Source organism: Geobacter benzoatilyticus, assembly GCF_017338855.1.
In the GTDB taxonomy this organism is placed as follows: Bacteria; Desulfobacterota; Desulfuromonadia; order Geobacterales; family Geobacteraceae; genus Geobacter; species Geobacter benzoatilyticus.
Genome location: NZ_CP071382.1, coordinates 1341490 through 1399160, shown reverse-complemented (window position 1 = coordinate 1399160; position 57671 = coordinate 1341490). Strand labels below are relative to the sequence as shown.

53 protein-coding genes and 1 tRNA gene (2 of these 54 only partly in view) are annotated in these 57671 nt (G+C 57.3%); 25 read left to right on the top strand and 29 right to left on the bottom strand.

Annotated elements, in window-relative coordinates; all coding sequences use genetic code 11:
• The 3 genes in view from prmA to JZM60_RS06575 are tightly spaced (at most 43 nt apart) and all read left to right on the top strand, a layout consistent with a single transcriptional unit that may run on beyond the window.
• Nucleotides 1–434, top strand: the 3' end of a protein-coding gene (gene prmA / locus JZM60_RS06585) for a 50S ribosomal protein L11 methyltransferase (protein ID WP_207164705.1). 466 nt of this gene lie to the left of the window's left edge; the window shows 434 of its 900 coding nt (coding positions 467–900); its start codon lies off the left edge, out of view; it ends in the stop codon at nt 432–434.
• Complete coding sequence (locus JZM60_RS06580; protein ID WP_207164704.1) at nt 431–1222, top strand: 16S rRNA (uracil(1498)-N(3))-methyltransferase; 792 nt, start codon at nt 431–433, stop codon at nt 1220–1222. The genes prmA and JZM60_RS06580 overlap by 4 nt, the downstream gene beginning before the upstream one ends.
• Before the next feature lie 43 nt (nt 1223–1265).
• A complete protein-coding gene (locus JZM60_RS06575; RefSeq protein WP_207164703.1) occupies nt 1266–2063 on the top strand; it encodes a hypothetical protein in 798 nt (265 codons plus the stop codon).
• 101 nt (nt 2064–2164) lie between these two features.
• Here JZM60_RS06575 and JZM60_RS06570 read toward each other — a convergent pair whose 3' ends face one another.
• The 7 genes from JZM60_RS06570 to JZM60_RS06540 form a co-directional block, all read right to left on the bottom strand.
• Nucleotides 2165–3313 (bottom strand): ribonuclease D, encoded by a 1149-nt coding sequence (locus JZM60_RS06570; RefSeq protein WP_207164702.1) that lies wholly within the window; start codon nt 3311–3313, stop codon nt 2165–2167.
• 166 nt (nt 3314–3479) lie between these two features.
• Complete coding sequence (gene mqnC / locus JZM60_RS06565) at nt 3480–4541, bottom strand: cyclic dehypoxanthinyl futalosine synthase (protein WP_207164701.1); 1062 nt, start codon at nt 4539–4541, stop codon at nt 3480–3482.
• Nucleotides 4542–4543: 2 nt separating this feature from the next.
• On the bottom strand, nt 4544–5626 hold the full coding sequence (mqnE, locus tag JZM60_RS06560; protein ID WP_207164700.1) for an aminofutalosine synthase MqnE: 1083 nt from the start codon (nt 5624–5626) through the stop codon (nt 4544–4546).
• Between the two features lie 23 nt (nt 5627–5649).
• Complete coding sequence (locus JZM60_RS06555; protein WP_207164699.1) at nt 5650–6276, bottom strand: flavin prenyltransferase UbiX; 627 nt, start codon at nt 6274–6276, stop codon at nt 5650–5652.
• Nucleotides 6273–7169, bottom strand: a complete 897-nt coding sequence (locus tag JZM60_RS06550; protein ID WP_207164698.1) for a 4-hydroxybenzoate octaprenyltransferase — start codon at nt 7167–7169, stop codon at nt 6273–6275. Before JZM60_RS06550 ends, JZM60_RS06555 begins: the two co-directional genes overlap by 4 nt.
• Entirely contained in the window at nt 7159–7686 is a 528-nt protein-coding gene (locus JZM60_RS06545; RefSeq protein WP_241426388.1) for a hypothetical protein, read from the bottom strand. Before JZM60_RS06545 ends, JZM60_RS06550 begins: the two co-directional genes overlap by 11 nt.
• Nucleotides 7686–9104, bottom strand: coding sequence for a UbiD family decarboxylase (locus tag JZM60_RS06540; protein WP_207164696.1), 1419 nt, complete (start codon nt 9102–9104; stop codon nt 7686–7688). Before JZM60_RS06540 ends, JZM60_RS06545 begins: the two co-directional genes overlap by 1 nt.
• A gap of 391 nt (nt 9105–9495) precedes the next feature.
• Here JZM60_RS06540 and JZM60_RS06535 point away from each other — a divergent pair, with 391 nt between their 5' ends.
• Complete coding sequence (locus JZM60_RS06535) at nt 9496–10725, top strand: tyrosine-type recombinase/integrase (RefSeq protein WP_207164695.1); 1230 nt, start codon at nt 9496–9498, stop codon at nt 10723–10725.
• 118 nt (nt 10726–10843) lie between these two features.
• Here the strand turns inward: JZM60_RS06535 and JZM60_RS16920 are convergent, their stop codons facing one another.
• The 3 genes from JZM60_RS16920 to JZM60_RS06520 form a co-directional block, all read right to left on the bottom strand.
• A complete protein-coding gene (locus JZM60_RS16920) occupies nt 10844–11869 on the bottom strand; it encodes an SEC-C metal-binding domain-containing protein (protein ID WP_420907831.1) in 1026 nt (341 codons plus the stop codon).
• Between the two features lie 139 nt (nt 11870–12008).
• Nucleotides 12009–13475, bottom strand: a complete 1467-nt coding sequence (locus JZM60_RS06525; protein WP_207164694.1) for an ATP-binding protein — start codon at nt 13473–13475, stop codon at nt 12009–12011.
• Between the two features lie 36 nt (nt 13476–13511).
• On the bottom strand, nt 13512–14921 hold the full coding sequence (locus JZM60_RS06520) for a Fic family protein (protein ID WP_207164693.1): 1410 nt from the start codon (nt 14919–14921) through the stop codon (nt 13512–13514).
• Nucleotides 14922–15168: 247 nt separating this feature from the next.
• Here JZM60_RS06520 and JZM60_RS06515 point away from each other — a divergent pair, with 247 nt between their 5' ends.
• The 8 genes from JZM60_RS06515 to JZM60_RS06480 all read left to right on the top strand — a co-directional run bounded on the left by JZM60_RS06515 (nt 15169) and on the right by JZM60_RS06480 (nt 26265).
• Entirely contained in the window at nt 15169–15744 is a 576-nt protein-coding gene (locus tag JZM60_RS06515) for a restriction endonuclease subunit S domain-containing protein (protein WP_207164692.1), read from the top strand.
• Nucleotides 15745–15747: 3 nt separating this feature from the next.
• Entirely contained in the window at nt 15748–17298 is a 1551-nt protein-coding gene (locus tag JZM60_RS06510; protein ID WP_207164691.1) for a type I restriction-modification system subunit M, read from the top strand.
• Nucleotides 17295–18347 (top strand): virulence RhuM family protein, encoded by a 1053-nt coding sequence (locus tag JZM60_RS06505; RefSeq protein WP_207164690.1) that lies wholly within the window; start codon nt 17295–17297, stop codon nt 18345–18347. The genes JZM60_RS06510 and JZM60_RS06505 overlap by 4 nt, the downstream gene beginning before the upstream one ends.
• Nucleotides 18344–19543, top strand: a complete 1200-nt coding sequence (locus tag JZM60_RS06500; RefSeq protein ID WP_207164689.1) for a restriction endonuclease subunit S — start codon at nt 18344–18346, stop codon at nt 19541–19543. The genes JZM60_RS06505 and JZM60_RS06500 overlap by 4 nt, the downstream gene beginning before the upstream one ends.
• Nucleotides 19540–20463: a CBASS cGAMP-activated phospholipase gene (locus tag JZM60_RS06495; protein WP_207164688.1), complete on the top strand. Its 924-nt coding sequence runs from the start codon at nt 19540–19542 to the stop codon at nt 20461–20463. The genes JZM60_RS06500 and JZM60_RS06495 overlap by 4 nt, the downstream gene beginning before the upstream one ends.
• A 17-nt stretch (nt 20464–20480) precedes the next feature.
• Nucleotides 20481–21668: a nucleotidyltransferase domain-containing protein gene (locus tag JZM60_RS06490; RefSeq protein WP_207164687.1), complete on the top strand. Its 1188-nt coding sequence runs from the start codon at nt 20481–20483 to the stop codon at nt 21666–21668.
• 685 nt (nt 21669–22353) lie between these two features.
• Entirely contained in the window at nt 22354–25554 is a 3201-nt protein-coding gene (locus JZM60_RS06485) for a type I restriction endonuclease subunit R (protein WP_207164686.1), read from the top strand.
• A gap of 3 nt (nt 25555–25557) precedes the next feature.
• Complete coding sequence (locus tag JZM60_RS06480; protein ID WP_207164685.1) at nt 25558–26265, top strand: YgjP-like metallopeptidase domain-containing protein; 708 nt, start codon at nt 25558–25560, stop codon at nt 26263–26265.
• Nucleotides 26266–26432: 167 nt separating this feature from the next.
• On the opposite strand, the gene JZM60_RS06475 is transcribed toward JZM60_RS06480, so the two are convergent.
• The 7 genes from JZM60_RS06475 to JZM60_RS06445 form a co-directional block, all read right to left on the bottom strand.
• Nucleotides 26433–26741, bottom strand: coding sequence for a ribbon-helix-helix domain-containing protein (locus JZM60_RS06475; protein WP_207164684.1), 309 nt, complete (start codon nt 26739–26741; stop codon nt 26433–26435).
• Complete coding sequence (locus tag JZM60_RS06470) at nt 26738–27403, bottom strand: ParA family protein (protein WP_207164683.1); 666 nt, start codon at nt 27401–27403, stop codon at nt 26738–26740. Before JZM60_RS06470 ends, JZM60_RS06475 begins: the two co-directional genes overlap by 4 nt.
• A 69-nt stretch (nt 27404–27472) precedes the next feature.
• Nucleotides 27473–28171: a recombinase family protein gene (locus JZM60_RS06465; RefSeq protein ID WP_207164682.1), complete on the bottom strand. Its 699-nt coding sequence runs from the start codon at nt 28169–28171 to the stop codon at nt 27473–27475.
• Between the two features lie 81 nt (nt 28172–28252).
• Nucleotides 28253–28669 (bottom strand): hypothetical protein, encoded by a 417-nt coding sequence (locus JZM60_RS06460; protein ID WP_207164681.1) that lies wholly within the window; start codon nt 28667–28669, stop codon nt 28253–28255.
• A gap of 42 nt (nt 28670–28711) precedes the next feature.
• Nucleotides 28712–29101 (bottom strand): hypothetical protein, encoded by a 390-nt coding sequence (locus tag JZM60_RS06455; RefSeq protein WP_207164680.1) that lies wholly within the window; start codon nt 29099–29101, stop codon nt 28712–28714.
• 47 nt (nt 29102–29148) lie between these two features.
• Nucleotides 29149–29736 carry a hypothetical protein gene (locus tag JZM60_RS06450; protein WP_207164679.1) on the bottom strand — a complete coding sequence of 196 codons (588 nt, stop codon included), beginning with the start codon at nt 29734–29736 and terminating at the stop codon, nt 29149–29151.
• 54 nt (nt 29737–29790) lie between these two features.
• The gene (locus JZM60_RS06445; RefSeq protein WP_207164678.1) at nt 29791–29994 is read right to left on the bottom strand and encodes a hypothetical protein; all 204 of its coding nucleotides are present in this window, start codon (nt 29992–29994) and stop codon (nt 29791–29793) included.
• 187 nt (nt 29995–30181) lie between these two features.
• Between JZM60_RS06445 and JZM60_RS06440 the strand changes: the two genes are divergently transcribed.
• On the top strand, nt 30182–30517 hold the full coding sequence (locus JZM60_RS06440; RefSeq protein ID WP_207164677.1) for a helix-turn-helix domain-containing protein: 336 nt from the start codon (nt 30182–30184) through the stop codon (nt 30515–30517).
• Between the two features lie 297 nt (nt 30518–30814).
• On the opposite strand, the gene JZM60_RS06435 is transcribed toward JZM60_RS06440, so the two are convergent.
• Complete coding sequence (locus JZM60_RS06435) at nt 30815–31822, bottom strand: helix-turn-helix transcriptional regulator (RefSeq protein ID WP_207164676.1); 1008 nt, start codon at nt 31820–31822, stop codon at nt 30815–30817.
• Nucleotides 31823–31924: 102 nt separating this feature from the next.
• Between JZM60_RS06435 and JZM60_RS06430 the strand changes: the two genes are divergently transcribed.
• The 10 genes from JZM60_RS06430 to JZM60_RS06385 all read left to right on the top strand — a co-directional run bounded on the left by JZM60_RS06430 (nt 31925) and on the right by JZM60_RS06385 (nt 46231).
• A complete protein-coding gene (locus JZM60_RS06430; RefSeq protein ID WP_207164675.1) occupies nt 31925–32497 on the top strand; it encodes an ATP-dependent Clp protease proteolytic subunit in 573 nt (190 codons plus the stop codon).
• A 26-nt stretch (nt 32498–32523) separates the two neighbouring features.
• The gene (locus JZM60_RS06425; RefSeq protein ID WP_207164674.1) at nt 32524–34815 is read left to right on the top strand and encodes an ATP-binding protein; all 2292 of its coding nucleotides are present in this window, start codon (nt 32524–32526) and stop codon (nt 34813–34815) included.
• A gap of 104 nt (nt 34816–34919) precedes the next feature.
• Nucleotides 34920–36212 carry a double zinc ribbon domain-containing protein gene (locus JZM60_RS06420; protein ID WP_207164673.1) on the top strand — a complete coding sequence of 431 codons (1293 nt, stop codon included), beginning with the start codon at nt 34920–34922 and terminating at the stop codon, nt 36210–36212.
• 50 nt (nt 36213–36262) lie between these two features.
• Complete coding sequence (locus tag JZM60_RS06415; protein WP_207164672.1) at nt 36263–36859, top strand: hypothetical protein; 597 nt, start codon at nt 36263–36265, stop codon at nt 36857–36859.
• A 56-nt stretch (nt 36860–36915) separates the two neighbouring features.
• A complete protein-coding gene (locus tag JZM60_RS06410; protein ID WP_207164671.1) occupies nt 36916–37821 on the top strand; it encodes a 5'-nucleotidase in 906 nt (301 codons plus the stop codon).
• A gap of 36 nt (nt 37822–37857) precedes the next feature.
• Nucleotides 37858–39051 (top strand): PD-(D/E)XK nuclease family protein, encoded by a 1194-nt coding sequence (locus JZM60_RS06405; RefSeq protein ID WP_207164670.1) that lies wholly within the window; start codon nt 37858–37860, stop codon nt 39049–39051.
• Nucleotides 39052–39059: 8 nt separating this feature from the next.
• Entirely contained in the window at nt 39060–39386 is a 327-nt protein-coding gene (locus tag JZM60_RS06400; protein ID WP_207164669.1) for a hypothetical protein, read from the top strand.
• 159 nt (nt 39387–39545) lie between these two features.
• Nucleotides 39546–39902 (top strand): DUF2493 domain-containing protein, encoded by a 357-nt coding sequence (locus tag JZM60_RS06395; RefSeq protein WP_207164668.1) that lies wholly within the window; start codon nt 39546–39548, stop codon nt 39900–39902.
• Between the two features lie 240 nt (nt 39903–40142).
• A complete protein-coding gene (locus tag JZM60_RS06390) occupies nt 40143–42923 on the top strand; it encodes a PD-(D/E)XK nuclease family protein (protein WP_207164667.1) in 2781 nt (926 codons plus the stop codon).
• Between the two features lie 140 nt (nt 42924–43063).
• A complete protein-coding gene (locus JZM60_RS06385; protein ID WP_207164666.1) occupies nt 43064–46231 on the top strand; it encodes a UvrD-helicase domain-containing protein in 3168 nt (1055 codons plus the stop codon).
• 89 nt (nt 46232–46320) lie between these two features.
• Here JZM60_RS06385 and JZM60_RS06380 read toward each other — a convergent pair whose 3' ends face one another.
• The 4 genes from JZM60_RS06380 to JZM60_RS06365 all read right to left on the bottom strand — a co-directional run bounded on the left by JZM60_RS06380 (nt 46321) and on the right by JZM60_RS06365 (nt 49064).
• Nucleotides 46321–46626 carry a hypothetical protein gene (locus JZM60_RS06380; RefSeq protein WP_207164665.1) on the bottom strand — a complete coding sequence of 102 codons (306 nt, stop codon included), beginning with the start codon at nt 46624–46626 and terminating at the stop codon, nt 46321–46323.
• Between the two features lie 293 nt (nt 46627–46919).
• On the bottom strand, nt 46920–47573 hold the full coding sequence (locus JZM60_RS06375; RefSeq protein WP_207164664.1) for a hypothetical protein: 654 nt from the start codon (nt 47571–47573) through the stop codon (nt 46920–46922).
• Nucleotides 47574–47678: 105 nt separating this feature from the next.
• A complete protein-coding gene (locus tag JZM60_RS06370) occupies nt 47679–48506 on the bottom strand; it encodes a hypothetical protein (protein ID WP_207164663.1) in 828 nt (275 codons plus the stop codon).
• Nucleotides 48507–48866: 360 nt separating this feature from the next.
• A complete protein-coding gene (locus JZM60_RS06365) occupies nt 48867–49064 on the bottom strand; it encodes a helix-turn-helix transcriptional regulator (protein ID WP_207164662.1) in 198 nt (65 codons plus the stop codon).
• Between the two features lie 122 nt (nt 49065–49186).
• Here JZM60_RS06365 and JZM60_RS06360 point away from each other — a divergent pair, with 122 nt between their 5' ends.
• Nucleotides 49187–50008 (top strand): helix-turn-helix transcriptional regulator, encoded by an 822-nt coding sequence (locus tag JZM60_RS06360; RefSeq protein WP_207164661.1) that lies wholly within the window; start codon nt 49187–49189, stop codon nt 50006–50008.
• Nucleotides 50009–50076: 68 nt separating this feature from the next.
• Here the strand turns inward: JZM60_RS06360 and JZM60_RS06355 are convergent.
• The 3 genes from JZM60_RS06355 to JZM60_RS06345 form a co-directional block, all read right to left on the bottom strand.
• Nucleotides 50077–50153 (bottom strand) — tRNA-Pro (locus JZM60_RS06355).
• 58 nt (nt 50154–50211) lie between these two features.
• On the bottom strand, nt 50212–51282 hold the full coding sequence (locus JZM60_RS06350) for a type IV pilus twitching motility protein PilT (protein WP_207164660.1): 1071 nt from the start codon (nt 51280–51282) through the stop codon (nt 50212–50214).
• Between the two features lie 12 nt (nt 51283–51294).
• Complete coding sequence (locus JZM60_RS06345) at nt 51295–52917, bottom strand: ATPase, T2SS/T4P/T4SS family (RefSeq protein WP_207164659.1); 1623 nt, start codon at nt 52915–52917, stop codon at nt 51295–51297.
• A gap of 181 nt (nt 52918–53098) precedes the next feature.
• On the opposite strand from JZM60_RS06345, the gene JZM60_RS06340 reads away from it, so the two are divergent.
• Nucleotides 53099–54103, top strand: a complete 1005-nt coding sequence (locus tag JZM60_RS06340) for a hypothetical protein (RefSeq protein ID WP_207164658.1) — start codon at nt 53099–53101, stop codon at nt 54101–54103.
• Between the two features lie 126 nt (nt 54104–54229).
• On the opposite strand, the gene JZM60_RS06335 is transcribed toward JZM60_RS06340, so the two are convergent.
• From JZM60_RS06335 to atpD, 4 genes are all read right to left on the bottom strand, one after another.
• Nucleotides 54230–55198 (bottom strand): transglycosylase domain-containing protein, encoded by a 969-nt coding sequence (locus JZM60_RS06335; protein ID WP_207164657.1) that lies wholly within the window; start codon nt 55196–55198, stop codon nt 54230–54232.
• Nucleotides 55195–56211: a 4-hydroxythreonine-4-phosphate dehydrogenase PdxA gene (gene pdxA, locus JZM60_RS06330; RefSeq protein WP_207164656.1), complete on the bottom strand. Its 1017-nt coding sequence runs from the start codon at nt 56209–56211 to the stop codon at nt 55195–55197. The genes JZM60_RS06335 and pdxA overlap by 4 nt, the downstream gene beginning before the upstream one ends.
• An 84-nt stretch (nt 56212–56295) precedes the next feature.
• Nucleotides 56296–56712, bottom strand: coding sequence for a F0F1 ATP synthase subunit epsilon (locus JZM60_RS06325; protein WP_207164655.1), 417 nt, complete (start codon nt 56710–56712; stop codon nt 56296–56298).
• Nucleotides 56713–56773: 61 nt separating this feature from the next.
• A protein-coding gene (gene atpD / locus JZM60_RS06320; RefSeq protein ID WP_207164654.1) for a F0F1 ATP synthase subunit beta crosses the window boundary here: on the bottom strand, nt 56774–57671 show its 3' portion. It continues 515 nt past the right edge of the window; the window shows 898 of its 1413 coding nt (coding positions 516–1413); its start codon lies beyond the right edge, outside the window — the gene reads right to left on this strand; its stop codon occupies nt 56774–56776.

Sequence of the window (57671 nt, the reverse complement as noted above, 5' to 3'; positions counted from 1 at the left end):
TTGAGGCCCTGGAAAAACTCGGCCGCCCCGGAGATGTCCTCGATGTGGGAACCGGCTCGGGCATCCTGGCCATGGCCGCTTCCAAGCTGGGGGCCAGCCGCGTGGTGGGAACCGACATCGACCCCGACGCCGTGGAAGTAGCCCGGGAAAACTGCGCCATGAACGGGGTGACCGCCGAGCTGACCATCACCCCCCTTGCCGATATTCCGGGGCAATTCGCCGTGGTCCTCGCCAACATTCTCGCCGAGGATCTGGTCAGGATGGCGGCCGACTTGACCGCGAAGGTGGCCCCCGGCGGCGCCCTCATTCTCTCTGGAATCCTCGTGGAACGGGAACCCTACGTCATCGACGGCTTTGCCGCCACCGGACTCGCCCTTGCCGAAACAACCCGCGAAGGGGAGTGGAGCTGCCTCCTCTACCGGGCCGCAAAATGAGCACGCGCCGCTTCATAGCCGCTGACACGGACTTGACGGCAGCGTTCGTGCGGGTTGAGGGGGACCTTTTCCGTCACATGGTGAAGGTTCTGCGCCTGAAAATTGACACCCGCGTCAACCTGGCGGACGGTCGTGGTACCGAATGCACGGGAATCATTAAAGAGATCGGCAGGGACCACCTTGCCATAGCCGTCGAGGAGCGCCACGCAGCGGCCCCCTCCGGGGGGGGACCACGGATCACTCTCATCCAGGGACTGCCAAAGGGTGAGAAAATGGAACTCATCTTGCAGAAAGGGACTGAACTGGGAGTAAATGAAGTGGTCTCCTTCCAGGCGGAGCGTTCGGTTTCCCGCATTGCGGCAGACCGGCGGGACGACCGGTTGCGACGCTGGCGGCGGATTGCAGAGGAGGCGGCACGCCAGGCCGGACGGCCGGACATTCCGGCGGTGCGGCTGACACGGGGAATTGCCGAGGCCGTCAGGGATTCGGACCACGACCTTAAGCTCCTTTTGTGGGAAGAGGAGCGGGCCACGACTCTTAAGGGTGCCATGGCGGGGAGGCCCGCCCCGGCCAATATCGCCATAATAGTCGGCCCCGAGGGGGGGCTCACGGCGGCAGAGGCGGAAACGGCACGGCAGGCGGGCTTCGCCTCGGTAACCCTGGGCAAGCGCATCCTCCGGACCGAGACGGCAGGCATAGCCCTTCTGGCCATCCTCCAGTACCTTTACGGCGACCTGGGGGAAGGGCTCCCATCCGGAAAAGGCCCCGTATCGCCACTTACACCATAGCGGCACGCACCTGAAGCGTTGTGCCGCACAAGGAGCAGCAACCATGAAGTGTCCAAAATGCGGGTACAACAGTTTCGAATTTCTCGACAACTGCAAGAAATGCAAGCACGACCTGAGCGCCTTCAAACAGTCCCTTGGAATAAACTTCCCCGCAATATCGCCCGTTGCCGAATCGGCAGCCCCCCCTGCTGCTGCAACGGTAGCAGCATCGCTTGCGGCTGCCGCAGCCCCCGCCACGGCAGCCGCCGAAGAGACCTTCACCTGGGATGAGCCTGCCACGGCGCCCGCCCCGGCAAATCATGGAGACGACATTTTTTCCTCCATGGATCTCGACTTCGCCCCTGCTCCGGCACCGGCACAGGCACAGGCGGCACCTCCGCCCGTCTCCTTCGACATGGATTCACCCATGGCGGCAACACCTGCGGCCCCCCCCGCCGCAAGCGAGGCAGAGCTTCCCGACTTCTCCTTCGACGAACCGGCAGATGCGGCTCCGGCCGAGCCCCCCACCGCCTCGTTCGGATCACCTCCGGCATCGGAGGACGACTTTGCATCCCTGCTCGAAATCGGTGACAACAGCGAGGAAACCGCTGCCGCGGCAGCGCCGGTAGCAACACCGGAACTGGAATCCGCATGGGAGACGCCCGCCAACGTATTCGGCAGCATTGACGAAGGTCAGAGCGCCCCCCCGGCCGCCGACGCCGGCGAAGCCGGGGAGTTCCAGCTGGAGAACTTCAGCTGGGAGGAAGAGACGCCGAATGCCCCCCAGCCCCCCCCGAAGGGGCCCCACGTCGAACTCCCCTCCGACCTTGACGCACTCTTCGGAGAGCCGGACAAGCCATAGCAGGGCGCCACATCACAAAAAAAACGGCACGGCAGAGCGGATAATTCCTGCTCCTCCGTGCCGTTTTTCATGTTTGACGGCCGGTGTTGTGGGGATACGCCCTAGCGCCTGACCTGAAGGGCCGCCACAAGCTCGGCGCCGAATTCCCGTCTTTGCCACGAGCGGACTCCGGCGACACCGTCAAGCTCCTCCTCGGAACGGGGAAAACTCAGGGCGATCTGCTCAAGCAGGGCATTGTTTGCCAGAAAGCCGGGCTCTACCCCGAACTGCCGGGATTTCCCCTCGCGCCATCCCTTGAGGGCCTTGACGCGCCGCTCCTCGTCCCCCCCCACTTTGCGCCGCTCCTCCCTGGGAAACACGGGGAGCTCCTGCTCCGGAAGCGCAATACCCTTCTCCACGGCCCGCAGTATCTCCTCACCGCACCGTTCCAGAACCCGCTCAGTCATTCCGGTAATGCCCGCAAAATCCGCAGCGGACCGGGGCTTCTTCTCGGCCAGCTCCCGCACCGTTTCGGTGCCGAGCACCTTGAAGGGGGGGACATCCATCTGCCGCGCCCGCCGGTCCCGGAAGCGGAGAATCTCCTCCAGAACCGCCAGGGACCGGGGAGCCATCCGCGACGCCCCTTTGAAGCGGAGAAACATCGGATCGGAGCCGGAGCGCTGCGCCACCCGCACCCGCGCCAGAATGGCACACTCTTCCTCAAACCATCCGAAACGTCCTTTCTCCCTGAGCTCTGCCTCAAGTTGCCCGGCAAGCTCGATGAGGAGCGTCGTATCCTTCACCGCATACTCGATCATCCCTGCCGACAACGGGCGCCGGCTCCAGTCGGCCCGCTGGTACTGCTTATCCAGATCGACGCCGAAGCGCTTCTTGAGCGCCGCCGCCAGGCCGAACTCCCGCTCGCCGAGGAACTGGCACGCAATCATGGTATCGAAGAGGTTGTTCACCTCGATGCCGAAATCCCGATGGAGGGAGCGGATGTCATAGTCGGCCCCGTGGAATACCTTGCAAATGGCGGCATCGGCGAAGAGCGGCGCCAGGGGAGCCATATCCGCAACGGCCAGCGGATCGACGATTGCGGCGAACCCCGGCACTGCGAACTGGATCAGGCAGACCTTCTCCTGGTAGTGGTGCATGGAGTCGGCCTCCAGGTCGCAGGCCACATAGGGCTCCCTGGAAAGGCGGTCCGCAAGGCGGCGGACCCCGTCGGGGGTGGTGATGATCTCGGGTGAAACGGGTTGAACGGGCAAGGAAATCTCCAGTCGAACGGTAAAATAGAACTCAAGGTTCATCGCGTTCGGATGTGCGTCAGATTTGGTTGCGACGACCGAGCACGACCGCAAGCGTAGCAGCGCTACGTCGAGGATCGGGCGACGGAGGAGCGGCCGAAGATGGCGTGCAGCCGGACGCGAACCACTAGAACTCGCGGATTATGGAATATAGGGTCGTCCGCTGGGCGGGCCGGAATCCGGCTTCGCGAATCAGCTCGACCATCTCTTCGAGACTCATGCGGAAGGTGCAGCCGGCAGCGGCCACCACGTTCTCCTCCAACATGGTCCCCCCCAGGTCGTTGGCCCCGAAGAAGAGGGCCACCTGGGCCATCTGGGCCCCCTGGGTCACCCAGCTGGCCTGGATGTTCGGCACGTTGTCGATAACTATCCGGGAGAGGGCCAGCACCTTCAGGTACTCGACCCCGCTGGCGGTGTCGCCACCCAGCTCGGTGTTCCCCGGCTGGTAGGTCCAGGGGATGAAGGCGGTGAAGGAACCGCCGACAGCCTGGAGCTCACGGACCCGGAAGAGGTGTTCTACGATATCCTCGGGCTTCTCGGTGCTGCCGAACATCATGGTGGCGGTGGTGGCCATCCCCTGCCGGGCCGCCTCGCCCATCACCGCGGCCCACCCTTCCCAGCCGATCTTCTTGGGGGAGATCTCCTGCCGGACCCGATCCACCAGAATCTCGGCCCCGCCGCCGGGGATGGAGTCGAGCCCAGCCTCCCGCAGCCGCCGCACCGTCTCCGGGATGGTGAGTTTGGAAACCGTGGCGATCTGGGTAATCTCCGCCGGGGAGAGGGAGTGATTCTGGACCTGGGGGAACCGCTCCTTAATCCCCCGGAAGAGCAGCTCAAACCACTCGATCCCCAGATGGGGATGGAGCCCCCCCTGCATGAGGAGTTGCGTCCCCCCATGGCCCACCAGTTCGGCGATTTTGGCGTAGATGGCTTCCTCGGCCAGCAGGTAGGCGTCGGGGGCACCTTCCTCCCGGTAGAAGGCGCAGAATTTACACTTGGACTCGCAGACGTTTGTGTAGTTCACGTTGCGGTCCACCACGAAGGTGACCGTTTCCTCTGGATGAAGCCGCCGGCGGATGCCATTGGCCAGGCGCCCCAGGGTAAGAAGGTCGGCATTTAGGAGAAGCTCAAGGACCTCGGCCCGGCCGATGGCCTCGCCACGTTCGATTTTTCCGATAACGGTATCCATGGTCAGTACACCCTCAGCTCGTTGTAGAGCGTATCCCGCTCCACCGGCACCCGCCCCGCCTTGCGGATCAGGGTGACGATATCGTCGCGCCCCATGGTCTGCGGGGTGGCGGCCCCGGCGTCGTGGCCGATTTTCTCCTCCACCACGGTGCCGTCCAGGTCGTTCACCCCGAAGGAGAGGGCCACCTGTGCGGTCTTCAGGCCGAGCATCACCCAATAGGCCTTGATGTTGGCGAAATTGTCCAGGTATATCCGGCCCACGGCCAGGGTCTTCAGGGCATCTACCCCGCCTGGTCCGGGGCGTTTCAGATGCCCCAGGGGGTTGTTCTCCTTCTGGAAGGCGAGGGGAATGAATACCTGGAACCCGCCGGTCCGGTCCTGGAGCTCCCGCAGCCGATGCATATGATCGACCCGGTCGGCATAGCTCTCGATGTGGCCGAAGAGCATGGTGGCATTGGATTTGAGCCCCGCCCGGTGGACCTCCTCCATGACATCGAGCCACCGCGCGCCGCTGATCTTCTCGGGACAGAGCCGGTTGCGCACGTCAGGGGCGAAGATCTCGGCCCCGCCGCCGGGAAGCGACCCGAGCCCCGCCAGCTTAAGCTCCGCCAGGGTATCGGCAATGGAGAGGCCCGCCAGCTTCGACAGGTACTCGATCTCCACGGCGGTGAAGGCCTTCACGTGGAGACCGGGGGAGACCTCCTTCACGGTCCGGAGCATTTCCAGGTAGAAGTCGAAGGGGAGGTCCGGATGGAGGCCCCCCACGATGTGGATCTCCGTGGCCCCCTGGGAGTTGGCCTCCATGGCTCGGTTGCGGATCTCATCAAGGTCGTAGAGGTAGGCCCCCGGCTGGTCGGCGGTGCGGTAGAAGGCGCAGAAGGAGCAGCGGTTCACGCAGATGTTCGTGTGGTTGATGTGGCGGTTCACGTTGAAGAAGACCCGGTCGCCGTTGCGGCGACGGTTCGCGGCCGCAGCCAGTTCCCCCACGGCGATAAGGTCCCGGCACTCGAAGAGGAAGAGAGCCTCCTCGTCGGTGATTCGCTCGCCGGCATGAACTTTTTCAGCTATCGAAAAAATAGAAGTCATGGAATTTCACCCTCTGTGAATAATCAGATACCGGTCCCTGGTCCCGGCCTCTCTCCCCAACGGGTGAAGAGTTCATGGTGAACGCCGAGGGTGTCGAGCACCTTCCCCACCACGAAGTCCACAAGATCATCCAGGGTTTTAGGCTGATGGTAGAAGGCGGGCATGGCGGGCACAACCCGCACCCCGAGCCGGGCCAGCTTCAGCATATTCTCCAGGTGAATGGCCGACAGGGGAGTTTCACGGGGGACGATCACCAGGGGACGCCCCTCCTTGACCATGACGTCGGCGCACCGCTCCAGGAGCGTACCCGAGAAGCCTGCGGCAATCCGGGCCAGGGTCCCCATGCTGCACGGGGCCACCACCATGGCGTCGGGGGCGGACGAGCCGCTGGCGGGAGGGGCAAAGATGTTGTCGGCAGAATGGAAGGTGAGCTGTTCCGGAGAGACCCCGAACAGCTCCCTCAGCCGGGCGGCCGCCACGCTCTCCACCCCGGAAAGGTCCAGGTTTGTCTCCTCCCGCACCACGCCGAGGCCGGTGCTGCTGGCGACAACCACGATTCGCTTCCCGGCCTTCAGGAGCTCATCGCAGAGCCGCAGCCCGTAGACTGAGCCCGAGGCCCCGGTGATTCCCACAATAACCGTGCCGCTCATACCCCCCCCCTCTGCGCCAGCACATCCACGAAAGTTGCGACAAAGAGGGTGATGCTGATGTAGCCGTTCATGGCGAAAAAGGCGGCGTCCAGACGGGAGAGGTCCCCCCCCCGCAAAAGCCAGTGCTCATAAACGAGCATGGCGACGCAAAGCCCGAACCCCGCCAGGTACCAGACGCCGAGGCCGGCGCTGACATAGAGCCCCGCCAGCAGTGCCACCATCGCCAAGTGGAAAAGGCGGGCGGTCCAGAGAGACCCGTTCACCCCAAGCCGCGACGGAATCGAGTGAAGCCCGGCCCCCCGGTCGAACTCCAGGTCTTGAAGGGCATAGAGGATGTCGAAGCCTGCCACCCAGAAGAGGACCGCAAAAGCCAGAAGCAGCGCGGGGAGCTCCACCGTTCCCCGTATGGCGATCCAGGCCCCCAGGGGACCGGCGGACAGACAGATGCCGAGCACCACGTGGGCCAGGGCCGTAAACCGCTTGCAGTAGGAGTAGAGAACCAGAAAGAAAAGGGCCACCGGCGAGAGGTAGAGGCAGAGGGGGTTCAGCCGGTAAGCCGCGTAGAGCATGAGGAGGGTCGAAATGACGATGAAGGCTACAGCGGTTCCCTTGCCGATTAGCCCCGCCGGGATGGCGCGGCCGGCGGTGCGGGGGTTGCGGGCGTCAATCTCCGCGTCGATGACCCGATTCATCCCCATGGCGGCGGTCCGGGCCCCCACCATTGCCATCAATATCCAGAACGCCTGGTACGCCGTCGGAAACCCACCCGCAGCCAGCACCGCCCCGGTAAACGCAAATGGGAGGGCAAAGACCGTGTGGGAGAACTTTATCATCTCCAGAAAAACCTTGATCTTCCCGAATATCCCCATGCTTATCCTTTCCTCACTTACCATGCGTTCCCCCATTCTCGAGGGCAGTTTCCAGGTAAACCCTGACCCGTCCGAGCTCGTTGTGCACCGAAGAGAGGTCGAACATGCTGGGGTAGTGATCGTAGGGATATCGCTTCTTGAAGGAAAGAACCTTCCCATCCTCTTCGTAGACATAGCTTGAGCGAATTTCCAGATCGACCGACTCCAGTTCCACGTCTGCCCCTCCTTCGCCCCCACCCACTTTCACCCGGAGCTTATGGAAGTAGAGGCGCCCCCCGGCCGGCAGGGTAATGCCGCCCGCACGGGTCGCGATGTGGCTGAATTCGGTCAGGAGCGTCCGTTCCTTCGGATCCTCCTGCTCGATCACGTAACCGATCCTCGGCAGGAGTGTCCTCACTTCCGCATATACCTCATCGGCCGGCCGCAGGGTCACGAATCGCGGCTTCGGCAAAGGCTCGGCAGCCAGCCGCAAATAGTAGCACCCAGGCAACGCCAGGAAGCAGAGCAGCAGAATCAATCCCCGCAGCCAACGTCTCTCCATCAAAAACCGTACTCCTTCCACCGTTCTTCCACGCGCCGCTCCACGGAGCCGTCCATGGCAATCTCCGGGAAAACCGGGGGACCCGGCCCCTTTCGGGTGGCATCAATAAAAAGCCTCCCTCCGAGCCACGGCAGCGGTGGGGTTCCCCGCCCCTCGTCCACAAAGAGATCGCTCCGCCAGTCGGCCATATTCATGACACGCCACGCCACCCTGGGAAGGTCGCGGACATCAATATCATCGTTCACCACCACCACGATCCGCGCCGAACCCAGCATCCCCGCAGCGCACGCCTCATCCACAAGGCGCCTGACGTCCCCCTCCCCCGCAGCGCTCACGGAGATGACGGCACCACCATGGAAAATCCACTCCAGGGGAAAGTTGATGTCGGTAATGCCGGGCCACCGGCGCCGCACAAGCGGCAGGAAGAGCCGCTCCGCAGCCTTGGCCATGAAGCAGTCCTCGGCGGGTGGAGGCCCCACCACCGTGGCGGGGCAGATGCAGTCGCTACGCCTGGTAATGCAAGCGACGCGCACAACCGGCACCTGTGCCGACGGCATATAGAAACCGGTATGGTTGCCGAAAGGGCCGTCCGGTGCCGTCTCCCCCGGCTCGATAAACCCTTCGATGACCATCTCGGCCCCGGCGGGTACAAGGAGGCTGTTCGTCCGGCAGCGGACCATCTCGAGGGGGCTCCCCCGCAGCCAGCCGGCAAACTGCATCTCGTCCACGTTCCCCGGCAGGGGGAGGGTTGCGGCAACCATGGCCGCCGGGTCTCCCCCCAGGGCCACCGCCACCGGCATCCGTTCGCCCCGCTCCCGGTACTCCCGCCAGTGGAGCTCGGCGCCGCTACCGGCATACCAGTGGATTCCGACCCTGTTGCCGTTAAAGATCCGCACCCGGTACATGCCGCAGTTGGGGGCCCCACTTTCCGGGTCACTAGTGAACACCTGGGGGAGGGTTATGAAACGCCCGCCATCACCCGGCCAACTCTGCAAAAAGGGATAGCGGCCGAGATCGGGAGCATCCTCGACAACATCCCGGCAGCCGCCCCCGCCGGTCACCACCGGCGCGAAGCGCCGGAACTCATCAAGGTGCGGCAGCGCCGCAAGCCCAAGGGCGGCCTGATCGGGCGGAAGCTGCGCCAGAAGCTCTTCCATCCGGCCGGAAAGGGCGTCAAGGGAAGGCACACCCAGGGCCAGGGCCATTCGGCTAAAAGAACCGAAGAGGTTGGTGGCGACCGGAACCGCCGCGCCCTTCACCCGTTCGAAGAGGAGTGCCGGACCGCCGCCGGGAAGTCTGCTCACCCTACCGGTGACCGCGGCCACCTCCAGCAGCGGGTCCACCTCGGCCTGAACCCGGTGCAGTTCCCCGAACCGCTCCAACTCCCCCAGAAAATCGTGCAGCGTATCGAACCCCATTTTCCGCACCGTTTTCCCGTGGTGTCCGCAACTGTTCGACAAACCTTGATTTTGTAGCATTTCCGGCCCATTGGTGACAATCATTTTCTCCGGCACCGCCGGATGCACCAGGGCAATTTGCGCACAAACAACAAAGGGGAGGCCCACCGCAATGGTGTGACCTCCCCTCGTAATCGGGAAATAAATGGTCGGGGCGAGAGGATTTGAACCTCCGACCCCCTGCTCCCGAAGCATGTACCAACCCGTTAAACGGAGTTATCGACCATTAAATTTGGCCAGCCACCCAACACTAATTATTTGACTTAACAGCGATTTTATATTTAATTATGTTTTCCTGTATTTAACTTGTTTAGCCCTATTTCGGAGACACTGAAGGTTCCACAGAGGTTCCATGAAATTCACCGACCGCTTTCTCCAATCAATCAAGCCACCTGAAAAAGAATACTGCATCCGCGAAGGACACGGGTTTACTCTAAGGGTCCTGCCTTCCGGCGTCAAGACGTTTCAATACATCTACACCCTGAACGGCAAACGCCACCGGCTGAATCTCGGGCAGTACCCGAAGGTTTCACTTGCCGAGGCACGGGAGAAATTTCGGGAAGCGGCATTGCTGGTCGGCAAGGGAGTAAATCCTCAGGCTGAACCCGTTGTCGCCAAAGAGGAAGCCCCTTTCACCGTGGCAGACCTCGTCGAGCAGTACAAGAAATTCACGGAACAACATCGAGCTGCCTCCACCTCACGCGAAACGGTTAGAACCCTCGACAAATACGTCCTTCCGGCCTGGAGCCACCGTCGGGTCTCTGACATACGACGTCGTGACGCCATTGACCTCATTGATCCCATCGCCGCGGAGACTCCCGGTCAGGCCCGCGGGGTCATGAAAATTGCCCGGGCCATGTTCAATTTCGCCCTGGAGCGTGAACTGGCCGACTTCAACCCTTTCACCCGCCTCCCGGCGGCTGTTCCCTCCATAAAGCCGGTGAGCACGTCTCGCACTTTGTCCGATGCGGAAATCAAGTTCGTCTGGAAGTTACTGCATTCCGCCAATGCTCCCGGGACACCCGAAACCCGAAGGGCACTGCTCCTCGTCCTGGTAACGGCCCAACGCCCAGGAGAGGTCACCGGCATGACATGGGATGAAATCGACGGCAATTGGTGGACCATACCTCCTGAACGGATCAAAACCCGAAACCACCGGCAAGAGGCTCACAGGGTCTTTCTCTCTCCCTTAGCTCTTCGGTTGATTGGAGAGAATCCCAACTACAGCAGCTACGTGTTTCCTGGGCCCTCCCTTGTGGCCCCCCTCCAGCGTCACGCACTCTCCCATATGGTTTGCGATGAACGGGACGGGGGCCGCCCGACCGGCGACGGGAAGAAAACCGAGGAGATGAAGGAGTACTTTGGCCTCCCTCGCTGGACCCCTCATGATTTGCGCAGGACAACCGCAACGAAACTGTCGGAACTCGGCTGTCCGGACGAGATCATCGACGCCATCCTTAACCACGCCAAGCAGGGCGTGATTGGGGTCTACAATCGGAACAAGTACGATAAGGAGAAAAAGGAATGGCTCACGAAATGGGCCAGGCATTTGGAGAAACTGGTGTCGGAAAAAGTTTCCTGATATTCATTCATCCGCCGCCGGCACGCTGGTTGATGGTGTCGACAACGACATCTAGGATCACGTGACGCAACAGACGTGGCCGCTCACTCTCCACTATCAGCATGGCCACTTCGGCACCTCACGGATGAAACTGGACGACATGGTCCAGGAGCGGCAGCTTGCGCAGGCGGAACTCGTCGGAAAACCTTTTGTCGGGATCACGCTCGATCTCCGCCAGGCCGAGAAACCCGGCAAACCGGTCCAGGACGCGGATGGCGTAGCAGCGACCGACCATATCTTCGGCGGTCTCAAAATGGAGTGGCTGCGCCTCCCCGAGTACTGCGGGAAAGGCCCGCAGGAAGTTGTCGGCGTAGAACCCAGACATCTGCCACTCAGCGCCAAATCGCTGCAGCAGATGCAACGTGAACAGAAAGGATTGCTGGATAATCTGGAAATCCGGATACCGGTCCTGGTATCCCCAATTGTACTCCCGGGTAAAGGCACGGAGCAGCCGCGGGTAAATGCCGGACGGGCCCTTTTCTGCCAAAAGCTTCCGGCACTCCCTGCCGAGGATGAACCTTCCCTTGTACTTCCGGATCAGCCCGGCCAGTTCCGCAACCAGCCTTGTGACGTGAAGTTCCGGAAAGTCCGGTTCGGTGTTGATGCCGCAAAATCTGGTCTTCTCCCGGTACCCTTCCTCCCCCAGAAAGGCTAGGGCCGCCTCTCGGCAGAAGTTGCGGGGGAGATTGCCGGTGGCGGTCGCCTTCAGACCTTCTTCGCCAATGGCATCAGCCAGCAGGTTGAAGAAGGTCATAATCGGGGCTTCCGGGGCAATGTCGAGTTGGGATGGAAAGGTGACCAGATGGGGCGTCTCGAACGGGAAGTGGAGAAACCGGTGCATCTGCTCCGATGACAGGCCGTGGAAGTCGTCCATGGGGGCCTGATTGCGCTGTTGCATATGTTTGCCTATGAAGGCGTTGGCTTCTTCTAGCGAGGAGAAGCTCTGCCCCTTGAGGAGTTCCCTCAGCTCCCCCATGGCCTCGCCCATGCCGGCAGGCTGTCCGCCAGCCTCTTGTTTACCAGCGCAGCATTTCTTGTACTTAATCCCGCTGCCGCAAGGGCAGGGATCATTCCTGCCGATCTTCATATCCGCTCCAGTGGACATTGAATTTTTGCTACAGCGTCAAGCATCCATCAAACAAAAAGGCAACATTTAACGACCTAAATATCAGGGGTTTTCTCTGAGCTCCGTCCAGAAAGCGCCCTCTTGGTCAAGCAACAGTCAAGCAAATTCATGGTGATTATCATGCCCACCACGGCAGGTATTTCCTGGCCTTGCTGCCAACGGTTTCATCGTGGCAGCGGATCAGTCCGGCCTCGATGGTGTCCCTGATGATTCGTGAGGCCATGGAACTGTTCTTCTCTTCAATCCCGAACCTCTCCCGCAGGGTGGTATTGGTCATGAAGTCACGCTGTACATAACGAAGGCAGGCGTGCAGGTAGCAGGCGCGTATACGATCTGCCTTGTCCATCCCCCGGAATTCGCGGTGGGCGAAGAGCACGGCGCGGGTGTGCTCGTCGCTCGTCTCGAACAGCGGTGCGGGGAGTTGATAGAGTTCGGTCTGAAACACCACCTTGTCCACGCCGCTGCCTCGTTCCTCGCAGACACCGATTCGGCGCATGAACGAGGCCAGGGCTTCATTGCGGGATTTGGGCGGACTATCCAAAAAGCGGTCGGTTCTCACCAGTGGCAGTCCGGGGTTGGTGATCTCCATACGATTGGAAAATATCTCGACCATGGGAGCTGTGCCGGAAAGGTGAAAGTCCTGATGGATGATGGCGTTGGCAACGAGCTCACGAATAGCGAGATCAGGGAACATAGGCACTTCCTTGCGCAGGGCCTGGCCGATCACCTCATTGGAGGGAAGCAGATTGGTAACAAATCCAATCAGCCCTTCAAAACCGGATGCGTACCCTTTGGCACCTTCCTGTTCCCGCACGGTCTCGACACGGCTTTCCCCCTTGTACAGTACAACCCGCACCGCCTTACGCCGCAGGGGCCGAAAATCGGCAAGTCGTTTGGCAAAGAGCACCGCTCCCAGGTTGGTGATGTTCCACTTGCCGGCCTTCCCGGGGGCAATCATCTCTTCGCCCGCCAAGGCAGAGAGAATACCATCTCGACCTTCCGGCAACGGCAGGGAAAGCAGATCAAAATAGGCAGGATAGTCGAGCAGCTTAAGGACTTCTTCAACGGTCACATTTTCCGCCGCGATCTCCCGCTCAAAGGGAATTCGATCAAATACCCGCCACAGATCCCGTTCTTTTTCGGGGAAGTCCTTGAGCTTCTTCTTGTAGGAACCGACCCGGATGTATTCAGTCCCCTTGAACTGCACGGGGTGGCGGAAGGCGGCACCGATCTCCAGAAGCACCACCGGCTTTCCATCGGACAGGAAGGGGTGAAACCGGAAGTTGATTTTGGGGCTTAGCAGCCGCAGCAGCCAGCTTTCCATCTCTTCATTACCGACTCTGGCCTTGCCCGGGTCAAAGGTTGTGCCGACGACCTCATGGGTATCGTTGTCCACGCCCCAGACGAGGTAAGCGTGCACCTTCCCCGTCAACGCAGCGGCATTGGCGAGGGCGGACAGGTATTCGCCGATCTCCTCGGGATCATCATTGTTGTGCTTGAACTCCACCCATTCGGTTTCACGAGGGAGCTTGCGAAGCTCGTTGAACAGGCTCAGCAGATATTCGGTGGAGCGGTCTATGGTCATCGTGCCCTCCTTACGCAACCGTCACCTGGCCGTTCATCAGCATGGGGAGGAGCCAGTCGCGGAGTTGGGTGAGGTGCTGGTTTTCTTCTCTCGCCACGCCTGAAATTCCGCCGGCCGCAGCCGAAACCGCGCGATATTCCCCTCGTGCAGACCCTTCAATTCTGTATGCACAAGGCTGATAAACCGTGAGCGGTCGGTTTCCGGAATATGCTTCGCCGCCCATTCGCTGACAAATTCCCGCACACTCTCCTGGGCTTGGAGAACCACGTGTCGGACCACCTCAGTCAAGGCAGAACGGTACTTCATTCGGAAGGGGTCTGGTTCCCCCAGCTCTTCCCGTGTACTCAGGTAGCGCTTGACCGACCGTTCGTATCCCCAGACAAAGACGTCACGCAGCAATTCGATTCGATTCAGTTCGTAGACGCCGAGTATTCCTTCGACATAGGAGCGCTTGGGCACATCGATGAAGGAGAGCGGGCAGAGGTTGTGTCTGACCAACGGGATGTTGGCGACAAGCCGTGCTACTCGCTTGTTGACGTCTTCGAATGGCTGCAGATAGGAGAGGTGCACCAGAGCGAAGAACGCCTGTTCAAAGGGATCGGTGATAGCATCTGCTGTATCGAGAACCCGCTGGAAGTATTCATCCAGGAGTTGTGTGGTAGAAATCGGTGTATAGACCGAGCCGCCGATACCGACGGCGATTTGCCGCAGCCTGCCGCAGGCCTCCGGGTTGGGGAGGAGGTTATCGGACAGGATGGCATGGAGATTCAGGATGGAATACCTGTTCAAGCCGATCTCATCGGCGTCCTCCACGAGAAACTCGATGGCCTGCTTGTGGTTCAAGATCATCTGGGTTTCCAGCGCATCTTTACCCTCGGCTGCCTGGCCGAAGGAGATCAGGCGCTCCGTCTCCAGCAGGGAGTAGGTATTTCCTTCCAGGTAGCTGGATGCCCAGGAAAGGTCGATCAGAAGCCTTCCCATGACCTGTCTGGCCATAGTACCGGCAGGCAGGGCTCCTTGGTGGGAACGGCCGATTTGATGCAGATGTGCCCGGGTGGCGTCGTTAAGATACGGTCCGGATTCGGGATAGGAGAGAAGAAAATCGCGCCGGTAGCCGACCGGTTCGCGACGCTGGATCGGCTGGCTGACATAACAGCGGACCTTTCGACCAGCCTCGGAGAGGGGGATGAGCGATTCTTCCGGTTCCGTGCCCCTGGCTGTTTCCGGCATAATCGGCCAGTAAACACGTCCCTTGAATGCTCCCGTGGCACGAATGCGGTTGCTCTGGATGAGGATGCTGAGTCGGCGCAAAAGAGAACGCCGATTCATGACGATTCCTGCCGCGGAAAGGGCTTTCTCCAGGTCGGTTATGCCAATCCCTCGCGGATACGCCGCAATCCGCGCTTCGATCTGCCTCAGATCCTGCTCTGCGATAAGTTTCGGCACTGGACACCCTTCTCGTCTCGGAACGGCTTTCGTGACTAAACAATATACTAAGCGTCACGAAAATCAACATTTGCGACATTAAAATGGGTTTCACGGCAGACCGAGATGTATTGCGCCACTTATTACCGGTATAATGCTCAAGGCCTGCATTATGCAGTAATGCGATTTTTGCAAAATATGCTCCTTGACACCGTGTCCGACTTGGACTATATTTTGCCATAACAACATTATGGCATTCCGAGAGAACATGAAAACACTACTGCAAAACATTGCAACAGTTCAGTCGGGATACTCCTTTCGGTCTCGCCTTGAGTCTATGGATTCTGGGGCAATAGCCGTTATCCAGATGAAGGATTTGACTAGCGAAAACCGGGTTAACTGCGACGTGCTGGCACGGGTCGACATGGAGCGCCCCAAGGAGCATCATTTGGTGGAAGTTGGCGACCTGATATTTCGGTCGCGAGGCTTGACTAGCAGTTCCGCTTTGCTGCTGGACGACCCTGGCCCTGCAGTCCTTGCGGCCCCACTCCTAAGGATCCGAGTGACTAGTGAAGCGGTTCTTCCTGAATACCTGAACTGGTATATCAGCCAGCGACCCGCCCAGGCCTATCTGGCAAGTTGCGCCGAAGGGACGGCACTCAAAATGATAAGCAAGCAATCACTGGAATGCCTGGAGGTCTTGGTGCCATCTATCGGGCGACAACACGCAATAGTCGAAATGGCAAAGATGGCGACGGAAGAGCAACGCATATTGGCTCAACTTGCAAAGAAGCGAGCCCAGTTCCTTTCAGGAAAATTAATTATGCTGGCAGAGGGAGAGTAAGGGATGAAGATTGATCAGAAAGACATCAACAACGCGGCCTGGGCGGCCTGTGACACATTCCGGGGCGTTGTCGATCCGGCTCAGTACAAAGACTACATCCTGGTCATGCTGTTTGTGAAGTACATTTCCGACGTCTGGAAGGATCATTACGAGGAGTACCGGGCACAGTACGGCGATGACGATGTTCGCATCCGCCGTAAGCTGGAGCGGGAGCGATTCGTGCTGCCGGTGGTGGAGCTGAAGCACCCCGAGACCGGCGAGGTGGAAGACCGTTTCCTGGCGGATTTCTACAGCCTCTACGAGCGGCGCAGTGCGGCGAATATCGGCGAGTTGATTAACATCGTCCTGGACCACATCGAGGAGACCAATAAGGCAAAGCTGGAAGGGGTGTTCCGCAACATCGACTTCAACAGCGAGGCCAATCTGGGGAAGACCAAGGACCGGAACCGGCGGCTGAAGCTTCTCCTGGAGGACTTCAACAAACCACAGCTTGACATGAGCCCGCGCCGGGTCTCCGAGGACGTCATCGGCAACACCTACATCTACCTGATTGAGCGGTTCGCCGCCGACGCCGGGAAGAAGGCGGGCGAGTTCTATACGCCACATATGATTTCAAAGCTAGTGGCATTATTGGGCGGCCCGAAGCCCGGAAACCGGATCTGCGACCCGGCCTGCGGCTCCGGCGGTCTCCTCATCGAAGCGGCCCGGGAGGTGGGGGACCGGAACTTCGCCCTGTTCGGCATGGAGTCAAACGGCAGCACCTGGGCCCTGGCCCGGATGAACATGTTCCTCCATGGCTTCGACAGTGCCCGCATCGAGTGGTGCGACACCTTGACCAGCCCGGCGCTGGTGGAGAACGACCGGCTGATGAAGTTCGACGTGGTGGTGGCAAATCCGCCGTTCTCCCTCGATAAATGGGGGGCGGACGAGGCGGAAAGCGATCGCTATAACCGGTTCTGGCGTGGCGTTCCCCCCAAGAGCAAGGGGGACTGGGCCTTCATCAGCCACATGGTGGAGGCTGCCCTCGAAAAAGAAGGGCGGGTGTCCGTGGTAGTCCCCCACGGGGTGCTGTTCCGAGGGGGGGCGGAGGGGCGCATCCGGCAGAAGATGATCGAAGAGAACCTGCTGGATGCCGTCATCGGGCTGCCGGGAAATCTTTTCACCACCACCTCTATCCCGGTGGCGATCCTGGTTTTCGACCGGAGTCGGGAAAAGGGGGGCACCAATCAGGGACGCAGGGACGTGCTCTTCGTCGATGCCAGCCGCGACTATCTGCCGGGCAAGAACCAGAACGCGCTCTCCGACGACCACATCCGGAAGATCATGGAGACCGTCCAGGCCCGCCAGGAGGTGGAGAAGTACGCCCACGTGGCGCCCTTCGACGAGATCAAGGAAAACGATTTCAACCTCAACATCCCCCGCTACGTGGACACCTTCGAGGAGGAGGCTGAGATTGATATCGATGCCGTGCAGGTCGAGATCGAGCAACTGGAGGAGGAGCTGGTGGCAGTGCGGGCTAGGATGGCGGCGATGCTGAAGGAGATCGAGCGATGACGCAACAGCAGGCCGGAGAGATTCTTTTCTACCAGACCGAAGACGGACGTATCCGGCTGGAATGCCGCTTCGAGGACGAGTCGCTGTGGCTGACCCAGGCCGCCATGGCTGAGCTGTATCAGGTCACGCCGCAGAACGTCACTCTGCACCTGAGAGCGATCTACGAGGAAGGCGAACTGGAGCAGGCAGCAACCTGTAAGGATTACTTACAAGTTCAATCAGAAGGCGGGCGCGAGGTCTCCCGGACCCGGAAATTTTACAATCTGGACGCGATCCTGGCCGTTGGCTACCGGGTCCGCTCCCACCGGGGCACCCAGTTCCGCAGGTGGGCCACTGACCGGCTGAAGGAATATCTTGTCAAGGGCTTCACCATGGACGACGAGCGACTGAAGAATCCGCCCGTGGCCGGCTCGACTGTGCCAGATTATTTCGACGAGATGCTGGCCCGCATCCGCGACATCCGTGCCAGCGAGCGCCGCATGTACCTGCGGGTGAAGGAGATCTTCGCCATGGCCGGGGATTACGATCCCTCCTGGGCGGAGACTACCAAGTTTTTCAGCGTCATCCAGAACAAGCTGCACTTCGCCGCCACCGGCATGACCGCCGCGCAACTGATTTTGAAGCGGGCGGACCACACCAAGCCCAACATGGGATTGACCAACTGGAAGGCGGGTGAGGTGCGCAAGACCGATGTTACCATCGCCAAGAACTACCTGAAGGAGGAGGAAATCGCTCAGCTCAACCGGATCGTGGTCATGTGGCTGGACTACGCCGAGGACCAGGCGGAGCGGCGCAAGCAGGTGTTCATGAAGGACTGGGAGCAGAAGCTGGACGAGTTCCTTCGCTTCAACGAGCGGAACGTTCTCCCCAATGCCGGTACCGTCAGCAAGAAGCGGGCAGAGGGCCATGCCCGCGAGGAGTATGAGCAGTTTGCGGTGCGGCGGCGGGAGTACAAGGAGGCGCTCGGTGAGGAGGAGTCCCTCAAGGCGCTGGAGGAAGCGGCACGGCTGGTGGGACGGGAGAAGAAGAAGGTGGAGGGTGGGGAATGATTCCGAAAGGCTGGAAAAGAAAACCTCTTGCGAATATTGCGACTATTCAAACTGGCATTGCTAAAGGCTCCAAGCGGCTAAATGACCCTGTAGAGTTGCCATATTTGAGGGTAGCTAACGTTCAAGATGGCTATCTAGACCTTTCAGTCATCAAAAAAATTGAGCTCGACAAGTCTCAAGTTGAACGCTATCGCCTTCATGTCGGAGATGTACTGCTGACAGAAGGCGGTGATTTCGACAAACTAGGGCGTGGTGCTGTCTGGAAGGGTGAAATCGAGAATTGCGTTCATCAGAATCACATATTTGTTGCTCGACCTAATCCTGAAATTTTGTTGCCGGAATTTCTGTCACTATTGACGGGCAGCTCTTACGGCAAAGCATATTTTTTAAGCTGTTCAAAACAGAGCACGAATCTCGCAAGCATCAATTCCTCACAACTCAAAGACTTCCCGACACTTTTCCCACCACTTCCAGAACAAATCGCTATTGCGAAACTGCTGTTCAACTGGGACGAGACCATCGAAAAGACCGAGCGATTGATTGAAGCCAAGGAGAAGCAAAAAAACGCTTTCATGCAATCGTTGTTGACAGGCAATCAGCGACTGAAGGGGTTTCAAGAGCCGTGGATGGAATTTCATCTTGGCGAACTCTTCAAAGAGCGGTCGGAAAGGGCCAATGATCATCTACCCTTGCTGTCTATTACCCGTGAAGAGGGGGTCATCCCTCGTAGCGAGGACAGGAAAGATACCTCCAGTGAGGACAAATCCAACTACTTGCGCATCTGTCCTGGTGACATCGGCTACAACACCATGCGCATGTGGCAGGGTGTTTCGGCGCTCTCTTCTCTTGAGGGGATCGTGAGCCCGGCGTACACCATCTGTACTCCCAGGAAAGGCGTAGATGGGGAGTTTATGGCTTACCTCTTCAAGCTTCCACGCGTCATCAACCTTTTCTACCGATACTCGCAGGGCCTTACCTCGGATACCTGGAACCTGAAATATCATCATTTTCGGCAGATAAGAGTGACAATCCCGGAAATCAAGGAACAGAAGGCGATTGCGAGGGTGTTGAAGGGATGCGACGAAGAAATCGACCTGCTGAAAAAGCAGGCTGACGCCCTGCGACGTCAGAAGCGCGGGCTGATGCAGAAGTTGTTGACCGGGGCGTGGCGGGTAAACGAAGGAGTAGTCTCATGAGCGGCCAAGTCTTCAGAATCCTATCAATAGACGGCGGTGGAATTAGAGGAGCATTTCCTGCCCACATCCTCAGCTGTATTAAGCATCGTCTTGGGGTAAACATTCATGATCACTTCGGGTTGATATCAGGTACAAGCACTGGCTCCATTGTGGCTGCGGCAGTGGCACGAAATGTCGACCCGAATGATGTCGTCGCTCTATATCGTGAGCATGGTTCATCAATCTTCTCCAGGAAGAAATCCTTATTGCCGAATAAAGTTCAACCGGGAGTCGAAAGTGTTTACGACAACGCAACATTGAAGTCGGTCCTAAAGAAGACCTTTGGAGATGTCAGACTCGGCGAGATTTCCGTACCACTTCTGATGCCAGCAACTGACATCGGAAATGGTGGGGTACATGTCTTCAAATCTGCCTATCAGAGGCCAGAGGATTATCAGCGAGATGGACAGGTGCCACTCCATGAAGCAGTACTTGCCTCTTGTTCTGCTCCAACATATTTTGACCCCGTCAAGGTGGGCGAATATCTTCTTGCGGATGGCGGCCTTTGGGCAAACAATCCCGCTCTTGCTGCAGTTATCGATACTCAGCGACGGTTGGGTGTAAGTCTCTCGGATGTTCGAATGCTCTCCTTGGGCACCGGCCATGCAAAAACATGTTATGGCGTTAAGGTTTCAAAGGGGTGGGGATTGTTGAACGGGTGGAAGGGGAAGGAGTTTATCAGCTTCCTGATGTCGCTTCAGGCTCAGACAACAAATAACTACCTGCAGCTAATGTTGCGAGCTGATCAGGTTCTCCGCCTCGACTTTGAATCTGATTGTGCTCTCCCCTTGGACGACTGCTCCGCACTCGACAACTTGATTTCAAAAGCTGATCACATTTTTACTCACAACAGCTCGAAGATCAGAGATTTCCTAGCCTAGAAAGGGAGGATGTGACGATGATGACGAACAACCAGAAGAAAATGCTTCTCGAAAAGATGTTGTCTGAACTGGAGCTTCCCGAGTCGGCGTATGAGAGAGCGAAAGATCGCTACGATGACCTTGGTGAATGGTTAGGACGGGATGAGTCCACTGTTCAGGGGTTTGAGCCCCACATTTATCCCCAAGGTTCTTTCCGACTCGGAACTGCGATCAGGCCTGTCCACGAAGAGGAAGCCTACGATCTGGACTTGGCCTGTAAGATCCAACAAGGCATTACAAAAGGATCTTCTACACAAGAAGGCCTCAAAGCCCTCATCGGCAACGAGCTAGAGCTGTACCGGAAGGCGAGAAACATCGCAGCGCCTTTAGAAGAAAAGCATCGGTGCTGGCGACTGGAGTACCAGGATCACCTAAATTTTCATATGGACATCGTCCCTTGCATCCCCGCCGATGATGATAATCAAGGAGTAATCTTCGAGTCTCTCCGAAAAGCATGGACCGATGACATCCTGGCAGAATCTGTTGCTCATCTCACGGTATCAATTACCGATGATCGGCATCCCCGCTACAGAAGCATCTGCGACGATTGGAATATCAGCAATCCAGATGGGTACGCCAAGTGGTTCGAGTCACGAATGAATGAGTCGCTCCGGATGCTGCTCGAAAAAGCCCAAGTCGATGACATCCCGGTGTACAAAAGGAAGACGCCTCTTCAGCGCTGTGTGCAACTGCTGAAGTGTCATCGCGACCTGATGTTCAAGGATGATTCAGATGTAAAGCCGATCTCCATTATCATCACGACGCTAGCGGCGCAGGCATATGACGGTGAGGTGGATCTCTACGATGCGTTGTCCAACATTCTCGCCCGGATGGGCGATCTAGTGAACTCGACAACGCCCAAGGTCCCGAACCCTGTCAATCCGAGTGAGGATTTTGCCGACCGGTGGGCGATGCCGAAGTACAAGCATCTCAAGCTGGAGGAAAATTTCTGGACGTGGTTGAGGCAGGTAAGAAGCGATTTTGATAACCTGACAAGGTCGGAGGATGCGACTTTTATTGCAGAGCAGGCGAACCAGAGATTCCGTGCCCGCATGGATGTAGAGGACCTTCGGAAGAGCCTTGGACTGGCTCAGGGCGTGTCGATTATAGTCCCCAAGGCGCATTCCATAGAGGCTGCGCCCCCGAAGCCTTGGGAAAGGGATTAACAGTGCGGCCAAGAGATCAGTATAAGGTTGAACAGTTCCTCCGGGATTATCCCGGCATGGCGTTGCGGCCTTGCCGGGATGACCGACTCATTCTCCGAGGTACGTTTACCTTCTGCGGAACACCGCCAGACATGCCAGAAATATGCGACGCCTATGAACTTGAGCTGGAAATCCCGCCGTCATTTCCAAAATGCATACCGAGAGTGAAGGAGCTGCAGCGCAAGATTCCTCGGGATGGGAAGTTCCATGTCAATCACGACGACACGTTGTGTCTTGGCTCCCCCCTTAGTCTTCTAAAGAAGATTGCCAAAGCTCCTACGCTGTCAGGATTTGCCGGAACGTGTATTGTTCCTTTCTTATACGCCGTGTCCAACAAGCTTCAGAATGGCGGTGACTTTGCCTTCAGCGAATTGGCGCACGGGAAACAAGGAATTCTTGACGACTATATGGAGCTTCTGGGCCTAAAGAGACCAGAGGAGGTGCACAACGCTCTCGAGCTGCTCGGAATGAAACGACGGCTTGCTAATAAACAGGCTTGCCTGTGCAAGTGCGGGAAACGTCTGGGTTCTTGTTCCGTTCACAGGAAACTGAACGAGTTTCGAAGACTCGCCCCGAGATCCTGGTTCAAAATGCACCATAGAGACTTAGGTGCCGGGATGTAGGGCGCCATAACAAAGGTAATAAAATGACCAGCTTCCGCTTCGACGAAAAGTTCCTCTCCCAGATCCCCGCCCTGCAGCTCCTCATCAACCTGGGGTTCGAGTACCTCCCTGCCGAGGAAGTCCATAAACAGCGGCAGGGGAAGAGTGGCAACGTGCTGCTGGAAGAGATTCTGCGGGAGCAACTGAAGCGCTTCAATCGGATTGCGTATAAGGGGCGCGAGTTCCTCTTCAGCGAGGAGAATATCCAGACCGCTATTCAGAAGCTGAAGAACGTAAAGTACGATGGCCTGCTGAAGACCAACGAGGCGGTCTACGATCTGATTACCCTGGGAACCGCTCTGGAGCAGTCCATCGAAGGGGACTCCAAGAGCTTCACCCTGAACTACATCAACTGGCGCGACTGGGAACGGAACGTCTTCCACGTCACCGCCGAGTTCAGCGTGGACCGCTCCCGCAGTACGGAGTCGGCCCGGCCCGACATCGTACTGTTCGTGAACGGCATTCCCCTGGCGGTCATCGAGTGCAAATCACCCATGATCGAGGTGGACCAGGCGGTCTCCCAGTCGATCCGCAACCAGAGCGACGACTTCATCCCCCGGCTGTTCATCTACAGCCAGCTCCTCATGGGGGTGAACAAGAATAGCGCCCAGTACGCCACCGCCGGCACCCACGCAAAGTTCTGGGCGGTCTGGAAGGAACTCCTTGATCGTGATGACGACATAGAAGAGGCGATCAACCGACCCCTTACGCCCGACCAGCAGGACCGACTCTTCAGCGGCGATTTCAGAGTCGCACGTGACTTTTTCGAGGTCCAGGCTGCCGCAGGAAGCCGGCTGGTCACCGGACAGGACCGGGCGATCTACAGCCTCTGCCGCCCGGAGCGGCTGCTGGAGCTCGCCTACCGATTCACGGTCTTTGACGGCGGCATCAAGAAGATCGCACGCTACCAGCAGTACTTCGTCATCAAGGCGACCCTGGAGCGGATCAAGCAGCTGGACAGCGCCGGCCGCCGCCGGGGCGGGATCATCTGGCACACCCAGGGCTCGGGCAAGTCGCTCACCATGGTGATGCTGGCCCGCAACCTGGCCCTCGATCCGACGGTGCCCAATCCACGCCTCGTGCTGGTGACCGACCGCGACGACCTGGACAAGCAGCTGGGGAACACCTTTGCCGCCTGCGGCATGGCTCCGGAACGGGCCACCTCCGGAAGGAACCTGCTGGAACTGGTGGCTGAAGAGAAGGCGGCCATCGTCACCACGCTCATCCACAAGTTCGACAAGGCGCTCAATCAGCGGAAGTACCAGGACGACTCCCCCGACATCTTCATGCTCATCGACGAGAGCCATCGGACCAACTTCGGATCGTTCTCGGCCCGGATGCGGCAGATGTTCCCCAACGCCTGCTATCTCGGCTTTACCGGCACCCCCCTCCTTAAGAAGGAGAAAAACAACTTCGTCAAGTTCGGCGGCCTCATCGAGCCGCACTACTCCATCAACCAGGCGGTGGAGGACGGGGCGGTGGTGCCGCTCCTCTACGAGGGACGCCATGTGGAGATGGAGCAGAACAAGGCTGCCATCGACCTCTGGTTCGAGCGCCACACCCAGGGGCTGACGAAGGAGCAGCAGGCCGACCTGAAGCGGAAATACGCACGGGCCTCCATGCTGAACAAGGCGGACCAGGTCATCTACATGCGTGCCTTCGACATCAGCGAGCATTACCGCACAAGCGCCATCACTGCCGGCTTCAAGGCCCAGCTGGTGGCGCCGAGCAAGGCGGCGGCTCTCCGCTACCACGAGTTCCTGAACGACATCGGCCATGTCACCTCTGAGGTGGTCATTTCCTCCCCGGACACTAGGGAAGGGTACGAGGAGACCGACGACGAACCGACGGACGAGGTGGTAAAGTTCTGGCAGAAGATGATGAAGCGGTACGGCAGCGAGGAGGAATACACCAAGCAGATCATCAACCAGTTCAAGTTCGGCGCGGAACCGGAAATCCTCATTGTGGTGAGCAAACTCCTGACTGGGTTCGACGCCCCGCGCAACGCTGTCATCTATCTTTGCAAGGAGCTGAAGGAGCACACCCTGCTTCAGGCCATCGCCCGGGTGAACCGGCTCTGCGAGGCCAAGGAGTTCGGCTACGTTATCGACTACGTGGGGCTCCTGGGAGAGCTGGACAAGGCGCTTACCATGTACAGTGCCTTTGAGGGTTTCGATGAAGAGGACCTCAATGGAACCCTCATCTCCATCAACGGCGAAATCGGTAAGCTTCCCCAGCGCTATTCCGACCTCTGGGACATCTTCAAGGAGGTCAAGAACAGCTACGATGAAGAGGCCTACGAGGTTTTGCTGGCTGACAATGCCCTCAGGGAGGATTTCTACCGACGACTGGCGGAGTATAGCAAGGCGCTGGGCATCGCCCTCTCAGCCGAGTCCTTCATCATGGGGACGGAGGAAGAGAAGCTGCGGCGCTACAAGAACGACCTCAAGCGCTTCCAGAACCTAAAGGCCGCGGTGAAGCTTCGCTATGCCGAGGCTATCGACTACCGGGATTACGAGCCGAAGATCAAGAAGCTCCTCGATACCCACATCCAGGCCAATGAAGTGATCCAGCTCAACGAGCCGGTGAACATCTTCGACGAAAAGCTGTTCAATGTGGTGAAGGAAGAGCATGGCATCTACGTCGCTGGAAAGACGATGGCGGCAAAGGCGGACGCCATTGCCCACGCCACGGCGCGGGTCATCACGGAAAAGATGGATGAAGACCCGGCTTTCTATGAAAAGTTTTCCAAGCTGATTCAACAGGCCATCGAGGATTTCCGGGCAAAGCGCATTTCCGATATGGAGTACCTCAACCTGGCTGTTGAGTATCGTACCAAAGTGGTTACACGCCAGCATGATGATATCCCCTCCAGGCTCATTGGTAACGAAGAGGCCATGGCATACTTTGGCGTATTGAAGCCCTTTCTGGGCGAAGTCGGTCTTTCGCAGGAAATGCTTGAAATTATTTCCGCTGAAATCGCAACCTCGATCAAAGCCATACTCGATCATCACTGGAAGGTGCAGTTCTGGGACGATGATGATGCCAGGAAGCAGGTTATCAATGATATCGACGATTATCTGTTTGACGAAGTCAGGGGGGCAAAGGGGGTTGATCTTACCCTGGATCAAATGGATGCCTTGATCGAGAAGGTGCTACAGATAGCAAAGAGTCGGAGAAAATAGTTCATGTCGTCGTGCATGGTCACATACGGCAGGGAAAGTATCCCATTCACTGTGCTCTTTTCCGCGAGGAAAACACTGGCCATCGCTGTGCTCCCAGATAGCCGAGTGGTTGTCAAGGCGCCACTCGGAGCCGAGTTAGAAGATATCCGGCAACGGGTCGGTAAGCGTTCTCGGTGGATCCTCAGACAGCTTCAGTATTTCCAACAGTTCGATCCAAGGATGACCCAACGCAATTTTGTTGGCGGAGAAACCCACCTGTATCTTGGCAGACAATTCCGCCTGAAGTTTATCGAAGGGGAACTGGAGACGGTGAGATTGTCTGGAGGGTTCTTCTGGATTCAAATGGCTGGCTCACCCGATTCAGAAAAAGCCAAGATGCTTTTGAACAGATGGTATGCCGAAAAGGCGGACGGAATGTTTCAAGTCAGCTTCGATCGTTGTTGGCCGCGATTTGAGAAGCTTGGACTTATGAAGCCACGCATGCAGACCAGGTACTTAAAGAAGCGTTGGGGTAGTCTTTCCAGAGGGGGATTGCTGTCACTAAATGTAGATTTGATCCGGGCTCCCAGGGAGTGCATCGATTACGTTGTCACTCACGAGCTTTGCCATCTGAAGTACCATGATCACAGTTCGGAGTTTTATCGACTACTAGAACGGATGATGCCGGATTGGGAACGGCGAAAGCACAAGTTGGAGATGGCGCTTGCTTGAGCTGGCAACAGAGTCAACGTCCGACCATGACGTCACCATTTCCGTTTAAGTGTCACAAACTGTCACCATTTGTCGCAAATCGTGGTTATGAGACTCAAAAACAACAGTTTGATAATTAGTTCTTATCAAGCGGAGGGTTGCCTCAACCTCCTTGTAGCCTCATGGTTTCACACCACTTGCTTGCTTAGATACTCCCTTAATGCATCGCGCACGATTGCAGAGAATGTGAAGGGCTCCTTGTTTCTGCGTCGCTGGCGGGAGAGATCTTCAACGGCCTCGAAAATGTCCGGCTCTACCGTTACAGACATTTTTATGAATTCGGATTTCGGAAATATTTTTTCCGATTTAATATCCAACGTCCCACCGGGCTGCTTCTTCTGCGATGGGGACGTCTTTCCCGATTCAGTTTCTGGCACTTTGGCCAGCATCTCATCTTCCATCTGCAATTCTGCAAGCGACTTACGCTTAAAAGTCATGACGACCGTCCTCCCTTCAGTTTCAGCATGCGGACAACCTCTTCGGCAAGCATTCCAATTTCCTGGTAAGCGGGCGAAGATGGGGCGAACTTGTTGATTCCGATGCCGTGCATGACGGAATCGGCGTAGGCCACCCGCAAGCAGAGTGTCGCCTCTGAAACGGGGCCGAACTTTGTCAGCACTGATCGTAGTTCCCTTCCGGCGGCGGAGTTAAGTTGGACCCGGTTGGGTACCAGAAGGAACTGCTTCGTGGCGTCCAACTCAATGGCTTCCTTGCAGACCGAGATTGCCGTCTTTGCCGCCTCGATATCCAAGGCACTGGCCCCGACCGGAACAAGCATGAGGTCGGAATAGAGTGCGGCTCGCATGGAGACCGAGGCGATTGCCGGCGGAAGATCCATGATGACCAGATCGGCCTCTACCTCCGAAAGCTCACTCTTGAGATTCTTGCCTTCTCCGTCTTGGGCAACCGGGAAGACATGGACCCCAGCTTTACCGTTTCCTTTGGTGATCCAGACCGTGGCACTCTGCTGGGGGTCGGCATCGGCCACGGCAACTTTCAGGTCGGGGAAGGTTTCCTTGATCTGCGTCGCCAGGTGGACCGAGATGGTTGTCTTGCCGACGCCGCCTTTCTGCTGCAATAACGAGACGATCTTTGCCATGATAATATTTCCGAAAAAATAAATGTGAAATAAGATTTATTTATCGGAACGGAGAGCAAAAGGCAAGGACTATGTGGTGGGAAGAATCTCGGGGGAACGCTCACGGCCTTCGGCCGCCTGCAGGATGCGACTGACCGACTTGGCTGTCCACATGCAACCACGAGCCGTGAGAATGCGACGGCTGTTGAGGGCTTGGGCTGTCCCATTCAGACTGTGCCCGGCATCCAGCAGCTCTCGGATCGTCGGGTAGACGTTTGCAGCGTACTCCCTGGCTCGAGCCCGACGCTCTTCGAGTCCCTGAAGCTGGATTTCCTCGGTAAGAATCGCTCCGCGGTGGCCACCGAGTCTTACCCCTTTCGTCTTGGCGGCGGCCAGGGCCTCCCGGGTTCGCCGGCTGATCATCTCCCGCTCGTGCTCGGCGATTGCAGCCAGGATGTGGATGGTCAGCTTGTTGGCGTAGGGATTGTCGCAGGCGATGAAATCGATCCCCGCGTCCATGAGGTTGGCAATGAAGGCCAGATTTCTGGAGAGTCGGTCCAGCTTCGCGATGATCAGCGTCGCCCGGGACATCTTGCAGCGATTGATGGCCTTCTGTAGCGCCGGCCGGTCGTTCTTTTTACCGCTCTCGACCTCGACATATTCTTCCAGAAGCTCTCCGCCGTGGGCACCCAAGTAGCTCCCGATCGCCTGGCGCTGGGCGCTGATCCCGTGCCCCTGCTCACCCTGTTTGTCGGTCGAGACCCTGAGATACGCAATGTAATGTTTCATTCGGACCACCTTGTCGTTTTAGTCAACGCTCGTTGACTGATGTGACACAGAATTCACTGCACCATACCAAAGGGGGGGCGCTTACGTCTGCTTCCCCAGGAGGTGGCATAACGCTGCCAGGTGTGTGCGGTATCGGCGGCGCCTTTCATCGATCTCCCGCAGATAGCCAGCGTAGACCCGGATGAAGATGATAATTGCCGGAACGATGAAGCAGAACACCATCCGAAACGTCGCTGGGAAGCGACCCAAAAAAATGGCAACAAGATAAAGCGGCAAGGCGGCAACTCCCAGTCCGATTATGACGATATACCACCAATGGTAGAAGCTGTACTTCCGTTCAACCCGCCGCTCGATCTCGCTGGCGGCTAGGGATAGCTCGCCCAGGTTCAGTAATCCCATAGCCAGCCGCTGCAGCGTTCTACGCTCCGCATAGGCTATCCCATGCACTTGTGCCTCTTCCAAAAAGGTGAGCACCTGGGAGTGCGCTCGTTTGCCCACGTTATCACCATGTCTCGGTGACGGTTCAGGCATTCTGAAGTCTCATTTTGACGCGGATTCAATCACCCGCTTCAATCTCTTGCGCCTCTCGGCCAGAATGGCGAGCACCACGAAGCTACTCACTGTTAACAAAAACCACATGCCGAACAAAAAAGCATCGAATCCGGCAAGTTTCTTGGTGTGCATGTAATCGGAGATCAGAACGCCAACAATCACCAGAGCAACAGCTTCTATGAACACAACAATCATGGTGGAGCGGTTGAGTCTCTTCAACCTCCGCTGCAATTCATCTGGGCTTGGAGGCTCTTTCGAGGTCGTCTCTGCCGTCTTCCGTGACTCCATGAACACCTCTGCCAGTAGCTTTGCCTGCTCGGGATCAAAGGCGGATTCGAGGCGGTGCTTGAGATCTTCGTAATTGCGGGTGTTGGACATGGGACTCCCCCCTACGTGGTCATTGTTATCCGTCATAAGATAAACCATCAGAACGCCAAACCGATTCCTCCACTGACTCCACGGAGCGTATGATAACCGGCGGTGAGCAGAACCGCGTGCCAGTTATCGTAGGGAATCCGGTACTGAATACCGGCGCCACCTTCGACGGTGAGGACATAGCGTTTCTTCTCAACGTTGAAGAGAGTCCCAGCCGGCCAGGCAAAGAGCCGCTGTGCCTCGGTCACCACCATGACCTTCCGTTCTTCCTGCCAGTAGACCCCACCTTCTGCGTAACCGGTCAAGTTCCGAGTAAAGTCGTAAAATCCCATCATATCGAATCCGAAAGCCGGATCAATTTTCTTCTTGCCCACGGGCTTTGCGGCAACACCCAGATCCGCCAGGGTGAATGGGTAGGCGTCATTGACCACTTTGCCCTCATAGTCGAAGTCTCCCCCATAACCGAACTTCATGCCAATGGGGCCCAACCGCGTACCGAGCGCGACAGAGTAGTTTCCCTGCAGCGTCGCTCCTCCCTCCACCCACAGAGCCTTCTTGAGCGTGTTATCCTCACCGGCGGCGGGGATAGCACTGAGCAGAACCATTACCAGGATAATGCAGGACATCATGCGATACATGATCAATTCCTCCTTGTCATGTTATTACGAAGCGATGCCGGGCAGGCCCCATCCCTACTTCGCCTCGGCGGCCTTCAACTGGCCCGTCCGTCTGAGGGCTTCGATTACCTGTACCCCCTCATCCTTGCTGGGAAGCACCTTTTCGCATTCCGCATAGGTCATCGGGTGAAACCCCTCAAACTTTCTGCCGCTCCTCAGATCCGCTGCACAACCGGCCAACACGACCAACATCAGACTCAACAGGACCTTATTACGCATTATTCCCTCCCCAAAAGATGATTGACCGGCAACCCGAAATAAATCTTAAACATTGTCTATCGGCCAATACTTAACATTTAATGTCGATTATACATCATATGATGCGAATTTTTAAAAAAAAGTTAGCATTAAATATTGTGTTGACCGTTTTGTCATTTGAGTAGGGTAGGCCCAGAGAGGATCACCTATGAAGACAACCAAGGAATTGCTGGGAGCGAGGATCAAGGAACTGCGGAAAGCACGGAAGCTTTCCCAGGAAGAGCTAGCCGAGCTCATTGGGGTGGAGCCGCAGCACATGAGCCGACTCGAGGTGGGGAAGAGTTACCCCTCCCTCGACCGGCTCGAAAAGATCGCCACGGTTCTTGAGGTGCCGCTGAAGGACTTCTTCGATTTTTCACATCTGGATGACGCCGGTGAGCGACGGGCGGGGATCGACCAATTAGTGAAGGATCTGAGCGAGGACCAGCAAAGATTCGTTTATCGGATGCTGAAGATGCTTAAGGAAACCACGAGGGGAGAGTAAATTTCCGTCGGATTCATCTGATGCCTGATATGGGGAAAAACTCCAAAGCCAACTATATCCGAAAAGCCACACGACAATTCCGACGGCTTGAGACAATTGTAGGCAATGATTCTCGGGAGGAAACGATTGACTTCATCCTCTACGCTTCAGATGAAGCAGGCCGATCCTGCACGTCGCTGAATTCGTCCTCACTGCATCAGGTCACCTGTTGCGGACGATATCGGTCATTGTCAGCACTATGGTAGATCAGTTCTGACATTCGGTTTTTTCCCATTCCCTCAAAGCAAAATGCTTCTGTCAATCATACCTCCGGGCAGCCGCCTCGAATTCCTGCTTTACCTCAGCCCTCAACTCCGCCGGCTCCAGCACCTCCGCTGCGGAGCCGAAGGAAAGCACCCACCGCTTGACCTCGTCACGGCCTGAAGTTCTCATCACCAGAACCACCGAGCCGTCGACTTCATCGATAAACTCCTGATCCTTCGCCCAGCGCCGCTCCTTTATGTACCGGGCCTGCCCGGGGGAAAAGCGAATCCTTGCATCAAAGGGCTCGTCGAAGATGATGTTGAAGGCGGAGTCGAGCAGTTCGTGGGGATCGAATCCCTCCGGATAGTCAAACTCCTGCTCGGCAATGTCCAGAGAGCGGATCCGCTCGACGGCCAGGGTTCTGATGCTGGAAAAGCGGGCGACAATGCACAGCAGGTATAGCCCGCCATCCCGTTCAAAGAAGTGAAGCGGGTGGATAGTGAAGGTCTTGTCCCGGTCGTCGTAGAAGGAGTGATAGGTGACGGTGCAGACCTTGCCGTTGAGCATTGCAAAGCTGAGGTCGTCAATGGTTTCCTGCACCCCGCTGTAGTCCTTGGCCGCCTTGGCGGTGGGAATGAAGAGCGTTGCATAGCGCTCCATCATCCGGCGAAACCCCGGCGGGAGGATCAGCCCCAGCTTTCTGAAGGCGGCATCCACCGACTCTTCGATCATGGTGCCCTGGTAGACCCCCAGGTTCCCCCTGAGGGCATAGAGGGAAAGGGCCTCGTCAAAGGTGAGGGTTGCAAGGTTGGGGGTCTTGAGGACCGATCCCTCGTCGAGCTGGTAGCGCTTCTGCCGCTCCATGAACCCGGCGGCGGTTTCGTGGACCGGAAGCCCTATCCGCTCCAGCGCCTTGAAGATCCGGTAGACCGTCCGGCGCTCCACGGAGGTGTTCGCCACGATCTCGGCTATCGTTGCCCCCTGGGGACGGCTCAGAAGCTTCACCGTCTCCACCATATCCACCAGCTGTCCCGCCCAGCAGTCCTTTTCCCGCTTCGGCACGTCACCCTCCCCCGACCGGTAATCGGCACAATCGCCCTGTGCCCGAAAATGTCACGCATGCATTGTATCGGTATTTATAACGAATGCTTGAGGAGGCACTCCATGGCGAAAGACGGCAACAAGCAGCAAAAAGAGAACGGGCTCAGCGATTACGGCATCATCTACCTCTCCGGCGCCATTGATTCCGGCACCGCCGAGGGGGTCTGCAAGGAAATCATCGAATACAACATCAGGGGGGAAGTGAACCAGATCCAGATGATCATCAATTCCCCCGGCGGATCGTGTCCGGCAGGCTTCTCGATCATCGACATCATGGAGTGGTCGCGGATTCCCATCTATACCACCGGCATCGGCATGATCGCTTCCATGGGGCTCCTGGTCTTCATGACCGGAGAAAGGGGGCGCAGGGTCATCACCCCGCGGACCTCGATCCTTTCCCACCGGTTCTCGGCCTTCAATTTCGGCAACCACAGCCAGCTCATCGCCAGCCGCAAGGAGGAAGACCTGGAGCACGAGCGGATTCTCCAGCACTACCTCTCCTACTCGAACATCTCTTCCCGGGAGGAGCTGGAGAACTACCTCCTGCGGGACGTGGATACCTGGCTCGCCCCGGATGAAGCCATCCAGTACGGGCTGGCCGATGTCATCGAGCCGCTCAGAACCCGCAGTTACTGAAAACGAGACCCACCATGACCACGACCATGAACGCACAAACGACCTTCACCCCTGCGGACCAGGGCGCTCAGGTTCTCCATCTGTCGGCGCGGGATTCCGCGCCGGCGGTCGCTCCCTTTGCCGACAACCTCGACCATCTCCAGGCCATGGAACAGGAAGCACGCCTGATCCTGGCCCGGGCGGTACTGCGCTGCAACGGCTGCGAGGCGACCCAGGAGAGCGATGTTGCGCGCGTACTGTCCCTGGCCGGGCTGTCAACGGAAAACGCCACCCTGGACCATGTGGAGCTGCTCCTGTCGGGACACGTGCAGAAGACCCGCTTGCGGGAAGAGGCGTCGGCCCGCGCCGGCATTGCCCTCACCCTGCCCCGGTTCTGCGAAAACTACGGCCTCGAGGGCTTCGAGCGCAGCGTGGTGCTCCTTCTCTTCATGCTCACCACCAGTCGCGGTTTCTGCGAAATGTTCTATCTCTGCGGCTTCGAAAAGGAGCGAAAGTGGACAGAGGGAATGAAGATCGGTTCGCTCCTCGCCATCATCTGCAGGGATTACCGGGAGCAGATCGACCGCCGCTCCGGCTTCAGCGTCGACGCTTCGCTTATCCGCCAGGAGATCATCCTCTTCCGGAATACGCTGGACGAGACATCCAACATCCTGGACGAGATCGTCTGCCTCCACGAGCGGTTCGTCCGCTTTATCCTGGATGACAACAACCTTTATAGCACCATGTTCAGGTTCGTCGGCAGGGAGCGGAGCTGTGTCAGCCTTGATCAGGTCGTCATGGACGAAGCGGCGAAGCATGAGGTGGTCACCCACGTGGGAAACTACCTGAAACGGCGGGAGCTGGGGCAGCGGAGCATCCTCGACGAGTTCTACGGCTACGGCACCAGCCTTACGCTCCTCTTCCACGGCCCCCCCGGTACCGGCAAGACCATGCTGGCCAAGGCCCTGGCGTGTCACTTCGATCGACAGCTCTTCACCCTCCGGCTCGAGGATCTGAACGATACACCCGGCAGCTACGAGGAAAACTTCGGCTCCCTGTTCCGCGAGGCATCACTCCACGGGGGGATCGTCTTCTTCGACGAATCCGACGACATCTTCCGGGATGATTCCCGGGCAAGTCGGGCGCTCCTCATCGAAATCGAAAAGGCCCGCTGCGTGGTGATCCTCGCCACCAACAAGCCCGTGGAGCTTGACCCGGCCATGGAACGGCGCATCAGTATGAAGGTTTCCTTCGCCATCCCTGATCCCGACCTGCGCCTTTGCATGTGGCAGTCGCTCATTCCTCCCGGTGTCCGACTGGCCGACGACCTCGACCTTCGGATGCTCTCCGAGCGGTACGAGTTCACCGGCGGGCTCATCAAGAACACCATCTTCCTGGCCATCAACAAGGCCATGTCCGACGATGGGATCGAGAACACCGTCATCACGCGGGAGCTCCTCAACCACGCGGCGTCATTGCAGATTTCCCCGCTAGCCGAGATGTCCCGCCTCTGCCGAACATACCCTCCGGCGATGACCTTGGAGGATATCCCTCTCCGGGAATACCAGAAAGAGCAGATCCGCCACCTTGCCACGGCGTATCGGCGTCTGAAGGAAGGGGGACTCGGCCTTTCGGTCCTCCTCGGTTCCGGCGACATCCAGACCGGAATTAACGCCGTCCGGGCGCTTGCCAACGAATGCGGCCTCATGGTCAGGGAATTCGATTTCGACAAGACCCTCTCCATGGCCGACGAAAACAGGGTCATCGATCCGGTCAGCCAGAAAAAAGTCAGTCCGATGCGCTATGCCTTCTCGCCCGGAACCGGCAGCGCGGCCGTCATCCTCTTCGTTGACCACAACCGCGAAGTGGAGCGGCTGCTGGCGGACACGCCGGACACCGCCCGCAACATGATGCTGGCTGAGCTGACCTCGCACCTCCGGACCCATCCGGGTCTCTTCTGCCTGGTCACCAGGTCGCCCGGCAAGGCGAGACTCCCGGCTGAGTTCAGTCTACGGTTCGACCTGGAGTATCCGCCCGAGGAGGAGCAGATACGGCGCTGGGAAGAACATATCGGGTGGAGTTCTGTCGATGACGATCTGGTCACTCTGGTCGAACACCATCCGATGCACATCACCGAGATCGACTTCCTGGCCCGTCAAACAATGATCCACGCCATTATTCACGGTGGGAGCGGCAAGCCGACAGTCGCCGACATTTACGAAACCATCGAGAGACATCAGGGGAAGAAGCATCAGCCGGTGCTGTTCGGGGAGAATAAAAGCAAGGGGGAACTGGCGAGGCAACCGCTAGGAAAATCCAAAGATCAGGGCAATGAGTGAATAGCTCCTAAAGAATTTTCAACGCATGCCGAACAGCTATTATAGATGCATATTAATGCACTCATCCAGCCATCAGGCAAATCCATGATCAGGAGGACAGAAGCATGGGATTTATCGACTCCCTCAAAAGCGTGGCAAAAACGGTATGGGAAGGTGACCCTAATGCTGGCTACGAGGCAGGCATGAGGTACGTCAATGAGAATGATTTCAATCTGGCATCACACTTCTTGGAAGATGCAGCCAAACGCGGCCACGTCGATGCGCAGTACTCTCTTGGCTACTTATACTGGGATGGTAAGCTGACATCGCGGGATATGGCCAAGGCACAGCACTGGCTCAGCGCAGCGGCTCAAAATGGCCATATTGATGCCCAATATTTACTCGGTTACATTTTTCATGAAGGCCAAGTGGTTCCTCGAGATATGGCCAAGGCACAGTACTGGCTGACCATGGCGGCACAACAGGGTCATCAGGATGCACTGGCATTTATCAGAGAACAAGAAGCCGCTAACGCTCCTGCACCGGTAACACCAGGCATTTCATGCACTGGTTGTGGCGCTGCTATGGTGGAAGGGGCCAGATTCTGCCCGGAATGCGGTGAAAAAGCGCCACTGCCTAAGTGCTGCCCCTCCTGCGGCGCACCACAGACAGGCCCGGCCAAGTTCTGCCCGGAATGCGGCGCCAACCTGAATGCTCCTCCGAAATGCAGCGGATGCGGCGCCGAGATGGCCCCAGAAGCGAAGTTCTGCGGAGATTGCGGGACGAAAGCAGGTGCTACGGCGCCCAATCCGACCGCCACCGCCCCCCAGCGGAACGATGCACCGGAAAGCATCACCCTCGAGATTGCAGGACCTGGCATGGAAGTTTCGTGCGGGCGGCTGTCCGATGAGCAGTACGAAGAAATCCTCCAACTCCAAAAGGATGGGGAATTCGAGAATAGCGACTACTGCGAATGCACGCACAACTACAATGACGTTTTCCATCTCTACGGCGTCCTGTCGTCACAAGATGGCGATGAGATCAGGTCTCCAAAGCTGGCGCCCAATTATGAGGAAGTCGATACTTATAGCGAATTTGAAGACGGTATTTACATCATCTATGCGGCGCCGTCGCGAAAAACATACGGCAGCTTCACCATCAATTGTCCGGGCGGATTTGTCCCGGAGAAACTCAGCATACAGCTGTCAACGTTCGATATCAGCATGCTAGAGCTTGATGATGAAGGAACAGAGCTGATGGGCTCAATAATCTCCGGCATCTCCTATGACGACGAGCCCATTGATCTTGAGTTTGAAGATAATGGCGGAGATTGTTGCCGGTTCATTGTTCGGATCGATGACGGGTGCTGGGACATAATTTACTCTCAGCGGGGAGAAGAGTCGGAGTGGAATAGCTAAGCATCTCAAAATCAGCAGTTCACACATCTAAACATATGGAGGCCTTTAAAATGAGTTTTGATCTCAAAACAATCGGTGAAGAATTAGACATTGTCAATCATGAAATATATTTCGGAGTCACCAGCAGTGATGATAATGCGGATACTGAAGATGGTTTCAGTATTGACAATTGGAAATTGGATTATCTTCATTTCTCAATAGTGCAGAGAGAGGATGAAGATATTTTTCATGTAATAGACTGGTTTGAAAAGAAAATAAGCCCAAATATAGATGAGTTTGAAAAATGTGACGACTACATAGCCAAAATAGCCAGTACCAGATTCAAAAGTATGAATGAAGTCAATCTGCAAAAGAAATATTTCTCCGGCATGCTGAGATGCGCCTTGGATGAAGATGAAGATGGAATGTCGAGCATAACGGATAAAAAAGGGGGAGAAATTCTTTTTTATGATTATAGCGACGAGGAACCTGTCATAGATATCGGCTATCAGAATTGCATTTTTTGCATAACATCATCAAGGCCATCAAAGATCAGCAATGGAGCAATTATAGAGGATGATGCCTCTGTGTTTGAACCAGGTTCGACACCAATGGACAAATTCAAATCCGCGCTATATACCGAGGAGCTAAGTCTGTTCGGCAATTAGAATAAGCCTTTCAGAAGCCGTTATCGCACTTAACCAACAAGCTACGGGTTTGGTCTATGGCTGTCGATCTTACTGAATGCCTCGTCGTTGGCATATCCTCCCGCGCACTCTTCGACCTCTCCCATGAGGACGGGCTTTTCACCAGCGAGGGGCTGGACGCCTACCGCGCCTACCAGATGGAGAACGAGCACCGCGTCCTCGAACCGGGTACCGGCTTCCCGCTCGTGAAGGCGATCCTGAGGCTCAACGAAACGCTCCCCGGCGACAGGAGGACCGAAGTGGTGGTCATGTCCCGGAATTCGTCTGAGACGAGCCTCAGGATATTCAACTCCATCGACCACTACGGTCTCGACATCACCCGCGCCGCCCTCACCGGCGGCGCCCCACTTTCCCCATACCTGCGCGCCTTCAGGGTTGACCTGCTCCTCTCCCAGCACGAAGACGACGTTCAGGCCGGCATCAATGCCGGCATTGCATCGGCGTTGCTCTACAGCAGGCCGAGCTGCCTCAACGAAGAAATCAACCAGATCAGGATTGCCTTTGACGGCGATGCTGTTCTTTTCTCCGACGAATCGGAACGGATTTTCAAGGAACACGGATTGGAGGCATTTGTCCGTCACGAGGCGGATAATGCCCGCAGACCGCTCCCCGAAGGACCGTTTGCCCGCTTCCTTAAGAGTCTTGCCGCGATCCAGAAGCTGGCGGGGACCACGGTGCCCCCCATCCGCACCGCCCTGGTCACTGCCCGCAGTCGCCCAGCCCATGAAAGGGTAATCCGGACCCTCAGGGCCTGGAACGTGGTGGTGGATGAGGTGTTCTTCCTTGGGGGGATGAAGAAGATGGAAGTCCTGGAGGCATTCAGGCCGCACATCTTCTTTGACGACCAGGATGTCCACTGCGGACCGGCTTCCACCGTTGTACCGGTCGGACGGGTGCCCTACGTGGAACGGCAAACGGCCTGACTACCCGCTTGGCCGAGGATGGCATTGCTGGACCGCATGATCGAGGAAAAGGACAACTCTATGACGAGAACGGATTGCGTTATAAACCAAACGAAACAACCAGTTGAGTATCTCAAAGGATCTCCTGTTTTTGCCATGTCATTGGGGGCCAAGGAGCTGTTCCACAGCAATTTCCTGGCATGGTTCTGGAACAACTATTCCGGTCACGCAATGGCGGCCTTTTCAGGCTGGATGGGAGGAATACCGAAACAAGCGGCCTTTGAAGCTGCTGAACGGGAAAAAAATAATTTCGACCTGACTATCAGATTCAGTGGAGACCACAAGCTCGTCATCGAAAATAAGGTTAAAGCGGTTCCGAGCAAGGCTCAACTCGAAGAATATTCAAGAAAACTCTCAAATGAGAAGCACCCTGAAAAAATCGAGTGTTTGATATTGAGCCTGACTCCGCCACGGTTCTGCGGAACAGGAAAGAGTATTACGATAGATGGCGGAGGCAACCGGAATTTCACCTGGGGATGCATGTCATACTGCCAGCTGGCCGATGCGCTGCAAGAGGCCTCAAATTCCATAACAGGTTATGACGGTTGCATATTGAAGGACTATATAGCGTCAATCCGCGCTTTATCCGAATTGGTAAACAACAGTTTAGTGGAGCAGGGGCAGAGCTTCTTTTATGAAAGCGGAGATTTCAGCGATCTCAGAATTACAGACGTAATCAGAAAGTTAAGGTACGGACAGCTTGTCGAGGCGGTTTCCGCAAAACTACCCGCGAGCAAGACAGATCTCTCAGGCAAAGATTTCCTGAAGGGGTCGCACGGAGACGTCTTCCTGCACTCATTCATGACCCGCAGCCTCGGTGGGTTTGATCTGAAATATATAGTATCCCCAGAGCAGGGTCCTTTTGTCGTGGGAATCCAGATTCAAGGCTCTGACCTCCGGCTGTTTGTTGAAACTATTGGTGGAAAGGTCAATCTGGGAAATGTTGCGGAGGAACTGTTGAATAAAAAGGCTTGGTTTGATTTCTCACAGGTTTGCGGGTCCGGCAATATCAGGCCTGATTCCCAGAAAAAAGGCAACTTCTTGAAGTTTGGGGGTACTTTCCTCTACCGGGCAAAGGCTTTGCCAAAAAACATGAACCTGGAAGAACTCTCTGATCTGGTGGTCAAGTTTGCCACTCAAATTGAAGCTAAAAAGCAAGACATCCAAGAGACAATCAATAACTTCTGCTGAGGAACTCCATGGCCATCCCCCTCGAATGCCTGAGCGTCATCATTCCCATCGCCACCATCATAAACCACATCGGCCTTGATGGCTTTCACCGGCATCTCGCCGACAACACCAGTCATGACAATTACCTCTACCGCATCGGAGCCATGAATCCGATGGACGTAGAATTGATCATCAATAGTTGGCAAGAGCAGGGGTTCAGGCCAACCGGCAGACGAAGAGGTGAACTGTATTGGAAGGACCTCTGCGTGGTTGACGCCCATGGTCCAACCCTCCCCTGCAACTGGATTGAATACAATCCTGGCGAAAGGATCGTACGCTTGAAGGGAAAGGACTGAGGTGACATGCAGGCTGAACAAATGACGAAGGAGCGCGCTGAGCGCACCGTCGCCAAATGCCTGAAGCTATACGACAGAATCCGCCATCACGGCAGGACTGGGATGATCTGGAAGAAGAGCTGATGAAGTAACTTCCGTGGCGCCATTTCACTGGTTTTTATGAACGTCATCATCGCCGGCAGCAGAACCATCACTGATTACGAGGTTGTCCGCAGGGCCGTCGACGAAGCCAGGGCCAACGGTTTGGAGGTATCGGCCATCATCGAGGGTGGCGCCTGCGGTGTTGATGCCCTTGCCGCGCGCTATGCCGAGGAGCACGGGATAGAGCATATCCGGGTTCCGGCTGATTGGGGCCGCTACCGCCAGGGTGCCGGGAAGAAGCGGAACGAGCTGATGGCGGAAATGGGTGATGCCCTGATCGCCATCTGGAACGGCGCATCCCGGGGGACAAAACACATGATTGAGTGTGCACGGAAAAAGGGGATCGCGGTTCAGGTGGTGACCCTCGACAGATAAATCCCAGCGATTGGAAACCCGAGACGAGACGGAGAACACATAACGCCAAATGAGCCCCTGGCGGTGTCGAGTAAACGGGATACCTGTAAAAAACCACCGGAGATTGGCTCGCCTTCGGCATGGTTTGCGCGGTTTCAACAGCTGTCGGAAGATCAAAAGAGACACAAAAAGCACAATAATGGCAGTATGTTGCGCGCATCCGATTTCCGGCAACAGAAATTGACTCTCACCGAGGTAAGCATGGCCATGACCAGACAGGCAGTTGTCCACTTCATCCTCGTACCGGACAAGTCCGCGGCCCGCAAGGTTCGCCGCGCGGTGGCGGCCGCCAGTGCCCGCGTGGGAATACAGGTCGGTACGTGGCCGGAACTCGTCAGCCTGGCGCAAAAAAGCTACATCCTCCCTTCCTCTCCCGATGAGTGGCAATCACGCCTCGATTCCGCCCTCGAATCCCTATCCGATTCCTTCTGGAGCAAGAGCCTCCACCATGCCCAGTCGGACCGGCAGCAGATCGCAGACGCCGTGGAACGGACCCTGGTAACGCTGCTGGAAGGGGCGGGTCCCGCCGGCCGGCTTGACGCCATAAATCCGTCCATGCTCCCGCCACGGTCGGCGAGACATCACGCGGATCTGGCGCGGCTTCGCACCGCCCTGGGGAATCTCCTCCCTCCCCACCTTGCCGTCATCCGGCAGATTCTGGATTCGAGTACAGAACGACTGCTCCGCCCGGTCCGGGTATACCATCGGGAAGGGTGGCCGGTGCTCAATCCCTGGCAGCGGGCTCTGGTCGACAAACTCAACCGGGATGCCGGCGCGTGTGAAGATCCTGCACTGGCGGCGTGTCTTGCAGAAGAGCCTGCCGCCGCGCCAGCGGGCACGGCCCTGGGGCACCTTCAGCGACACCTGTTTGCCATGCCGGACAGCAAGCCTTGGCGAGACAGCACGCTCCAGTGGCTGGCCGTCCGCGATTACCTCCAGGAAGTTGAAGTGGCCGCCGGGATGGTGCAGCAGTCCTTGGCGGAGGACCCTTCCCTTGCCATGGCCGATCTGGCGCTGTTGCTCCCCACTGATGAACGGTACGACACCGCGGTTCGGACCGTCTTCACCATGGCGGGAATCCCCGTCTCGGGTCTTGCCTCCGAAGCCACCGGACGCGATCTGGGGCGGGAGGCGGTCTTCAATTTCCTGCTCAGTCTCGACAAGCCGGCACCGGTAATCGCCCTGGCATCGCTCCTCACATCGCCCCTCATGCCATGGGATTGCGTCGCCGGGAACCGCCTTGCCCAGGAAGTCATCAACCATACCTTTGCTCTCGAAGCTGGCGTCGACAGCACCGACGACGCCCGTGCCATGCTGGAGATCATTCGCAACAAAGTTCATAGTTGTGATGAGGTGCGTGAACGCCTGAAGCGCCTTGCCCAATTGAGCGGGGCCGGCGCCAGGCGACTGACCGATGAAGAGCGCTCCTCACCGTTGTTCGCGCATCGAATGGAGCTGGAGCAGTGCTGTGCCGCGCTTATCGAGTGTCTCAACGGGAAATCGGGGGAAATCCCCTGGAATGAACTACGCAAGACGGTAACTCCCCGAAACATTCCCGTACATCGTGGAAAGGATCTCAACCGGGAGGGTGTCGCCGTCTTTCACGAAGGGGAAGAACCCTGGCGCCGGGTGAGGCGGCTTTTTGTTCTGGGCTGCCATGACGGGCACTACCCCCGGAAAACCGCAGGCTTCTCGCTCTTCACCGATCAGGAGCTGGAGTTGTTCCGTACCGTTGCGGGACTTGAACTGGTCACCGCCGCGGAACAGAACCGTCAGCAGCGCCAACTGTTCCTCCGGCAGCTTCGCAGCGCGTCGGACCACGCAACCTTTCTCGTCCCCCGCCGCGATCCACTGGGCAAACCCCTGTCCCCATCCGCCGCCATAACCTTCAGTGCCGCCCTGTTTTCCGATGTCAGGGATGAAGATGAATTGGTACTGGAGCTTGACAGTGCATCAGACCGCGCCAGGGCCGTCGGGCTTCCGCCGGCGCCCCGCAAGGATCAGCAAGCCTCCCGCAGCCCCGATCCCCAAGACCTGAAGTTTGACAGAAACCTGCTGGAGCTGAACAAGGGGACTGATGGCAGTCTGAAGCCAGAATCCCCCAGCCGGCTTGAAAAACTGATGATATCCCCCCTTGCCTGGCTGTTTGAACGGCTGGGGGTGGAGCCCCGCGACTGGCAGCCAGAATCCCTTGATATCAAGGCAAAGGGCACCTTGGCCCATGCCGTGTTCGAGCTGCTCTTTGATCCGAAAGTTCCCCTGCCCGAAAGGGAGAGGATCGAGACTCAGGTCCCGGCCTTGCTGGAGAGGCAGATTACCAAGATCATGCCGTTTCTTCATCGCCGGGAATGGAAGGTGGAGCGAAAACATCTGGAGCAGGAAATCGTCAAGGCAGCCCTTCAGTGGCGGGAAATACTGTTTCATGCCGGCGCCCGGCCGGTAGCGGTGGAGATTTCGCTCAAGGGTGAATTGTACGGGGTTCCGATTCACGGCAACGCCGACCTGCTGCTTGAGCTGCCGCCCAACCGGCTGTACGTGGTCGATTACAAGAAGTCCTCCAGCAATGACCGCCGCAAACGAATGGAGGTGGGCTACGACCATCAGGCAGAACTGTACCGCACCATGATCAGGACCGGCGGGCTGGAGAAGCCGGAAAAGGCGCCTGCGGGATTGTCGGAACAACTGGCGGGTATCAGAGACACCGGCGAGATCGGCACCCTCTACTACCTGATGAACGACCAGACCGCCCTGGCCGATACCACAGGCTGGCTGCCGGGGAACATCGGCAACCTTGAGGAGATGCAAAACAGCACCTCAAGCAATGCCATGAAACTTATACAGGAGCGTTTTGCCCAATTACGACAGGGGTACCTTGAGTTGAATACCACCACCGATGAGAAGGAATTCAAGGATAAGCGGGGGATATCTGCGTATGCCTTGAAGGTGAGTCCGTTGGTGGGGATGTGGATGAAGGAAAAATAAACTTACGAAATCCCAAATTATACAGAGGATGCACTATTTCTGTAAAACAGTTCAGAAAGGCACAATAGATTCTTACGAGCAACGCCGCCCAGGCTTTGCCGGCGTTGACAGACTGAAAACCTGAATCACAAGGACAGACCATGACATTGCCAAACCTCACCATCGTCCCCGCCGGGGCAGGCTCGGGCAAGACCTATTTCCTGCAGAACGAGCTTGCCAAGCGGATAGAGAACGGCCTCGCCCCAGAAAAGATCGTGGCCGTCACCTTTACCGAATCAGCCGCCGCCGAGTTGAGGAGCAGGATACGGGCAGCGCTGATAGGGAAAAACCTGCTGGAGCAGGCCCAGAAACTTGATCAGGCATATATCACGACCATTCACGGTTTCGGTCTGCGCCTCATCACGGCATTCGCCTTTGACGGCGGCATGTCTCCCTCGCCCCGCATGCTGAATGACGATGAACAGGGGATGCTGGTAAGTCGCGCCCTGGCCCATTCTGACGACGCTTCCGCCCTGATGGAGAACCTCGACCAATACGGCTACCGCTACAATTTCAGCAGTAACGCGACCGCGGAAGAGTCTTTCCGAGGGCGGATGCTTTCCTTTATCGGCACGCTGCGGGGCATAGGGAGGACGGGAACGGCGGCCGACCTGATTGCGCCGGCCAAGGATGCGATTCGCGGGCTTTACGGCGACACCCGGGCTGCCGAACACCTGAAGGCAGCCCTTCTTTCCGCCGTAGAGGCCCTGCTGAGGGAATTTCCGAAAGACCTGTCGCCTGACTACAGCGCCGTAAAATCAGCCCGTGAGGAACTGCGCGCCAATTTCCATCAACTGCGCCGCGCCTCCGGCGGCAGGGCGCTGGACACCGACTGGAAGCTCTGGAAGTCGCTGCGCAAGCTGCGGATTTCCAATCGCAACACCAAGCTGCCCGCAGGGTATGACGGCCTGGCTGAAGAGGTCATGGCCGCGGCCCATGCCCTGCCTCTGCATCCCGGCCCGTTGCAGGATGCCTTGAACCACGCCACGGCTCTTATCCAGTCTGCTTCCGAATGCCTGAACCGCTATGGCGAGGAAAAGCAGCAGCGGGGGCTTGTGGATTTCACCGACATGCTGTCCCTGGCCCATGGCCTTTTGTGCACTAACCAGGCGGTTGCCGAAGCCTTTCGGGAAAGGGTTGACTGTCTGGTGGTGGATGAATTCCAGGATACCAACCCGTTGCAGTTCTCCCTCCTCTGGTCCCTTACCCGCAAGGGCGTTGAAACCATCATCGTGGGTGATCTGAAACAGGCCATCATGGGCTTTCAGGGGGCAGACCCACGCCTCATGCAGGAGCTGGTCAATCGCCATCCTTCGGCAACCAGGCCCCAGACCGGAAACTACCGCTCATCCAGGCAACTGATGCACTGGATCAATCTGGTGGGCACCGGGCTTTTTGATGACTACACGCCGCTTACGGCGGAGGCAGACTACACCAGCACGGTGGATCCTCCCCTCGATGTGATCCGGGCGGGAGACAAGACCCTGTCGGAGAGCGTCTGGGCATCCCATACCACTGCTCACCTGACCGGTTTGCTGGACAGCGGCATCGAGATATTCGACCGGCACCGGAAAGAGCATCGCAGGCTTCGAGGAGGCGATATCGCCATCATCTGCCCCACCAACAAGCGGCTGCAAACCTACGCTTCCGCCTTGAGAGATGCAGGAATCCGCTGCAAAATCGCCCAGGAGGGATGGCATGAATCACGAATCGTCCAACTGGGGTGTAATGCCCTCAGCTTCGTGGCAGATCCCGGAGACCGGCACGCCGCCCTCTACCTGGCCGTAACGGAGCTTGGCAGCCATACCCTGGAATCCGCCCTTGCAGAGTTGATGGACCACGACAAAATATCCGATCAGGTGCTGGAAAAACTGTGCGCTGTGGCGAACGGACGCCAGGACCGCCACGTGGAGGATCTCCTGGTCGAAATCATCGCCGCCCTCGACCTCTACGGCACCATTACCCGGTGGCCCGACGCCGGACAGGCCCGGGCCAACCTGCTGCGCCTTGAAGAGGAATGCCGTGAGTTCCGGAACGCAAATCGCGACGCCATGGCCTGCGGCGGCTATTACGGTTCGGACGTCAAGACCTTCCAGGCCTGGCTGAAAGGCCGGATTGAGCGGGAAAACACGCAGCCGGAAGCGACCGTCATCGACGAAGATGCCGTGGTTCTCACCACCTGGCACAAGTCAAAGGGGCAGGAATGGCCCATCGTTGCCGTCTGCGGCATGGACAGAAGCTACCACCCCCGCCTGCCGGAGACACGGGTCGTCTACAATGATTTCAGCGAACTGGATGCCCTGCTTGACAGTGCACGGATAGAAATCCACCCCGCCTTCGATGCCCCGGAAACATGCGATGCCTTCAGGGCCAACCTGCTGGAAGGCGCGAAGAACACCGCAACGAGGCTTCTCTACGTGGCCCTTACCCGGGCGCGGGAGAAGGTCATCCTCGAATGGCCGGAGTACAAGAGGGGAAAAGCCGGCGACAGCTATTGGGATCTGCTCGTTTCATCGGCAGGGCTTGATCTGGAAAAGGATATGATGCGTGTTGCGGGCAATGCGGTCACATGCACAATTACCACTGTCGGACAGGAAGCGGCAGAGATTGAGGGAACCTGCGCCGGCACCGCCCTGCCGGCATATGGCCGAGTGGCGATTGTCCCACAAGAGATGCCGGAAAACCTCACCCCCGAGGCGGCAACTCCTTCATCCCTCGAAGGGATGCCCGTTTCTAAATTGCCGGAGGTGCGCCTTGTCAGGTACGGCAGTGGCCTGCAGTGCGAATTCCCGGGCCTGGATGCCGCGTCACGGGGAACATTGCTCCATCGCTGCTTCGAGCTGTTGAGCGGACACGCGGAACGGCGCAATCTCTTGCAGGATGCTGTCGACCTAGCCTTGAGCGAGGAGCAGATAACAGCCATTTCTACTGTGGTTGCGGCCTTCGATGCCTGGCTGGCCCAGGAACTGGCGCCGGTGGGGCTGGAATCGGAAATCCCGATTCTTACCCTCGATGAAAACGGCACGGTTGTCACTGGAACCGCTGATATGTTCGTGGAAACCGCTGACGGCTTCTGGGTCATCGATCACAAATCAGACCAGACCGATGACTTCAACAACCGGTTCCTCCATTACCTGCCGCAGCTTCGCTGCTACGCCGCGGCCCTTGGCAGTGCCCAGTCATGCAAGCCGGTGCGTGGCGTTGCGGTGAACTGGATCAGCTGCGGGGTCATCTCTCTTGCTCCGCTACCTGAATGTTCCATCGGATAATGCCATGCCGAGGGAACTACGGAATATGGAAGCCATAGACCGCATACCGTGTCCCTTCTTTCCCCGGGTAATTGAGGCATAACGAAAAATCAGGGCATTTGTACGATTACAAACGGCAACTCTGGGGCCGGAGCACCATCCACCGTTTCCCGAAGCGGCCGTTCAGGCCGTTTCTTGCTACAGAAAGGACAGTTCTCATCCGAACAGATCGGATACTTTTCCGTCCACTCGTTGCACGCAGGGCAGAACATGGAATCGTAATACATGTCGTAGACGATCACCGAGTGACAGGTATCGCATCGAGAATCGACGATATAGCCGGAAAACTCCTGCCCGTTGACCGTGACGGTCCACCCTGATGCATCTTCCTCTATACGGATTGGAGGTTTATTCATGTTCTCTCAAGACCCCCTTCGGATTTAATGCTGCTGAATTTGATGCTTGCACAGGCATGTGTCATAACCGGGCACAGCAACTGGCTGGTAGTGGCTCAGTGCGGCAGCATGCGAGGCAGTGGCCTGAACCTGTGCACGCCCCTATCTCCGATGAGCTTCGCACTGGTTTCACCGATCACTTCGACGCAGGCCTGGCTTGTAGCAGGCGTGACCAGCAAAGTCGCTGGTCAGCACTTTAGAACACAGCTTGGCCGCCCATGACAATCCGAATATGGACATTGTTTTTCTTATTTTCAGTCCGGAACGGCAGCGAGCAAATCGTCGATCGCATCCGTCAATCTTTTTACTGACTTTGTAATCCACCAGACCTGCTCAAGGTCCCCCACGGCCTTTGCCCAAGAGTCTCCATACCCCTCAATCCCTTCGTCAACGATTTTTGCCACAAAGCAGTGCCGGTCACTATCCCAGCAAACCCCCAAGTCCAGTTTTGTTGCATCCCTCACGAGCCCTTGCTTCAGGCGCACCACGCTGAGATACGCGAACGGGCTGTCCGGATACAGCTTGGTATAGTGGTCAGGGAAATCTCTCTTGAAGGCGCGGTGGATTTCCAAGACTCTATCCGACTCTCCAACTAGATCGCTTTTCCTAAGAGCATCAAGAGCCTCATCCAGCGAGAATTTCCAGAAATTGCACCATTTGACAAAAGAAAATTTTTTCTGTTCAAAAACACTACTCAAACCCGCGGGCAAGTCAATGCTTGGCGGTTTACCGCGTTTTAGAGGACTAATCGCCCCCGCCTTCCTCAATACCGTATAGGAATAATCTGAGGTTCTGGCTCCCATAATACGGGTGATCTCCAGCACGCTCAATCCTGACATGTATGACTCGTAAATCAGTCTCACCAGTTTGGCTCTTGCCTCACCGGCAGCTCCAACAACAGCCTGCATTTCATTCTCCTTGGCGGCTTATTTATTTATATTTCTCATACTGTATTTTACGTAGAGAAATATAAGCCATTTAGACGGCTCTGTTTTTTGCCAAATTTTGATTTATTACTTTGTAATATAAGTCAATTTACTCGGCACACTATGTTCTTCCTCAACCTTCGAGAGGAAAATATCCTTCAGTTCTCTTTCCAGCACGGTCTTGCTGTTCAGGTTTACTGTGAAATCAGAAACCTGCGACAGGAGCGATTGATAGTCTTCACCCTCCGGATCGGACATGATTTGCCTGAATTGTGCCTCGCATTCGAGCTCCCTTATTTGCCGGCAAACCTCCTCGTCCTGCTGAAGCTGGGCCCGTAACGCCTCTGCCCGCATTTCATAAAGCGACTTGTAGTTGGCCGGCCGCGCATACATTCCTGCTTTTGATAAAATCCGGTAGAACCAGTTGAGAACGTTGTTTATAGGCGCACCACCCACCTTGATTTCGTTGACCAGAACATCAAAGCGCGCATATCTGAGGGAAATGGTGAGCTCGTCTGCCGTTATCTTGAACTCTTCAAGCCACGATTCAATCTGACGTGGGCGTACCCCCTGTTCTTTCCACCATCTCAGCTCTGGATCTTCCAAATTCACTGCATGAGTAGTTAGTTTTTGTTCAGAACTACTACTAAACGTGGTGTGAGGGGGGAATGACGGGGGTCGGACCGTATGAGTAGGGGGTGTGACATGGGTGTGAGAGGGGCCGTGGAATTTTTCATTACTTACGCCGCCTGAATCGACGAATTGCCGGCACAATTCAACATCAAGCCAATACCGGAATCCCTGAAAGACGCCGTCTCTTACGGTCTCCGGCCGGGAAATATACCCCTTGCAGCACAACTTTTCCACGGCATCTCGGACAGCCGGCTTTGACAACCCCAGCGCAGACCCGATCATGCTGTAACTCGTCATTCTGGACGGATTGTGTATCAACTCATTCAGCACAAGAGCCTGTTTCCTGGAGAGGGTATGCCCCCTTGGTATGAGGGGGTCACACGGTGGGGTGACGGGGGTGCGATGACGGTCGGACTCCCGACTGACAGAAGTCATACCTTCCGCTCTCATCGAAAAATCAGCATGTTTGCCGTCTGAGAGACAATCCAGGTCTGGCTCACACGGTCTGACCGTACTCATACCGGGGTCACACCGGGGTGTGACCGGAGCACGAAGAGCATCGTTCTGATGTTCGATGCCCGAAACCAACTCGGCATGCTCTGGATTTTGGTGAGCGCTGGCGAGTAGAGACATACCAAGAACCTACTCAGCTTGCGACTCGGCGGTACGCCCAACTCTTTCCGCGAGCCAGCGTTCAACATCCTGTTGACGGTAGTAATAACGCCTGCCGAACTTTATCGCGGGTGGAAGCATGCCGTTTTTGCGATAATGCCACCAGGTCACAGCCGATACACCCACGATTTCTTCACGCAACGTCTTGTCCGCAATAAGTGGTTCCATAGAGCCCCCCATCTTTATTTAAGGTTGAATTCAACGCTAAATAATACGAGCCGTTTTGTCAATATTTTTTATCATTCAATTTAGCATTGAAATATTAGCCCCCGATTTGCTACGTTGCAGACATGACTTCTGGAGAGCGAATCAAAATACTCCGAATTTTAAATGGCTTTACGCAGCAAACACTTGCAGAGTTTGCAGATGTAAGCCGTGCTTCAGTAATGTTGTGGGAAAAGGACAAACTGCCAACCAGACGCACCGCTCTAGCGCTAGCAACGTTATTTGAGGTGAGCGCTGAATATTTGCTGGAAGGCATATATCCCCCGGATTACGCCTTGTGGAAGCCCATTGCTCCAGGCCATCCGAAACATTTGCAAGACCTTGCAGTGGATATGAACCACGGCATCTCAGCCCTCTTCAGCGAAATTGGCATTGTTTTCTCGGCAAAAGGGCAAACATCTGAAAATCAATTTTTTTGGCTTTGCGGCAACGACCCCTACAGCAATGAATGGCAACTCAATTATCTCTTAACCTGCGACAAATCACTCGAACCCCTCCTGTCGAGTTCAATCAGGGCCTCGGTAGTGAGCGCAACTGATCTCGGAAAGATTCTACCGAATGGCGGATGGGGTGCGCTTGTTGGTGCGATTGCAGAAAACCTGCACGAAAATTACAGACATTATCCTGATTGCAGCAGATTGTATGATAGGCTTGGCGGGCTTGAGAGCGAAGGAGACGACGACTTTACGCTCGGGGGGTTACTGAAACGCTTCGGAAGGGAAATTGCCAAGAATAGAGATACCATCATGGATGATGATCTCGAGACCATGGCTAATTACTTAGCCAAAGAAGTCTCGAAGCACTCAGGATTCACAAACATCAAATGCAGTGCGTCAAAGCTCATACGCGCGTCGATTAAACAAGTAAAGACAAGCTGGAACAAATAAAGGTTCCACAAGAGGTTCCATAAAAGAAGAAAGGGGTTACAGCATTTGCCGTAACCCCTTGATCTTTATGGTCGGGGCGAGAAGATTCGAACTTCCGACCCCCTGCTCCCGAAGCAGGTGCGCTACCAGGCTGCGCTACGCCCCGACACAGAAGTCATTTTCTATATCATGTGATTACATACCCTGGCAAGGCTTTTTTCACCCTACTGCGCCGGCTTCTCCGCCAGGTACTGCTCGAACTGCTTCTTGTCCTGGGCGCAGCGGTAGGCTTCTTCGGCGGTAATCCGCTTGGTCTTGAAGAGGTCCAGCAGATGCTGGTCCATGAGCTGCATCCCGTCACGCTTGGCGGTCTGGATGATGGAGGGGATCTGGAAGGTCTTTCCCTCACGGATCAGGTTGCCGATGGCCGGGGTGCCGAGCATGATCTCCAGGGCCGCCACCCGTCCCTTGCCGTCGGCGGTTTTCAGGAGCTGCTGGCAGACGACCCCCTTGAGGGATTCGGAGAGCATGGCCCGGGTCTGCTCCTGCTGGTCGGTGGGGAAGACGTCGATGATCCGGTCGATGGTCTTGGACGCCGAGTTGGTGTGGAGCGTCCCGAAAACCAGGTGGCCGGTCTCGGCGGCGCTCATGGCAAGGCCGATGGTCTCCAGGTCCCGCATCTCGCCGACGAGGATGACGTCGGGGTCTTCCCGCAGGGCGGCCCGGAGGGCGGCGGTGAAGGTCATGGAGTGCTCGCCGATCTGCCGCTGGTTAAGGAGCGACATCTTGTTTTCGTGGATGAATTCGAGGGGGTCCTCCAGGGTGAGGATGTGCTCCTTGCGGGTGGCATTGATGAGGTCGATCATGGCGGCCAGGGTCGTGGATTTCCCCGAGCCGGTTGGGCCGGTAACCAGCACGAGCCCCTTCTTGAACTGGGTCATCCGCCGGACCCCTTCGGGCAGGCTGAGATCATCGGCCGAGAGGATCTTGCTGGGAATGATCCGGAAGACCGCGGCGATCCCCCGGTGGGTCATCATGTAGTTCCCCCGGAACCGGGCAAGGCCGGGGATGGCGTAGGCGAAGTCGAGATCGTGGCGTTCCTGGAAGTCGGCCTTCTGCTTCTCGGTGAGAATCTCGTAAAGTATGGCTGTCAGTTCCTCATGTGTGAGGGGCTTGAAGTTCTGCCGGGCCATCTCTCCATGCAACCGGAAGATGGGAGGGGACCCGGAGGAGAGGTGGAGGTCGGAAGCGCCCTGTTCCTTGAGCATTTTAAAAAGTGCGTCTATGCGTGCCATGTGTTTTCTCCATCAACTGAATAGGGAGGCCGAATAATCTTCCTGCGAGAGGACCCCTTCTGCAAGGAGCTTTCTCCCCTCCTCGGCGATTCCCCTCCATCCATGCTCCCGCAGATACCCCAGCAACTCGCCGTCGGTGCGGGCCGTCTCGAAGCGCTCCTTCAACTGCTGGTCGAAGGCGATGACATCCATGAGGAAACGGGTCCCCGCGTAACCGGTCTGGCCGCAGGCCGGACATCCCGCCGCGCGGTACGTGAGACCGGTTTCGCCGGGAGGTGCCGGGACAGTGGTGCGGCAGTTGGGACAGAGGGTACGCACCCCGGTGCAGACGATGACTCCGCGCAGTTGGGCCGGAGTCATGAGATGACGGTCGCGGAAGGTAATCAACTGGCGCAGGGCTCCTCCGCCGTCGCGGCAGGGAACCCCCGCAACCACAAGGGTCCCGTGGAGCGAGGCCCGCGCGGCGGCCCCGAAGGGTTGGCCGTCGGCCACATTTTCCAGAACGAGAATGTCGGGGTCATGTTCGAAGGCCGCCGCGACCACATCCTCGACGGCGGTGCCGGCAGGTATCGGCACGCGGGTATACCGCTTGCCCCCCAGCGCCGACCCTTGCCCGATTACGATGATCGTCTTGCCGGCGGCGTCACACTCCTGAAGGAAGAGCCCCATGAGCCTGACCCGTATGTCCTCCTCGTGGGCCCCCACGAGCACCACACCCCGGTCAGATGCCGCCAGCTCGGAGAAGCGGTTCTCCATCTCTTCCGGAAGTCCCATATCGGCAACCGTATCGGGAAATACGGAATCGACACGCATTCGGAAGGTGAGGCAATCCCCCCCTTCGCCCCGCAACAGGGCCACATGAAATGGAATAGTCCGCCCTTTCCAGGAAAAGACGAAGGCGCCACGGGAGGCGAACTCGCCCCCAGCCAGCTTGGCCAGTTTCTTCACCCGCATGACGACTTCGGGATAGTGGGTGAGGGAGAGACGCCCCACTTCGCGTCCGATGCCGCCCCGGCGACAGACAATGGCCACCGAGTCCGCCAGGGGCTGGAGGGAAAGGGACGAAAGCTTCTGCTGAAGCACGAAGAGCAAGAGATAATCTACGAATTTGGCGCCTGACAGGTCGTGGTTGATGGCCGCAAGTACGGTGGCCGGAAAACTGGCCGACACGAATCCGAGGGAATCGGATTCCTCCGGCGGGCCATAGATGAGCTCCTGCATCTCGCGAATCTCGCGCAGCAGAGCCACCGAAACCGATACGGCACAACCGGCCGCCTTCTCCACCGCAGCCAGCGCAGAGGTATTCAGGGGATCGGCGATGGCGATGCTGACTTCGTCGCCGGTGGCGACAAGGGGGATAAGATTGTACTGGCGCGCCAAGGCGGCGGGAACCAGGGCTGCCGCCCCCTGGTCCACCATATCCGGCTTGAGCCGCACGTAGGGAATGTTGAGCTGGTTGGAGAGTGCCCAGTCGATATCCTCCTGGGCCACGATTCCCCGATTCACCAGCGCCTCGCCGAAACGGCACCCCGACTGCTGCTGTTCGTCTAGGGCTGCCCTGATGTCATCTTCGGTGATGATTTGGCACCGGAAGAGTATGTCCCCCAGGGACCCCGGCCGTACGATGCTATCCATGGTCATCCTCCCTCTAGTCTAAATCGGCCAGATCAAGATAATTCTTGAGGAATATTTTCGACTTGTCCCGCCGCTCCCCCTTTACAGGGCGCTATCCCTGTGCTAGGTTCATGAAAAATTTTCGGTTCCGTGACCGGCCCCGCATCTGCTGACGCCCGTCATGGCACCCCAGGAGCGTTCCATGAAAAGAAAAGCCCTCGCCCTCCTATCCGGAGGACTCGACTCCACCCTTGCGGTCAAGGTAATGCTTGAGCAGGGGATCGAGGTCGAAGCCCTCAACTTCACATCCCCCTTCTGTACCTGTACCGGAAAAAACGCAGGATGCAAATCGGAAGCAATCCGCGTGGCGGAAGAATTCGGCATCCCCATCAAGGTCATGCATAAGGGGGTCGAGTACCTGGAGCTGGTCCGCAACCCGAAGCACGGCTACGGCAAGGGGATGAACCCCTGCATCGACTGCCGCATCTTCCTTCTGCGCAAGGCCAAGGAATACCTGGCGGAGAGCGGCGCCGACTTCGTCATAACCGGCGAGGTGCTGGGCCAGCGCCCCATGAGCCAGCGCCGCCACACCCTCGACATCATCGAACGGGAGAGCGGACTTGCAGGCCGACTGCTGCGCCCCCTGTCAGCCAAGCACTTCGAACCCACAATCCCCGAACAAGAGGGGTGGGTGGACCGCGAAAAGTTGCTGTCCATACAGGGGCGCTCCCGCAAGGAGCAAATGCAGCTGGCCGAAGATCTGGACGTTAAGAACTATCCCTGCCCCGCAGGCGGCTGCCTCCTGACCGAGGTCTCCTTCGTCTCCAAGGTCCGGGACGTGTTCGACCACTCGGATCAGCTTAATCTGCGGGATTTCCGGCTTTTGAAGGTGGCGCGCCACTTCCGGGTCGCCCCCCGGACCAAGGCCCTCATCGGCCGCAACGAAACAGAGAACGAACTCCTCTTCCGCAACATCCAGCCGGGCGAAGCAGCCCTGCGCTGGATCGAGGGTTCGAGCCCCCTGGGTGTAGTCATGGGCACTGTGGACGACGCACTCCTGGAGACCTCGGCCAAGCTCCTTTTACGCTATACCCGGGCCGAAGCCGGAACGGAATGCCGGGTAAAGGTGGAGATCGACGGCTCCGAACGGGTTATTGTTGTGCCCAACGAGTTTTCGGACCCAACCATCGAAGAATATCGCATTTAGTTGGGTACGGCTGTATAATCACCGTTTGAAGCATCATCCCGGATTTTGCTTTGTTGCCCTATTGTAGACATTTCAAACGTTTCAGACCCTCAGACGCAGAAAGGGCGGGATTTCCCCGCCCTTTTCCTATTTAGGCTCATTCTTAACCGGTTGAACTGCTCCCGCACCCCCCTCTTGGGGGCCAGGCGTCTCTATTTCCTGCGCAGGTTCCGTCGCAGGCACCTCTCCGGATGATGGTTCTGCCGCCGGGACCGGCTCCGGCACCACGTCAGATACCACAGTGGCCCCCGATGTGTTGTCGAAGGCTGTTTCTTCCTTCTCGATACTTTCATCAACCTTTTGCTGCAACCCGCTCACGTTGGGCTCCTGCCCCATGGCCTGCCGATACTCCGCCGCCGTGAGAACTCCCTTGTTCCGCAGGAGGCGAAGGATCATGTTTGACCGCTTCAGCACTTTGTTCAGGTTCTTGTACGGGTTGTACGCCACCCTGGGGCCCGGCAGCATTGCGGCCAGAAAGGCACACTCACGGGGGGTCATGGCCGATGCGGGCTTGCCGAAATAGTAGCGGGAACCGTGACCTATGCCATACACCATAGGGCCAAGCTCCACCACGTTCAGATAAAGTTCGATGATTCTACCCTTTGTCAGTTCCTCTTCCATCCTCTTGGCAAGGACAATCTCCTTCACCTTGCGGGTCAGAGTCTTCTCGCGGGAGAGGAAGAGGTTCTTGGCAACCTGCTGCGTTATGGTCGAAGCTCCCCGTGCGAAGCTTTTCTTTTCGAGATCGTACTTGATTGCGTTCTTGATCGCCTTAACGTCGATCCCCTCATGCTTGTAAAAGTTGGAGTCCTCGGCAAGGATAACAGCCCACTTCATTTCGGGCGGGATGCTTTTGGAAGATGTCCAGTAGCGGTTTTGGGGGCCGACCTTGAACGGGTGATATTCGCCGTGCCAATCCTTCACCTGGATGGTCATGTTCATGCGACGGTCTTTGAGCTCCTCCACCGACGGCAGGGACATGAGCGAAACGGCGATATAGGCGGCATAGGCAACCCCGACGCCGATGATCAGATATAGTATTTTCTTGACGTTCACAGCTCACCTTCCCCCGATGCCTTGACCAGAGCCATATCGGCGGCCATGCGTATGGCGGCTTTCATACTCTCCGCCGACGCCCTGCCGGTACCCGCCAGGTTATAGGCGGTACCGTGATCTACCGATGTACGAATAATGGGAAGGCCCAAGGTAACGTTGACTCCATCGTCGAAATGCAGGAGCTTGAGCGGGATGAGCCCCTGGTCGTGGTACATGCACACCACTGCGTCATAGTCCCCCTGCACGGCGAAATGGAAGAGGGTATCGGCGGAAAGGGGCCCAACAACATCTATTCCCTCCCGACGGGCAGCCTCAACGGCGGGAGCGATAATCCGTCCTTCCTCGTCGCCGAACATTCCTCCCTCGCCGCAGTGAGGGTTAAGGGCAAGAACCGAGATACGCGGATCACGCTTGAAATAGCGATGAACGTCCCGGTGGGTAATCCGTACCGTATCCAGAACTCCCTCAAACGTAACGAGGCGCGGGACATCGGCCAGCGACTCGTGGATGGTAACGAGAGTGACCCGCAACTGCGTTCCCGCCAGCATCATTACGACCCGCTCCGCACCTGTCAGTTCGGCGAGGAGCTCCGTATGTCCCGGATACAAATGCCCTGCCCGGTTCATAGCCTCCTTGCTGATGGGGGCGGTGGCAATCGCATCGGCATCCCCGGCCAGGCAAAGCCGAGCCGCCTCGCAAATGGCGCGGAACATGGCCTCACCGCCGGCAATGGAAGGGCTGCCGAAGCGCATATCCTCATCCGCAAGGTTCGTTATCTCCAGTATCGGAAGTGCGTCAGAAAAATCCTCAGGTATGAAGGAAGAGGACCGCAACACTCTAAGATCGGTTCCGGCAATTGCTATCCCTCTGGCCATGGCGCCGGCATCACCGATGACGAGAGGTCGGCAGATTCTTCTGATGGAGGGATCAGCAAGGGCGGCGGCGATTATTTCCGGTCCGACCCCTGAGGGGTCTCCCATGGTTATGACAATACGGGGCTTTGTATTTGACATGGTCGAATAATAACAGGATGTCGCGGACTACAGTTAAAAAAAAAGAGCGGCAAAGCCGCTCTTTTCGCTACATGTTTGGTAATGCTATTTTCCGGCAGATTTAGAAGCCACCTGCATACGGATAAGGGCTCTTTCCAGGGCCGCTTCCTGAATCTTGTAGCTCTTGTCTTCCTGACTGAGATGCTTCAGTGCCTCCTCGGCGCGGCCCAGTGCGGCTTTGGCCCGCTCCAGGTCGATCTCGTCGGCACGCTCGGCCGTCTCAACAAGAACGGTAACCTTGTCGTCCTCAACTTCGAAGTAGCCCCAGTTGAGCGCCAGGTGGAAGCTCTGGCCTCCCTGCTTATAGGCAAGTTCGCCGATTTTCAGCGAGGTGAGAAACGGCGCGTGTCCGGGGAGAACCGTGAACTCGCCGAGGGCTCCCGTAGCAGTAATCTCGTCAACCTCTTCAGAGAGGATTTTTTTGTAGGGTGTTACCAGATCGACTTTAAGTTTTTCAGCCATCTATCTTCATCCTTTTTACAGGGGAATCCCATGATTCCCCCGCGACGAGGTCAAGTGTACCTTAGGCAGCAAGTTTCTTTGCTTTTTCCAGAGCTTCTTCGATGGTGCCGACCATGTAGAAAGCCTGCTCGGGAACATCGTCGTGCTTGCCGGCAACGATCTCCTGGAAGCCCTTGATGGTGTCCTTCAGCTCGACGTACTTGCCGGGGCTGCCGGTGAAGGCTTCCGCCACGTGGAATGGCTGGGAGAGGAAACGCTGGATTTTCCGGGCGCGGGAAACGACCAGCTTGTCCTCCTCGGAGAGTTCGTCCATACCGAGAATGGCGATAATGTCCTGGAGGTCCTTGTACTTCTGGAGAACGTACTGAACCTGGCGGGCGATGGCATAGTGCTCTTCGCCGATTACCTGGGGGTCGAGAATCCGCGACGTGGAGTCGAGGGGGTCAACGGCCGGGTAGATGCCAAGCTCGGCAATCTGACGGGAAAGAACCGTGGTTGCATCCAGGTGGGCGAAAGCCGTTGCCGGAGCAGGGTCGGTAAGGTCGTCAGCCGGAACGTAAATGGCCTGAACCGAGGTGATGGAACCCTTGGTGGTGGAGGTGATCCGCTCCTGAAGCTCACCCATCTCGGTTGCCAGAGTAGGCTGGTAACCAACGGCGGAAGGGATACGGCCGAGAAGCGCGGAAACCTCGGAACCGGCCTGGGTGAAACGGAAGATGTTATCGATGAAGAGGAGAACGTTCTGCCCTTCCTCATCACGGAAATACTCAGCAATGGAGAGCGCGGAGAGTGCAACCCTGGCACGGGCTCCCGGCGGCTCGTTCATCTGGCCGTAGACGAGGGCGGCCTTGTCGAGAACGCCGGACTCCTTCATCTCCATCCAGAGGTCGTTTCCTTCACGGGTACGCTCGCCAACGCCGGCGAAAACGGAGAAACCACCGTGCTGCTTGGCGATGTTG

Bases quoted from the DNA above. Each gene is read 5' to 3' on its own strand.
- JZM60_RS06580 (WP_207164704.1), top strand. From the start codon at position 431: ATGAGCACGCGCCGCTTCATAGCCGCTGACACGGACTTGACGGCAGCG.
- JZM60_RS06575 (WP_207164703.1), top strand. From the start codon at position 1,266: ATGAAGTGTCCAAAATGCGGGTACAACAGTTTCGAATTTCTCGACAAC.
- mqnC (WP_207164701.1), bottom strand. From the start codon at position 4,541: ATGGATACCGTTATCGGAAAAATCGAACGTGGCGAGGCCATCGGCCGG.
- mqnE (WP_207164700.1), bottom strand. From the start codon at position 5,626: ATGACTTCTATTTTTTCGATAGCTGAAAAAGTTCATGCCGGCGAGCGA.
- JZM60_RS06555 (WP_207164699.1), bottom strand. From the start codon at position 6,276: ATGAGCGGCACGGTTATTGTGGGAATCACCGGGGCCTCGGGCTCAGTC.
- JZM60_RS06550 (WP_207164698.1), bottom strand. From the start codon at position 7,169: ATGGTAAGTGAGGAAAGGATAAGCATGGGGATATTCGGGAAGATCAAG.
- JZM60_RS06545 (WP_241426388.1), bottom strand. From the start codon at position 7,686: ATGGAGAGACGTTGGCTGCGGGGATTGATTCTGCTGCTCTGCTTCCTG.
- JZM60_RS06540 (WP_207164696.1), bottom strand. From the start codon at position 9,104: ATGGGGTTCGATACGCTGCACGATTTTCTGGGGGAGTTGGAGCGGTTC.
- JZM60_RS06535 (WP_207164695.1), top strand. From the start codon at position 9,496: ATGAAATTCACCGACCGCTTTCTCCAATCAATCAAGCCACCTGAAAAA.
- JZM60_RS16920 (WP_420907831.1), bottom strand. From the start codon at position 11,869: ATGTCCACTGGAGCGGATATGAAGATCGGCAGGAATGATCCCTGCCCT.
- JZM60_RS06525 (WP_207164694.1), bottom strand. From the start codon at position 13,475: ATGACCATAGACCGCTCCACCGAATATCTGCTGAGCCTGTTCAACGAG.
- JZM60_RS06515 (WP_207164692.1), top strand. From the start codon at position 15,169: ATGAAAACACTACTGCAAAACATTGCAACAGTTCAGTCGGGATACTCC.
- JZM60_RS06510 (WP_207164691.1), top strand. From the start codon at position 15,748: ATGAAGATTGATCAGAAAGACATCAACAACGCGGCCTGGGCGGCCTGT.
- JZM60_RS06505 (WP_207164690.1), top strand. From the start codon at position 17,295: ATGACGCAACAGCAGGCCGGAGAGATTCTTTTCTACCAGACCGAAGAC.
- JZM60_RS06500 (WP_207164689.1), top strand. From the start codon at position 18,344: ATGATTCCGAAAGGCTGGAAAAGAAAACCTCTTGCGAATATTGCGACT.
- JZM60_RS06495 (WP_207164688.1), top strand. From the start codon at position 19,540: ATGAGCGGCCAAGTCTTCAGAATCCTATCAATAGACGGCGGTGGAATT.
- JZM60_RS06490 (WP_207164687.1), top strand. From the start codon at position 20,481: ATGATGACGAACAACCAGAAGAAAATGCTTCTCGAAAAGATGTTGTCT.
- JZM60_RS06485 (WP_207164686.1), top strand. From the start codon at position 22,354: ATGACCAGCTTCCGCTTCGACGAAAAGTTCCTCTCCCAGATCCCCGCC.
- JZM60_RS06480 (WP_207164685.1), top strand. From the start codon at position 25,558: ATGTCGTCGTGCATGGTCACATACGGCAGGGAAAGTATCCCATTCACT.
- JZM60_RS06475 (WP_207164684.1), bottom strand. From the start codon at position 26,741: ATGACTTTTAAGCGTAAGTCGCTTGCAGAATTGCAGATGGAAGATGAG.
- JZM60_RS06470 (WP_207164683.1), bottom strand. From the start codon at position 27,403: ATGGCAAAGATCGTCTCGTTATTGCAGCAGAAAGGCGGCGTCGGCAAG.
- JZM60_RS06465 (WP_207164682.1), bottom strand. From the start codon at position 28,171: ATGAAACATTACATTGCGTATCTCAGGGTCTCGACCGACAAACAGGGT.
- JZM60_RS06455 (WP_207164680.1), bottom strand. From the start codon at position 29,101: ATGTCCAACACCCGCAATTACGAAGATCTCAAGCACCGCCTCGAATCC.
- JZM60_RS06450 (WP_207164679.1), bottom strand. From the start codon at position 29,736: ATGTATCGCATGATGTCCTGCATTATCCTGGTAATGGTTCTGCTCAGT.
- JZM60_RS06445 (WP_207164678.1), bottom strand. From the start codon at position 29,994: ATGCGTAATAAGGTCCTGTTGAGTCTGATGTTGGTCGTGTTGGCCGGT.
- JZM60_RS06440 (WP_207164677.1), top strand. From the start codon at position 30,182: ATGAAGACAACCAAGGAATTGCTGGGAGCGAGGATCAAGGAACTGCGG.
- JZM60_RS06430 (WP_207164675.1), top strand. From the start codon at position 31,925: ATGGCGAAAGACGGCAACAAGCAGCAAAAAGAGAACGGGCTCAGCGAT.
- JZM60_RS06425 (WP_207164674.1), top strand. From the start codon at position 32,524: ATGAACGCACAAACGACCTTCACCCCTGCGGACCAGGGCGCTCAGGTT.
- JZM60_RS06420 (WP_207164673.1), top strand. From the start codon at position 34,920: ATGGGATTTATCGACTCCCTCAAAAGCGTGGCAAAAACGGTATGGGAA.
- JZM60_RS06415 (WP_207164672.1), top strand. From the start codon at position 36,263: ATGAGTTTTGATCTCAAAACAATCGGTGAAGAATTAGACATTGTCAAT.
- JZM60_RS06410 (WP_207164671.1), top strand. From the start codon at position 36,916: ATGGCTGTCGATCTTACTGAATGCCTCGTCGTTGGCATATCCTCCCGC.
- JZM60_RS06405 (WP_207164670.1), top strand. From the start codon at position 37,858: ATGATCGAGGAAAAGGACAACTCTATGACGAGAACGGATTGCGTTATA.
- JZM60_RS06400 (WP_207164669.1), top strand. From the start codon at position 39,060: ATGGCCATCCCCCTCGAATGCCTGAGCGTCATCATTCCCATCGCCACC.
- JZM60_RS06395 (WP_207164668.1), top strand. From the start codon at position 39,546: ATGAACGTCATCATCGCCGGCAGCAGAACCATCACTGATTACGAGGTT.
- JZM60_RS06390 (WP_207164667.1), top strand. From the start codon at position 40,143: ATGGCCATGACCAGACAGGCAGTTGTCCACTTCATCCTCGTACCGGAC.
- JZM60_RS06385 (WP_207164666.1), top strand. From the start codon at position 43,064: ATGACATTGCCAAACCTCACCATCGTCCCCGCCGGGGCAGGCTCGGGC.
- JZM60_RS06380 (WP_207164665.1), bottom strand. From the start codon at position 46,626: ATGAATAAACCTCCAATCCGTATAGAGGAAGATGCATCAGGGTGGACC.
- JZM60_RS06375 (WP_207164664.1), bottom strand. From the start codon at position 47,573: ATGCAGGCTGTTGTTGGAGCTGCCGGTGAGGCAAGAGCCAAACTGGTG.
- JZM60_RS06370 (WP_207164663.1), bottom strand. From the start codon at position 48,506: ATGATCGGGTCTGCGCTGGGGTTGTCAAAGCCGGCTGTCCGAGATGCC.
- JZM60_RS06365 (WP_207164662.1), bottom strand. From the start codon at position 49,064: ATGGAACCACTTATTGCGGACAAGACGTTGCGTGAAGAAATCGTGGGT.
- JZM60_RS06360 (WP_207164661.1), top strand. From the start codon at position 49,187: ATGACTTCTGGAGAGCGAATCAAAATACTCCGAATTTTAAATGGCTTT.
- JZM60_RS06350 (WP_207164660.1), bottom strand. From the start codon at position 51,282: ATGGCACGCATAGACGCACTTTTTAAAATGCTCAAGGAACAGGGCGCT.
- JZM60_RS06345 (WP_207164659.1), bottom strand. From the start codon at position 52,917: ATGGATAGCATCGTACGGCCGGGGTCCCTGGGGGACATACTCTTCCGG.
- JZM60_RS06340 (WP_207164658.1), top strand. From the start codon at position 53,099: ATGAAAAGAAAAGCCCTCGCCCTCCTATCCGGAGGACTCGACTCCACC.
- pdxA (WP_207164656.1), bottom strand. From the start codon at position 56,211: ATGTCAAATACAAAGCCCCGTATTGTCATAACCATGGGAGACCCCTCA.
- JZM60_RS06325 (WP_207164655.1), bottom strand. From the start codon at position 56,712: ATGGCTGAAAAACTTAAAGTCGATCTGGTAACACCCTACAAAAAAATC.